Source organism: Duganella fentianensis (genome assembly GCF_964031615.1).
In the GTDB taxonomy this organism is placed as follows: domain Bacteria; phylum Pseudomonadota; class Gammaproteobacteria; order Burkholderiales; family Burkholderiaceae_D; genus Rugamonas; species Rugamonas fentianensis_A.
In genome coordinates this window covers 287,116-344,786 of the sequence record NZ_CAXIQN010000013.1, presented here as the reverse complement: position 1 = coordinate 344,786, position 57,671 = coordinate 287,116, and the positions used below count along the sequence as shown (strand labels likewise).

At 61.1% G+C, this 57,671-nt stretch carries 46 protein-coding genes and 2 tRNA genes (1 of these 48 running past the window's edge); 24 read left to right on the top strand and 24 right to left on the bottom strand.

The features are described 5' to 3' along the window. Positions 1 to 296: 296 nt before the first annotated feature. The 5 genes from dnaG to ybiB all read right to left on the bottom strand — a co-directional run bounded on the left by dnaG (position 297) and on the right by ybiB (position 5,391). The gene (gene dnaG, locus ABNT42_RS09580; protein ID WP_348696449.1) at positions 297 to 2,093 is read right to left on the bottom strand and encodes a DNA primase; all 1,797 of its coding nucleotides are present in this window, start codon (positions 2,091 to 2,093) and stop codon (positions 297 to 299) included. Between the two features lie 116 nt (positions 2,094 to 2,209). Then, positions 2,210 to 2,659: a GatB/YqeY domain-containing protein gene (locus ABNT42_RS09575; RefSeq protein WP_155432991.1), complete on the bottom strand. Its 450-nt coding sequence runs from the start codon at positions 2,657 to 2,659 to the stop codon at positions 2,210 to 2,212. A gap of 130 nt (positions 2,660 to 2,789) precedes the next feature. Then, positions 2,790 to 3,002 carry a 30S ribosomal protein S21 gene (gene rpsU / locus ABNT42_RS09570; RefSeq protein ID WP_008451879.1) on the bottom strand — a complete coding sequence of 71 codons (213 nt, stop codon included), beginning with the start codon at positions 3,000 to 3,002 and terminating at the stop codon, positions 2,790 to 2,792. Positions 3,003 to 3,101: 99 nt separating this feature from the next. Beyond that, on the bottom strand, positions 3,102 to 4,310 hold the full coding sequence (locus ABNT42_RS09565; protein ID WP_348696447.1) for an NAD(P)/FAD-dependent oxidoreductase: 1,209 nt from the start codon (positions 4,308 to 4,310) through the stop codon (positions 3,102 to 3,104). A 73-nt stretch (positions 4,311 to 4,383) separates the two neighbouring features. Further along, complete coding sequence (gene ybiB / locus ABNT42_RS09560) at positions 4,384 to 5,391, bottom strand: DNA-binding protein YbiB (protein WP_348696446.1); 1,008 nt, start codon at positions 5,389 to 5,391, stop codon at positions 4,384 to 4,386. Between the two features lie 74 nt (positions 5,392 to 5,465). Here ybiB and ABNT42_RS09555 point away from each other — a divergent pair, with 74 nt between their 5' ends. Both ABNT42_RS09555 and tsaD read left to right on the top strand, forming a co-directional pair. Continuing rightward, on the top strand, positions 5,466 to 6,524 hold the full coding sequence (locus tag ABNT42_RS09555; protein WP_348696444.1) for a 3-deoxy-7-phosphoheptulonate synthase: 1,059 nt from the start codon (positions 5,466 to 5,468) through the stop codon (positions 6,522 to 6,524). Positions 6,525 to 6,663: 139 nt separating this feature from the next. Further along, positions 6,664 to 7,704 carry a tRNA (adenosine(37)-N6)-threonylcarbamoyltransferase complex transferase subunit TsaD gene (gene tsaD / locus ABNT42_RS09550; protein WP_348696443.1) on the top strand — a complete coding sequence of 347 codons (1,041 nt, stop codon included), beginning with the start codon at positions 6,664 to 6,666 and terminating at the stop codon, positions 7,702 to 7,704. A 50-nt stretch (positions 7,705 to 7,754) separates the two neighbouring features. Here the strand turns inward: tsaD and ABNT42_RS09545 are convergent, their stop codons facing one another. The 5 genes from ABNT42_RS09545 to plsY form a co-directional block, all read right to left on the bottom strand. Next, the gene (locus tag ABNT42_RS09545) at positions 7,755 to 7,931 is read right to left on the bottom strand and encodes a hypothetical protein (protein ID WP_348696442.1); all 177 of its coding nucleotides are present in this window, start codon (positions 7,929 to 7,931) and stop codon (positions 7,755 to 7,757) included. A 198-nt stretch (positions 7,932 to 8,129) separates the two neighbouring features. After that, positions 8,130 to 9,371 (bottom strand): metal-dependent hydrolase, encoded by a 1,242-nt coding sequence (locus ABNT42_RS09540; protein WP_348696440.1) that lies wholly within the window; start codon positions 9,369 to 9,371, stop codon positions 8,130 to 8,132. Further along, positions 9,364 to 10,413 carry a sensor domain-containing diguanylate cyclase gene (locus ABNT42_RS09535; RefSeq protein ID WP_348696439.1) on the bottom strand — a complete coding sequence of 350 codons (1,050 nt, stop codon included), beginning with the start codon at positions 10,411 to 10,413 and terminating at the stop codon, positions 9,364 to 9,366. The genes ABNT42_RS09540 and ABNT42_RS09535 overlap by 8 nt, the downstream gene beginning before the upstream one ends. A 99-nt stretch (positions 10,414 to 10,512) precedes the next feature. Beyond that, positions 10,513 to 11,160, bottom strand: a complete 648-nt coding sequence (locus tag ABNT42_RS09530; RefSeq protein WP_348696438.1) for a DsbA family oxidoreductase — start codon at positions 11,158 to 11,160, stop codon at positions 10,513 to 10,515. Positions 11,161 to 11,278: 118 nt separating this feature from the next. Further along, a complete protein-coding gene (plsY, locus tag ABNT42_RS09525) occupies positions 11,279 to 11,899 on the bottom strand; it encodes a glycerol-3-phosphate 1-O-acyltransferase PlsY (protein ID WP_348696437.1) in 621 nt (206 codons plus the stop codon). Between the two features lie 293 nt (positions 11,900 to 12,192). Here plsY and ABNT42_RS09520 point away from each other — a divergent pair, with 293 nt between their 5' ends. Genes ABNT42_RS09520 through ABNT42_RS09505 form a run of 4 tightly spaced genes read left to right on the top strand, consistent with a single transcriptional unit; the run spans position 12,193 to position 16,104 of the window. After that, positions 12,193 to 13,569 carry a hypothetical protein gene (locus ABNT42_RS09520; protein ID WP_348696435.1) on the top strand — a complete coding sequence of 459 codons (1,377 nt, stop codon included), beginning with the start codon at positions 12,193 to 12,195 and terminating at the stop codon, positions 13,567 to 13,569. A gap of 10 nt (positions 13,570 to 13,579) precedes the next feature. After that, on the top strand, positions 13,580 to 13,984 hold the full coding sequence (locus tag ABNT42_RS09515) for a hypothetical protein (protein WP_348696433.1): 405 nt from the start codon (positions 13,580 to 13,582) through the stop codon (positions 13,982 to 13,984). 3 nt (positions 13,985 to 13,987) lie between these two features. Then, on the top strand, positions 13,988 to 14,563 hold the full coding sequence (locus tag ABNT42_RS09510) for an SCO family protein (protein WP_348696432.1): 576 nt from the start codon (positions 13,988 to 13,990) through the stop codon (positions 14,561 to 14,563). A 2-nt stretch (positions 14,564 to 14,565) separates the two neighbouring features. Continuing rightward, complete coding sequence (locus ABNT42_RS09505; protein WP_348696430.1) at positions 14,566 to 16,104, top strand: methyl-accepting chemotaxis protein; 1,539 nt, start codon at positions 14,566 to 14,568, stop codon at positions 16,102 to 16,104. A 32-nt stretch (positions 16,105 to 16,136) separates the two neighbouring features. Here ABNT42_RS09505 and ybaK read toward each other — a convergent pair whose 3' ends face one another. Continuing rightward, complete coding sequence (gene ybaK / locus ABNT42_RS09500) at positions 16,137 to 16,628, bottom strand: Cys-tRNA(Pro) deacylase (RefSeq protein ID WP_348696429.1); 492 nt, start codon at positions 16,626 to 16,628, stop codon at positions 16,137 to 16,139. Positions 16,629 to 16,681: 53 nt separating this feature from the next. Here ybaK and ABNT42_RS09495 point away from each other — a divergent pair, with 53 nt between their 5' ends. From ABNT42_RS09495 to ABNT42_RS09485, 3 genes are all read left to right on the top strand, one after another. Beyond that, entirely contained in the window at positions 16,682 to 17,635 is a 954-nt protein-coding gene (locus tag ABNT42_RS09495) for an endonuclease/exonuclease/phosphatase family protein (protein WP_348696428.1), read from the top strand. Positions 17,636 to 17,806: 171 nt separating this feature from the next. Continuing rightward, positions 17,807 to 19,033 carry an efflux RND transporter periplasmic adaptor subunit gene (locus ABNT42_RS09490; protein ID WP_348696427.1) on the top strand — a complete coding sequence of 409 codons (1,227 nt, stop codon included), beginning with the start codon at positions 17,807 to 17,809 and terminating at the stop codon, positions 19,031 to 19,033. Between the two features lie 2 nt (positions 19,034 to 19,035). Beyond that, positions 19,036 to 22,170, top strand: a complete 3,135-nt coding sequence (locus tag ABNT42_RS09485; RefSeq protein WP_348696426.1) for an efflux RND transporter permease subunit — start codon at positions 19,036 to 19,038, stop codon at positions 22,168 to 22,170. Between the two features lie 55 nt (positions 22,171 to 22,225). On the opposite strand, the gene ABNT42_RS09480 is transcribed toward ABNT42_RS09485, so the two are convergent. The 3 genes from ABNT42_RS09480 to ABNT42_RS09470 all read right to left on the bottom strand — a co-directional run bounded on the left by ABNT42_RS09480 (position 22,226) and on the right by ABNT42_RS09470 (position 23,878). Then, on the bottom strand, positions 22,226 to 22,408 hold the full coding sequence (locus ABNT42_RS09480; protein ID WP_348696425.1) for a hypothetical protein: 183 nt from the start codon (positions 22,406 to 22,408) through the stop codon (positions 22,226 to 22,228). A gap of 67 nt (positions 22,409 to 22,475) precedes the next feature. Next, positions 22,476 to 23,381: a site-specific tyrosine recombinase XerD gene (xerD, locus tag ABNT42_RS09475; protein ID WP_348696424.1), complete on the bottom strand. Its 906-nt coding sequence runs from the start codon at positions 23,379 to 23,381 to the stop codon at positions 22,476 to 22,478. After that, positions 23,357 to 23,878 carry a methylated-DNA--[protein]-cysteine S-methyltransferase gene (locus ABNT42_RS09470; protein ID WP_348696423.1) on the bottom strand — a complete coding sequence of 174 codons (522 nt, stop codon included), beginning with the start codon at positions 23,876 to 23,878 and terminating at the stop codon, positions 23,357 to 23,359. Before ABNT42_RS09470 ends, xerD begins: the two co-directional genes overlap by 25 nt. Before the next feature lie 603 nt (positions 23,879 to 24,481). On the opposite strand from ABNT42_RS09470, the gene ABNT42_RS09465 reads away from it, so the two are divergent. Beyond that, on the top strand, positions 24,482 to 25,129 hold the full coding sequence (locus tag ABNT42_RS09465; RefSeq protein WP_348696422.1) for a TRAP transporter small permease: 648 nt from the start codon (positions 24,482 to 24,484) through the stop codon (positions 25,127 to 25,129). Continuing rightward, entirely contained in the window at positions 25,126 to 26,517 is a 1,392-nt protein-coding gene (locus ABNT42_RS09460) for a TRAP transporter large permease subunit (RefSeq protein ID WP_348696421.1), read from the top strand. The genes ABNT42_RS09465 and ABNT42_RS09460 overlap by 4 nt, the downstream gene beginning before the upstream one ends. A 148-nt stretch (positions 26,518 to 26,665) precedes the next feature. Here the strand turns inward: ABNT42_RS09460 and ABNT42_RS09455 are convergent, their stop codons facing one another. Further along, positions 26,666 to 27,652, bottom strand: a complete 987-nt coding sequence (locus tag ABNT42_RS09455) for a TRAP transporter substrate-binding protein (RefSeq protein ID WP_348696420.1) — start codon at positions 27,650 to 27,652, stop codon at positions 26,666 to 26,668. A 128-nt stretch (positions 27,653 to 27,780) separates the two neighbouring features. Between ABNT42_RS09455 and ABNT42_RS09450 the strand changes: the two genes are divergently transcribed. Continuing rightward, entirely contained in the window at positions 27,781 to 29,820 is a 2,040-nt protein-coding gene (locus ABNT42_RS09450; protein ID WP_348696419.1) for a PAS domain S-box protein, read from the top strand. 3 nt (positions 29,821 to 29,823) lie between these two features. Then, complete coding sequence (locus ABNT42_RS09445) at positions 29,824 to 30,411, top strand: response regulator (RefSeq protein ID WP_348696418.1); 588 nt, start codon at positions 29,824 to 29,826, stop codon at positions 30,409 to 30,411. Between the two features lie 2 nt (positions 30,412 to 30,413). Here ABNT42_RS09445 and ABNT42_RS09440 read toward each other — a convergent pair whose 3' ends face one another. Further along, complete coding sequence (locus tag ABNT42_RS09440; protein ID WP_348696417.1) at positions 30,414 to 32,198, bottom strand: DUF885 domain-containing protein; 1,785 nt, start codon at positions 32,196 to 32,198, stop codon at positions 30,414 to 30,416. Positions 32,199 to 32,238: 40 nt separating this feature from the next. Continuing rightward, complete coding sequence (gene queG / locus ABNT42_RS09435; RefSeq protein WP_348696416.1) at positions 32,239 to 33,333, bottom strand: tRNA epoxyqueuosine(34) reductase QueG; 1,095 nt, start codon at positions 33,331 to 33,333, stop codon at positions 32,239 to 32,241. A 76-nt stretch (positions 33,334 to 33,409) separates the two neighbouring features. On the opposite strand from queG, the gene tsaE reads away from it, so the two are divergent. From tsaE to ABNT42_RS09420, 3 genes are read left to right on the top strand one after another with little or no spacing between them, the layout of a single operon-like run. Then, positions 33,410 to 33,895, top strand: coding sequence for a tRNA (adenosine(37)-N6)-threonylcarbamoyltransferase complex ATPase subunit type 1 TsaE (gene tsaE, locus ABNT42_RS09430; protein WP_348696415.1), 486 nt, complete (start codon positions 33,410 to 33,412; stop codon positions 33,893 to 33,895). Next, positions 33,859 to 35,295, top strand: a complete 1,437-nt coding sequence (locus tag ABNT42_RS09425; RefSeq protein ID WP_348696414.1) for an N-acetylmuramoyl-L-alanine amidase — start codon at positions 33,859 to 33,861, stop codon at positions 35,293 to 35,295. Before tsaE ends, ABNT42_RS09425 begins: the two co-directional genes overlap by 37 nt. 48 nt (positions 35,296 to 35,343) lie before the next feature. Next, positions 35,344 to 36,189 (top strand): D-hexose-6-phosphate mutarotase, encoded by an 846-nt coding sequence (locus ABNT42_RS09420; RefSeq protein WP_348696413.1) that lies wholly within the window; start codon positions 35,344 to 35,346, stop codon positions 36,187 to 36,189. A 27-nt stretch (positions 36,190 to 36,216) separates the two neighbouring features. Here the strand turns inward: ABNT42_RS09420 and ABNT42_RS09415 are convergent, their stop codons facing one another. After that, entirely contained in the window at positions 36,217 to 37,305 is a 1,089-nt protein-coding gene (locus ABNT42_RS09415) for a carbonic anhydrase family protein (RefSeq protein ID WP_348696412.1), read from the bottom strand. 176 nt (positions 37,306 to 37,481) lie between these two features. Further along, complete coding sequence (locus tag ABNT42_RS09410; protein WP_348696411.1) at positions 37,482 to 38,126, bottom strand: VTT domain-containing protein; 645 nt, start codon at positions 38,124 to 38,126, stop codon at positions 37,482 to 37,484. Positions 38,127 to 38,286: 160 nt separating this feature from the next. Here ABNT42_RS09410 and ABNT42_RS09405 point away from each other — a divergent pair, with 160 nt between their 5' ends. The 5 genes from ABNT42_RS09405 to ABNT42_RS09385 all read left to right on the top strand — a co-directional run bounded on the left by ABNT42_RS09405 (position 38,287) and on the right by ABNT42_RS09385 (position 42,599). After that, a complete protein-coding gene (locus ABNT42_RS09405; RefSeq protein ID WP_348696410.1) occupies positions 38,287 to 39,189 on the top strand; it encodes a peptidylprolyl isomerase in 903 nt (300 codons plus the stop codon). Positions 39,190 to 39,243: 54 nt separating this feature from the next. Next, positions 39,244 to 41,274 (top strand): DNA mismatch repair endonuclease MutL, encoded by a 2,031-nt coding sequence (gene mutL, locus ABNT42_RS09400; RefSeq protein ID WP_348696409.1) that lies wholly within the window; start codon positions 39,244 to 39,246, stop codon positions 41,272 to 41,274. A gap of 1 nt (position 41,275) precedes the next feature. Then, entirely contained in the window at positions 41,276 to 42,244 is a 969-nt protein-coding gene (gene miaA, locus ABNT42_RS09395; protein WP_348696408.1) for a tRNA (adenosine(37)-N6)-dimethylallyltransferase MiaA, read from the top strand. A gap of 141 nt (positions 42,245 to 42,385) precedes the next feature. After that, positions 42,386 to 42,462: transfer RNA gene (locus tag ABNT42_RS09390), tRNA-Met, on the top strand. Positions 42,463 to 42,522: 60 nt separating this feature from the next. Further along, positions 42,523 to 42,599: transfer RNA gene (locus ABNT42_RS09385), tRNA-Met, on the top strand. Positions 42,600 to 42,663: 64 nt separating this feature from the next. On the opposite strand, the gene ABNT42_RS09380 is transcribed toward ABNT42_RS09385, so the two are convergent. Then, positions 42,664 to 43,683 (bottom strand): transporter, encoded by a 1,020-nt coding sequence (locus ABNT42_RS09380; protein WP_348696407.1) that lies wholly within the window; start codon positions 43,681 to 43,683, stop codon positions 42,664 to 42,666. Positions 43,684 to 43,766: 83 nt separating this feature from the next. Then, a complete protein-coding gene (locus tag ABNT42_RS09375) occupies positions 43,767 to 44,528 on the bottom strand; it encodes a transporter substrate-binding domain-containing protein (RefSeq protein ID WP_348696406.1) in 762 nt (253 codons plus the stop codon). Positions 44,529 to 44,711: 183 nt separating this feature from the next. Here ABNT42_RS09375 and ABNT42_RS09370 point away from each other — a divergent pair, with 183 nt between their 5' ends. Together ABNT42_RS09370 and ABNT42_RS09365 are read left to right on the top strand one after the other, a co-directional pair. After that, positions 44,712 to 49,934: a filamentous hemagglutinin N-terminal domain-containing protein gene (locus ABNT42_RS09370; protein ID WP_348696405.1), complete on the top strand. Its 5,223-nt coding sequence runs from the start codon at positions 44,712 to 44,714 to the stop codon at positions 49,932 to 49,934. 265 nt (positions 49,935 to 50,199) lie between these two features. Beyond that, positions 50,200 to 51,822, top strand: coding sequence for a methyl-accepting chemotaxis protein (locus ABNT42_RS09365; protein ID WP_348696404.1), 1,623 nt, complete (start codon positions 50,200 to 50,202; stop codon positions 51,820 to 51,822). On the opposite strand, the gene ABNT42_RS09360 is transcribed toward ABNT42_RS09365, so the two are convergent. The 3 genes from ABNT42_RS09360 to ABNT42_RS09350 form a co-directional block, all read right to left on the bottom strand. After that, on the bottom strand, positions 51,805 to 52,791 hold the full coding sequence (locus ABNT42_RS09360; RefSeq protein ID WP_348696403.1) for a glycoside hydrolase family 6 protein: 987 nt from the start codon (positions 52,789 to 52,791) through the stop codon (positions 51,805 to 51,807). The genes ABNT42_RS09365 and ABNT42_RS09360 overlap by 18 nt on opposite strands. A gap of 119 nt (positions 52,792 to 52,910) precedes the next feature. Further along, the gene (locus ABNT42_RS09355) at positions 52,911 to 55,415 is read right to left on the bottom strand and encodes a TonB-dependent receptor plug domain-containing protein (RefSeq protein ID WP_348696402.1); all 2,505 of its coding nucleotides are present in this window, start codon (positions 55,413 to 55,415) and stop codon (positions 52,911 to 52,913) included. Positions 55,416 to 55,594: 179 nt separating this feature from the next. Then, complete coding sequence (locus ABNT42_RS09350; protein WP_348696497.1) at positions 55,595 to 56,866, bottom strand: sugar MFS transporter; 1,272 nt, start codon at positions 56,864 to 56,866, stop codon at positions 55,595 to 55,597. A 203-nt stretch (positions 56,867 to 57,069) separates the two neighbouring features. Between ABNT42_RS09350 and ABNT42_RS09345 the strand changes: the two genes are divergently transcribed. After that, positions 57,070 to 57,671, top strand: partial view of a response regulator transcription factor gene (locus tag ABNT42_RS09345; RefSeq protein WP_348696401.1) — the 5' portion only. 109 nt of this gene lie beyond the right edge of the window; the window shows 602 of its 711 coding nt (coding positions 1–602); its start codon is at positions 57,070 to 57,072; the stop codon falls past the right edge of the window.

Genomic DNA, 57,671 nt, shown 5'->3' with positions numbered 1-57,671 from the left:
TCTACTGCATAGGACACGTGCGTGGGGACAAGAAACCATGACCGGGTTGGTAACGCATTGTTGCGTTCCATGTAGCGGGAGTCTTCTCCGCTGCTACCACCCAAGCTGGCCCGAGCCGCAGACAGCCGTTCTTCCATGTCGATCAAGAGCCTAACTTACTGAAAACAAACACACTCTGAGCTGAAAAACGATGCCAAAAAATACAACACTTAGCGTTTTATTATAGCACGCCACTTTTCAATTTCCAGAGGGCGGCCGTGCCCCTTACAGCCAGTCTGTACAGAGTATGCGCCCGATCAACGGTGCGCCGTTTCCGCCTGCGCTTCGCGTAACAATTGATCCTGCTGCGCAGTAATTTCGCGATAGCGCACGCCGATCTGCTCGGACGACAGCCCAGCCGCGAACAACTGGCTCAACTCTTGCTTCAAAGCATCATTCTTCACCTGCCGGATGGCCCCGCGCAGGAATAGCCGCACCGCGTCAAACTCCGATTCCGGCTCCTGCACGATTTCAGCAATGATGCTGTCGTACTCGTCACCTTGCGCTTTCAGATGTTGCGCAAATGCTGCAAAACTGCCCTGCGGGCCCAGTGCCTGTGCCTGTACCACGAGCTGCGCCAGACGTTCTGCCGGTTCCGCGCCGAAATACTGGAAAGCTGCCAGCGCGCTCGCATCGACTTCCTGCGCCAGCGGCGGGTGGGCGATCAGGATGCGTACGATCTGCAACTCCAGCCCCACCGGCACGGGCCGCCCAGTACGCGCCGGCGCCTGCCGCGCCACAGCCACCGGCTTGGCCAGCTCGTACAGCACCTCGATCTCGGATGGCGTGGTCTGGGTCAGCTGCGCCAGTCCCCGCACAATCTGCAGCCGCAGCGCGGTCGGCGTCATGGCCTGCAGCATGGGCTTGGCGTCGAACTGCACGCGCGCGCGCCCTTCCGGACTCTGCAGATCATGCTCGCCCACGGCTTCCTTGATCAGGAACTGGGACAGCGGCATGGCTTCATGGATTTCCTGCTCAAACGCTTCTCTGCCGTAAGTACGCACATAGCTGTCCGGATCATGCTCGGTGGGCAGGAACAGGAAGCGTATCGTCTTGTTATCCGTCACATGGGGCAGACAAGCTTCCAGCGCCCGCCGCGCAGCGCGCCGCCCCGCCTTGTCGCCGTCGAAGCTGAAGATCACATTGTCGGTTTGGCGCAACAGCTTCTGCACGTGGAACGGGGTACAGGCCGTACCCAGCGTCGCCACTGCCTGCGGAAAACCCATCTGCGCCAGCGCTACTACGTCCATATACCCTTCCGTCACCAGCACATAACCGGCATCGCGGATGGCCTGACGGGCTTCGAACAGGCCATACAGCTCGTGACCCTTGGAAAATAATGGCGTTTCGGGCGAATTCAAGTATTTGGGCTCGCCCTGATCGAGCACGCGCCCGCCGAAAGCGATCACCTGCCCCTTGGTATTTTTAATCGGGAACATCACCCGTTCGCGGAAGCGGTCATAGCGCTTGCGGTTGCCGCCATCCTCATCCACCCGGTCGATCACCAGCCCTGCCTCGGCCAGCACCACGGCTTCGTAATCAGGGAAGATGCTGCGCAGATTGTCCCAGCCGGGCGGCGCATAGCCGAGCCCAAAACGGGCGGCAATTTCACCCGTCAGACCACGCCCTTTCAGATAGGTAATCGCATTGGTCGCACCACGCAACTGGGCGCGGTAGAAATCGCAGGCCTTGGTCATGGCTTCCGTCAGCGCCATGCTGTGTGCCGCCATCTGGGCACGCTGGGCCGGCGGAATCTTGTCATCCTGCTCAGGCACCACCATGCCCACATTCTGTGCCAGTTCTTTCACGGCATCGACAAAGCCCATGCCCGAATACTCGATCATGAAACCGATCGAGGTGCCATGGGCGCCGCACCCGAAGCAGTGATAGAACTGCTTGGTGGGGCTGACGGTAAAACTGGGGGATTTTTCGCTGTGGAAGGGGCACAGGCCCATGTAGTTAGCGCCGCCTTTTTTCAGCTGCACATAACGGCCCACCACGTCGACGATATCGACCCGGTTGAGCAAATCGGCAATAAATGATTGTGGGATCACAGGGCTACGCAGTCTTGTTGTGAATCAGGCTATACCGTCGCAACGATCCGGTATTGCGCCGGATCAGATGCGACTGCTGGGCAGCCTAAGCCAGCCCAGTCTCATACTGGCAGCAATTATGCCGGAGCCAGTGCCTTTTTCACCAGTGCCGACACCACGGTCATGTCGGCACGGCCAGCCAGCTTAGGTTTAACGATGGCCATCACCTTGCCCATGTCCTGCGGACCGGCAGCGCCCGAGGCGGCTACGGCAGCTGCCACTTCGGCCGCCACTTCTTCATCCGACAGACCCGCTGGCATGTAGTTGACCAGCACGGCCAGTTCGGCCTTTTCGATGTCGGCCAGATCGGCACGGCCACCGGCTTCGAACTGGGTAATGGAATCCTTGCGCTGCTTGATCATTTTTTCCACGATAGCAACGGTCTGCTCATCGTTGACTTCGATGCGCTCATCCACTTCCTTGCGCTTGATTTCCGCCAGAATCAGACGCACGGTGGCCAGACGGCCAGCGTCTTTCGCGCGCATCGCGGTTTTCATATCTTCGGTAATTTGTTCTCTCAGGCCCATGGCGATCTTTCAGAAGGTAGTAAAAATGCGAAAACCCGCCGCGGCGAACCGGGGCGGGTATCTCTCGATGCCGCAAGAGACAACCCGAGGCGTAAGCGCCATACTACCGGGTTGACTCCGTGGAGCAGTCTTAGAAGAGTTTTTTCGGCAGCTGTTGGCTGCGGATGCGTTTGTAGTGACGCTTAACAGCAGCTGCCAGCTTGCGCTTACGCTCAGCCGTTGGCTTTTCGTAGAACTCGCGTGCACGCAGTTCGGTCAGCAGACCGGTTTTTTCGATGGTGCGTTTGAAGCGACGCATGGCGACTTCGAACGGCTCGTTTTCTTTAAGGCGAATAGTGGTCATGTAAAAATTCAAACCGTTAGAGGTTATAGGAAGAATGAGACTATAGCAGCTTTTTCCGGAAAATGGAAGCCACCTGTCGCAATTCGGGCGCGCAGTATATCAGACGGATTGCCCTGCGGCTACTCCCGAAGCCCACGCCCACTGGAAGTTATAGCCACCCAGCCAGCCTGTCACATCCACGGTTTCCCCTATGAAGTACAGGCCGGGCACCTTGCTCGCCATCATGCTCTGCTGCGACAGTTCGCGCGTATCGATGCCGCCGCGCGTGACTTCGGCTTTTTTGTAGCCTTCCGAGCCGCTAGGGGTCAGCGTCCACTGGTTAATAGCGGCGCCCAGTTTGCGCAGCTGGGCATCGGGCATATCGGCCAGACGGGCATCGGCAGCAAAACCGTGGGCGTGCAGCAAGCCTTCGGCCAGACGGGCAGGCAGCCATTGCGCCAGCACATTGCCGAGTTGCTTCTTGATCGTGCCCTTGCCTTCAATCAGCATGGCAGCCAGATCGAGTTCCGGCAGCAGGTTGATGGTGATGGGCGTACCGGGCGTCCAGTAGGACGAAATCTGCAGAATGGCCGGACCGGACAGACCGCGGTGAGTGAACAGCAGATCTTCGCGGAACCGTGCACCGGTGGGGTTGCGGCCTTTCAGCGAACCCGTTGCCACATCCACTTCGAGCGCAATACCGGCCATTTCCACGAATGGCGCCCAGCTTTGCGCATCAAAGGTCAGCGGCACCAGCGCCGGACGGGGTGCCACCATGCGCAGGCCGAACTGCTCGGCGATGCGGTAGCCGAAGTCGGTTGCGCCGATTTTCGGAATCGACAGGCCGCCCGTGGCAATGACGACGCTTTCCGCTTCGATCACGCCCTGATCGGTCTGCAGCACAAAGCCGCCTTCGGCTGCCTGCTCCAGCGCTGTTACCGAACACGGCATGCGCCAGTGCACATCGCCACGGCTGCACTCATCCTTGAGCATGTCGATAATCTGCTCGGCCGAGTCATCGCAGAACAGCTGGCCACGGTGCTTCTCGTGGTACCCGATGCGGTGCTTCTTTACCAGCGCGATAAAGTCTGCCGCCGTGTAGCGCGACAGCGCACTTTTGCAGAAATGGGGGTTTTCCGACAGATAGTTGGCCGGACCAGCGTTGATATTGGTGAAGTTGCAGCGCCCGCCGCCCGAGATGCGGATTTTCTCGGCCAGCTTGCTGGCATGGTCGATCAGCACCACACGCCGCCCGCGCTGGGCCGCCGTCGCTGCACACATCATGCCGGCAGCACCTGCGCCGATTACCACCACGTCAAACTTAGCCATAATTATCCTATCGTCCAAAGGCGTATTGTACTTGAGACACACCGTTGGCCGGCAGAAGCGGGCTGATGCAGCGTCAGACGATAGGCTCCTGTATGCGCTGGCGCGAATGCAGCGTACGCGAGACCAGCAGGCATTGCGCCACCTGCTCGGCGATCGATGGGGGCACGGGAATTTCGCCCGCCAGCACGGCCTTGATCCACGCTGCCGTGGTCGCGGCATCACGCTCGGCCGGCAGCACGGGCAGTTCGCCCACCAGCGTCTGCTTGGGCACCAGCGTACTACGCAGACCGCCGTGGAACCAGTCGATCTGCTGGGCCTTGTTGGCATTGGCCACAGTTTCGCCTTCCGTACCGCGCATCAGGAAAGCATCGCCGCGCTCGGGCAAGGCCGAGCCCGTGAAATATTCGCCCAGCAGTTCCAGATATTCGGGATGGGTATAGGACACCAGCCGCAGCGCCGGTCCGGCAAACGGCTGCATGATCTTTACGAGTGTGTGAGTAGAGTTACGCACGCCCAGACGGCGGCGCAGTGACAGCAGATAGGCCAGCTTGGGCGCCAGCGTGTCGATAGTGATCAGTGCCACCTTGCCCTGCGCCAGCGCCTGCTCCGCCTCGCCACTGTCGGCAGCAGGCAACACGCCGAGTGCCTCGAACACTTCCGCCGTGCTGACCCGTCCCGCATCGCGCAGCACGCCATGCACGAGCACGGGCACCCCTTCGCGCGCCAGCAGCAGCGCCAGCAGCGGGGTCAGATTGGCCATCTTGCGTGCACCGTTGTAACTGGGGATGCAGATCGGGGCATACTGGCCATTCGGCGCCTGCAGCGGTGCGAACGACGCTTCGGCCGCATCGAGGAAGCCGGCCAGCTCGTCTATGGATTCGCCCTTGATACGCAGCGCCAGCAGGATGCCGCCCAGTTCCAGTTCGCCCACCCGGCCATCGAGCATGGCGCGGTAGAGTTCGCGGGCATCGTCGCGGTTCATGCTGCGGGCACCGTTCTTGCCCCGTCCGATCTCCTTGATCAGATGGGCGGTCGGGAATGGCGTATCGGCGGAGGTGGGGGTGAGATTAGCGGTCGTCATAGGCGCAGCTTAAACCAGTCCGGCCCATTTCGGCTACACTATCCCTCCCCCGCAATGAAACGAGCTAGAGAATCATGATCTCCCCTGATATCGAAAACATCAACGTCACCTCGTTCGCGCCCATGCCCACGCCGGAAGCGCTGCATAGCAAGCTGCCGCTGTCGGATGCGGCCTCGGACACCGTGATGAAGGGCCGTGAGGCCTTGCGCAATATTATCGACCGCAAAGACAAACGCCTGTTTGTCGTGGTGGGCCCCTGCTCCATCCACGACCCCGTTGCCGGTCTGGACTATGCGCGCCGCCTGAAGGCGCTGCAGGCAGAAGTGGCCGACACCATGCTGCTGGTGATGCGCGTGTATTTCGAAAAGCCGCGCACCACCACCGGCTGGAAGGGTTATATCAATGATCCCGACATGGATGATTCCTTCCGCGTCGACGTGGGCATGGAAAAAGCCCGCCAGTTCCTGCTCGACGTGTGCGAACTGGGCCTGCCCACCGCCACCGAAGCGCTGGACCCGATCTCGCCCCAGTATCTGGGCGACCTGATCGCGTGGACCGCCATCGGCGCGCGCACCACCGAATCGCAGACCCACCGCGAAATGTCGTCCGGCCTGTCTACGCCCGTCGGCTTCAAGAACGGTACCGACGGCGACATCGGCATCGCCATCAACGCCATTCTGTCCTCGGCCCACCCGCATTCCTTCCTGGGAATCAATGCGCAAGGCAATGTGGCCATCGTGCGCACGCGCGGCAATGCCTACGGCCACGTGGTGCTGCGTGGCGGCGACGGCCGTCCCAACTACGATTCCGTCTCCATCGCGATTGCCGAGCAGGCCCTGCACAAGGCCAAGCTGCCGGCCAATCTGGTGGTCGACTGCTCGCACGCCAACAGCTACAAAAAACCGGAACTGCAACCGCTCGTCATGGCCGATGTCGTGCACCAGATCATGCAGGGCAACCAGTCGCTGGTGGGCGTGATGATCGAATCGAACATCGTCGGCGGCAACCAGAAGATTCCAGCCAACCTGAGCGAACTGAAATACGGCTGCTCCGTAACGGATGGCTGCATCGACTGGGACACCACGGAAAAAATGCTGCGCGATGCCCATCAGCAGCTGAAAAACCGCCCGTAAGCGGGCCATCCCGCATGACAGGCACGCGCTCCGCAAGGGCCGCGTGCCTTTTTATTGCCCCTGTGACAAAGGCCGGAGTCAGTGGCCGGCACGGCTTTCCATTACAATGGCGGATTGTTCTCTAGCACTACTGCATCTTATGATCGTTCTCGGCGTTGAATCTTCCTGTGACGAAACCGGCCTCGCACTGTATGACACAGAGCGCGGCCTGCTGTCGCATGCCCTGTATTCGCAAGTGGCCATGCATGAAGAATATGGTGGCGTAGTGCCGGAACTGGCGTCGCGCGACCACATCCGCCGCGCCCTGCCGCTGCTGACGCAGGCGCTCGATCAGGCCGGCAAACAGCTGGCCGATGTGGATGCCATCGCCTACACCCAAGGCCCCGGTCTGGCCGGTGCCCTGCTGGTGGGATCTTCCGTGGCCTGCAGTCTGGGACTGGCGCTAGATAGACCCGTGTTAGGCGTACACCATCTGGAAGGCCATCTGCTGTCGCCGCTGCTGGCCTCGCAGCCGCCGGAATTCCCGTTTATCGCCCTGCTGGTATCGGGTGGCCACACCCAGCTGATGCGCGTCGATGGCGTGGGCCAGTACACCCTGCTGGGTGAAACGCTGGACGATGCCGCCGGCGAAGCCTTCGACAAATCGGCCAAGCTGCTGGGCCTCGGTTATCCCGGTGGACCGGCCATTTCCCGCCTGGCCGAATTCGGCGATCCGGCCGCCTACAAGCTGCCGCGCCCCATGCTGCACACCAAGGACTTCAACTTCAGCTTCTCCGGCCTGAAAACGGCCGTGCTGACGGTGGTGAAAAACCACGAAGAAAAAGTCATCGCGAATATCTGCGAACAGGACAAAGCCAACATCGCCCGTGGTTTCGTCGATGCCATCGTCGATGTACTGACGGCCAAGTGCGTTTCCGCCCTGCGCCACACGGGGCTGAAGCGGCTGGTGATTGCCGGTGGCGTAGGCGCGAACGCGCAACTGCGTGCCTCGCTCAATGCGGCGGCCGCCAAGAAGAAGTTCAAGGTCTACTACCCCGAACTGGAATTCTGCACCGATAACGGTGCGATGATCGCGTTTGCCGGCGCCATGCGCCTGAAAATCAATCCTGACGCTGCCAAGAAGGACTACAGTTTCAACGTGCGGCCCCGCTGGCCGCTGGAAGAATTGCGCGTCATCTAGACGCGCCGCCGCGATGCAGAGCGCCGGCCCGCTACCACAGGCCTGACACCTCAGGCCTGCGCGAACGCCATGCCGGCCAGCACGGCCAGTCCCACCAGTGGAATCAGGTAGTTGGCTTTGCCCAGACGCACGCCCTGAGCAGCAATACGCTCGCTGCGCGAACGGTGCTCATCGGCCGAAGATTCATGGGTCATCGTGGTGTTTTGTTGTTCGATTGTCTTATTCATAACTGCCTCCATATGGAAAGATCATCTTACTTTCCAGAAGGCATTGCAATTGTCGTGCCATACAACATTGCCCGAAATTGCTCCAAATCAGCAATTTCTAGCACTTTTGTGGTGAACATGCCACACATATTGCACTGCACCAGCACCAAAGTCGTGCAAGCGGCCTGCCATGCGGGTTTCCGCTAATCAAGTTCAAATCTAAAATATCCCGGTGGCGGGCGCGGCCAGCATATCCTTGCGCGGATAATCCCACTGCGGCACACCGCTGGGACAGGCAGAAGCAGGCTGAGCAGCCGTTTCCAGCGTGGTGAAATTACCCTTGGGGGTAGCGGCAAAGCGGTAATCGCCCAGCGTGCCCGTGGCCAGCGTCAGTGCCGGCAAACGGGCGAAGCGCAACCATGCGTCCGCCACGCAATTTTTCTGCTGCAGTTCCTGCAGCGCGGCTAGCGGCGCCATCACATGGGCAAATTCCCCTACCTGCGGCGAGAGCGGCTGACTGGCTTCCTGTCCCACCAGCGCAGCCGGACAATCCAGTGCCGGTATCAGGCTCAGTACGCCGCGCCGCAGCCGGTAATAGCCGTGCTTGGGATTGCTCTCCACACTGGCATAGGCCCAGCAGAGCGGCATGCTGGGAAAGGCTGTCATGGCCACATCGAGTACCTGCGCCTTGCTGTCATGCTGCTGCAAGGCGGCCGTCACGGCCTGCCGGCCTAGATAGGAAGTGCCCGCCTGCAGGCACAGGAAAACCAGGCTCAAGCCCAGCCCCAGTAACAGTCCCGCCCGGCCCTGCTCGCCCGCACGGCGCTGCACCAGCGCGCCCGCAAGGCCGAGTGCACCCAGCAGCAGCGCAGCCGGCCACAGCAGGTAGTTCATGGTAGCCAGCGCCAGCAGCACCACACCCAGCAGCATCAGCCAGCCGTAGCGTAGCCACGGCCGCCGCACCAGCAGCGCCAGCGGCACACCGAGCACCACCCAGAACAGCGGTTCGATGATGAACACCATATCGCCATAGAACCAGCGCGCATCGAACGGATACCATGGGTGCAGGCCATAGGAATTGGTGTAATCCATCAGCAGATGCAATGCCAGTCCGGCGCCTATTGCCAGTCCCAGCCCGCTACGGGCCGTACGGCTGGTACGCAGAAGCTGGCGCGCAGCCGGCCATAGCAGCCACAGCAGGCCGGCCAGCAGCAGTCCCTGCGGTATCGCCAGTAACACCGTATGGGTAAAGCCGCGGTGGTGCAGCAGATAGCCCAGGGGTTGCTGCAGCAGGGGCGAGAGAATCAGATCCAGATCGGGAAAATTGCTGGCCAGCGCACAGGCCAGCAGCAGCAAACGGTGGCGCAGGCGCTGGGATGCCGTGTCCGCTTCCGGCGCCAGACTACGCTGCACCACGGCACCAACTGCGGCGCCGATGATGCTGTGGGTCAGATTATCCATGCAGGGGCAGGTGGCCCGCGTGCTCAGTGCGCGCCTGCGTCAGTGCGCGTTCGGCCTGTTGTAGCAGCGCATCGCCATCGTTGACATCCATGAAGTCCAGCGCGGCCACGCCCACGCTGGCGCTCAGTAGCAGCTCGCGCTGCGCCAGCGTATGCACTTGTGCAGCGATTTTGCGGCGCAGATTATGGGCCAGTATCTGCGCACCATCCGGCGGCGTATTCGGCAGCAGGATGCAGAACTGGCTCTCGTTGTAGCGGCTCGGCACGTCGATCACGCGCACGCTCTCGCGCAGCAAGCGGCCTACGCTGGCCAGCAGCTGTTCCGCTGCGGCGGGACCAAAATCGGCGCGCAACGCGGCCAGCTGGTCCAGCTCTATCATCAGGGTGGACAGGTGGGAACGGAAGCGGCGTGCCCGTGCCACTTCAAAAGTGAGTTTCTGCTGCAGCGAACGACGGTTATGCAGGCCCGTCAGCTCGTCCGTGGTGGCCAGCAGTTCGCGCTCCTGCAGCACCCGTGCCAGCGCACTCTGGGCGACATTGCGGTCGAAAATGGCCATCACCTGCCGTGCCAGCTGCTGCAGCGTGCTACGTTGTTCCTCGCTGAGCTGGCCGGGCTGGTCGCTCATTACCGCCAGCGTCCCGAGCGGATAACCGTCCGGACTACACAGGGCGGCGGCACAGTAGTGGCGCACCTGGGGTGTCTGCACGCTCCAGCTCATGCCGGCCGTGCGGTAATCCTGCTGCACATCGCTAAATTCGGTAATCGCCTCGCCCAGCACGGCCAGCGCACAATAGCTATCGTTGCGCTCCAGCGCGTGGGTAGGCACGCCATGGCCGGACTTGAACCAGACCCGCTCGCTATCGACCAGCGCCACACAGGCCAGCGGCATGCCGCACAGCCGGGCCGCAAGACTGGTGAGAAAATCGATCTCGGCGTCGGGGCCGGTATCCAGAATCTGGTAGCGCTGCAGGGCAGCCAGACGGAACTGCTCCGTCTGGGGACGGGCAAGAGGAAGAGACGTAACGTTTTCAGCGACCTGCATGGGCTTCCTGTACGGCTACGAACTGCGATGAATGAGCACTGGACGTTATTGCATAACGTCCACCAAAGATGCAATTCAGACAGTTTAGCCGAAACAGGCTTAGCTTTGTGCCATGATTTCGCGCAAGGCTTTCTCGAACACGGCAGCCGGCTGACCACCCGCGATCAGATGCCGCTGGTTGATGATCACCGCCGGTACGGAATTAATGCCATGGCGCTGGAAGAACTGCTCGGCCGTGCGCACTTCGTCGGCAAACTGCTGCGACGACAGCACCGCTGCTGCCGCTGCGCGATCCAGACCGACCGCCTCAGCTGCGTTCAGCAGCACCTCATGCGAGCTGGGGTCTTCGCCACGGCTGAAATAGGCGGCGAACAGCTCGCCCTTGAGCGCCACCTGCTTACCCTCGCCTTCCGCCCAGTGCAGCAGACGGTGGGCATCGAAGGTGTTGTAGATACGGTCGCGCTTGCCCATGGCGAAGTCGAAACCCACTTCGGCGCCACGCGCCCGTATCATGGCGCGCGCCTGCTCCTGCTGCTGCGGCGTCGAGCCATATTTCTCGCTCAGGTGCTCATCGATATTCTGGCCTTCGGGGCCCATCTGTGGATTCAGCTCGAACGGCTGGATATGCAGCGCTACCTCGGCCTCGTCACCGATATTCTGCAACGCCTGTTCCAGCGACTTCAGCCCGATCGCACACCACGGACAGGAAACATCGGAAACGAAATCGATCGTAAGGGACTTGCTCATAACGGCCTTTGCTAAACAGATAAAAAAAGGGGTCAGGTCGGGCATTGGTGCAGAGCTCGCTAAGTTTTATAGCGAACTCTGCACCAATGCCCGACCTGACCCCGTAGTTTATCGCAGTTTATTTTTTCTTGGCGTCGGCACTCTTGCTGCCGATACGGCTTTCCTTGCCTGCCAGCAGATTCGAGATGTTCTTGCTATGGCGGAAGGCCAGCAGCGCGCTCATGACGAATACCGCCACCAGCTCGGCGTCAGCGCCGAACAGCAAGCCGTAGTAGAACGGTGCGAACAAGGCCGCCACCAGTGCCGCTAGCGAGGAGTAACGGAAAGCAAATGCCACGGCCAGCCAGGTCACCAGCGTTGCCAGACCCAGCCATGGGTTCAGGCCCAGCAGCACACCCAGTGCCGTCGCCACGCCTTTGCCGCCGACAAAGCGGAAGAATACGGGCCACAGGTGGCCGAGGAAGACTGCGATGGCAACCAGCGCTATGGTCATGTCGCCGATCTGCAACTGGTTCTGGTAACGGATCGCCAGCCACACGGCCAGCCAGCCTTTGGCACCGTCGCCGATCAGGGTGGCGATGGCGGCTGCCTTGTTGCCACTTCGCAACACATTGGTGGCGCCGGGATTTTTCGAACCGTAAGTGCGCGGATCGGCCAGACGGAACACTTTACTCATTACCACTGCAAACGAGATCGAGCCGATCAGATAGGCGGCTACGGTCATCCAAACTGTATTCATTGTTTCCTCAAATTAAATCCGCGGGGGCTGCAACCTTGCCCAAAACGTCAAAATATACACTGTCCGCCCTGTGCCGACCAGAGACCAGCCCCTCTAATTACTTGCACGCACTATAGTTACTTGCTACAGTGCATCACTCAGCGGCGCCCATTTGTCCTCGCGCCCAGCAAGCACAGCCCAGCTGTTTCAACGCCGCCTAAGCACCGCGGCAACGTATTTCGCCCTGCCCTAGCGTGGCACGGGTCTCCCTACGGTCGTTGAATAGTCCCATCCCCCATATAAGAGAGAATAAGATGCAATCGATTGCTATCACCGCGCGCCACTGCGCGCCACGCCTGCTGGCACTGGCTGTAAGCCTGTGCTTTTCCAGCGCCGCACTGGCCGGCCCTAGCGAACAGGCGCGTATCGCCGAACTGGAAAAGAAACTGGAAAAAAGCATGGCTCTGATCGAGCAACTGAGCAACCGCCTGCAGCAGGTGGAAGCCAGTGCCGCGCCGGCCACGGCCAGCGCCGGTAAAGCGCAGGCAGCAGCGGCTGAAGCCACCGCCAGCGTACGCGCTACCAGCGAAGCACTGGTGGCCCAGCAAGCCCGCCTCGAGCAGGTAGAAAGCAATCTGGTGCAGGTGGCCGACACTTCGGCCAAGCGACGCGAAATGGGCCTGCCCGTACACGGCTTTGCCGACGTGGGCTACGCCTACAGCAGCAAGCCGCTGGACAACCGCAAATCCGGCTTCGTGCTGGGTAACTTCGATCTGTACCTGACGCCGGATCTGGGCGATCGCGTCAAGACCATCATCGAACTGGCCTTCGAATACGATGAAAAAGGCAATTCCGTCGGCACCGACGTGGAACGTCTGCAGATGGGCTACACCTTCAGCGATGAGCTGACCCTGTGGGCCGGCCGCTTCCACACCCCGTATGGCTACTGGAATACCGCGTTCCACCACGGCGCCCAGATTACCCCGTCGATTTCGCGTCCGCGCCTGATCGCATTTGAAGATCAGGGCGGCATTCTGCCATCGCACACGGTGGGCGCCATGGCCACCGGCACCACCCGTATCGAAGGCGGCCGTCTGAACTATGAAGCGTTTATCGGCAACGGCAGCCGCCTGTCGGGCGAAGTGGGCGACAAGTCGCTCGACTACAACGCTGGCAAGGATGACAACAATAACAAGGCCGTGGGCGCCAACGTACGCTATACCTTTGGCGGCGCGCTCGAAGGCGTCACGCTGGGCCTGAACGCCATGCGCCAGCAGGTCGATGAGGAAGGCACGCCTAACCAGACCCGCCTGAACATGACGGGCGTGTTTGCCGCTGTCGACCGCGACAACTGGGAAATCATCAGCGAATACTACAAGTTCCGCAATCAGGATCTGTCCGGCAACACGGGCAAACATAGCAGCTGGGCTGGCTACGCTCACCTCGGCTACGCCATCAATCCCGTCTGGACCCCGTTCGTACGCCTCGAAAAAGCTGTTCTAGATCAAGCGGACAACTATTTCCTGAACAACGTCAACGGTCGTTCCTATCAGCGTCAGGTGCTCGGTGCCAAATACAACCTGACCAATACCACCGCCCTCAAATTCGAGATGAACCGTACCAAGGAACTTCAGCCAGCTGGCGAATTCCAGTACCACGAAGCGCGTGCTCAAGTCGCGATTCGTTTCTAAGGAGCCCGCCATGACCGTGATTTCCCAACTGTCCCGCACCCTGCTGGCGCTCGCCCTGAGCGTGCCGGCGCTGGCCATGGCCGGTGATGTAATCGTCATCAGCCACGGCAGCCTGAACATGCCGGCCGGCGATGTCCGCGACGCCTATATCGGTGAAAAGCAAATTGAAGGCGGCACCAAACTGGTGATCTTCGATAATGCTGCCGTGCAAAAGGACTTCCTCGACAAGGTGGTACAGGTCGATGCAGCCAAGTACTCCTCGATCTGGACCAAGAAAGGCTTCCGCGAAGGTCTGAATCCGCCGGCCGTCAAAGCCACCGACGCTGAAGTCATCGCCGCCGTGAAAAGCACGCCCGGCGCGGTCGGCTACGTCAGCAAGGCGCCGGCCGACGTCAAAGTCGTCAAGAAGTTCTAAGCCATGCCAGTACTGCCCCGCCCCTGGCGCCACTGGCTGGCGGGTGCCGTACTGGGCGCCTGTGCCCTCGCGGCCCATGGCGCCGGCCTGCTCTACCAGATGCCTTACCGCTGGGTCAATACGGACGGCCAGAGCCTGAAGCTGAACCAGTATCAGGGCAAACCCGTGGTACTGACGCTGGCCTACGGCGCCTGCAAGAAAATCTGTTCCAGCAGCGTGTTCGCGATGGAACAGATGCAGGCGCTGGCGGACCGCCGCAAGACCGAGCTGCAATTCGTCATCGTCAGCCTCGATCCGGAGCAGGATACGCCGGCCGACTGGCGCGAATTACGCAAGACCCGCAAACTGCAACGCCCCAACTGGAGCGTGCTGTCCGGTTCGGTAGCCGACACCCGTGCGCTGGCCGCGGCACTAGGCATTACCGTGTGGCGCTATCACGACCATGTGCTACATGACTTCGGCATCGTTCTGCTCGATGCCAACGGCAACATCGTGCGCACCATGCGCCACTACGACGACAGCATTCCCGCGTTTCTGCAGGGCGTACTGGCGCCGCCCGCCCCCAACACTCCGGAGTAAGCATGTTCGCCCGTCTGAAACTCAAACAGAAAATGTATCTGGAATTCGGCCTCGCCGTGATTCCCCTGGCCGCTCTGCTGCTGTATCTGGTCACCGCCGTGAGCGACCTGCCGCAGCGCGTCAAAGGCGCACTGCAGACTTACCATACCAGCCTGCAAGCCACTTCCGACTACAAGGATTTCCTCAACGGCGTGACCGACGCAGTGGACACCGGCAAGCTCAGCGAAAAGACTCTGACGCTGCTGGCCAGCACCCGCAAGGATGTCGAACAACTGCGTAGCGCCGCTTCCACGCCCACGCTGGAAGCACTCGCCACCACGCTGGGCCGCGTATCGCAAAGCCTCGCGCGCGATGCCAGCATAGGCGCGGTGATGCCGCTGCGCGAGGACCTGAACAGCATCAAAAAAGGGCTGGAACAGCAGAATGCCGATACCGAGCATGCACTGGAAGAGATAGTGGAGCAGGATGCCAGCCATGCCAAAGCCAAGAACCGCATCATCGGCATCGCTGCCGTGGCCACCATCGCCCTGCTGGCTTATATGATCCGCAACCTGATCCACGGCATCCTCGCACCCGTGCTGTGGGCCGTGCAGGCCGCTAAACGCGTGGCAGCAGGCGATCTGTCCGGTGCCGGCAGCATCACCATGCGGCAGGACGAGATCGGCGAACTGCAGCAGGCGCTGGTGGAAATGAACGATGCCCTGATCGCCGTGGTGACCCGCGTACGCGAAGGTGCCGATACCATAGCCTTAGCATCCGCCGAAATCGCCAGCGGTAATCAGGATCTGTCGGTCCGCACCGAGCATCAGGCCCATGCGCTGGTGCAGACCGCCAGTTCGATGGGCAATCTGACCACCACCGTGGCGCAGAACGTAGACGATGCCGTGAATGCCAACCAGTTGGCACAGGCCGCGTCGCGCGTGGCGGCCGAAGGCGGCAGCATCGTCGAGCAGGTGGTGGACACCATGGGTGCGATTGCCACCTCGTCGAAGAAAATTGTCGACATCATAGGCGTGATCGACGGCATCGCCTTCCAGACCAATATTCTGGCGCTCAACGCTGCCGTGGAAGCCGCCCGCGCCGGCGAACAGGGCCGCGGCTTTGCCGTAGTGGCCACCGAGGTGCGCAATCTGGCCCAGCGCAGTGCTACCGCAGCCAAAGAGATCAAGGACCTGATCAATGATTCGGTGGACAAGGTCAACAGCGGCAACGAACTGGTGGGTCATGCCGGCAGCCATATGCGCGACATTCTCAGTAACATCGATGAACTGGCCGCCATCATGGATCGCATCACGGCCGCCAGCCACACCCAGCGTGCCGGCATCGAGCATGTGAGTGAAAACCTCACCAGCGTCGATAGCAGCACCCAGCAGAATGCCGCACTGGTGGAACAGGCGGCAGCAGCGGCCGCCAGCATGAGCCAGCAGGCGCAGAATCTGGTGAAAGTGGTCAGCGTGTTCAACCTGCAGCACGGGGGCGCCAGCGCACGCACAGGCAGCCGCCAGCGTCCAGCGGCCGAACCGCGCCGCCTGACGGCCTGAGCACCGGGCCGCCTACGCTACGGCTGGGCGGCTCAGTCTTGCAGCGCCACGTCCACCGGACGGGCATTCAGCACGCGCAGCAGTTCCTGCGGGGCGATGCTGACGAGGAAGCCGCGCCGGCCGCCATTGATATAGATCTGCGGCAGATCGAGAATGGTCTGCTCGACATAGATGGGCATCTGCTTGCGCGTGCCGAACGGGCTGGTGCCCCCCACCAGAAAGCCCGTATGGCGATTAGCCACTTCCGGCTTGCATGGTTCGACCTTCTTGCAACCAATCTGGCGCGCCAGATTTTTGGTCGAGACTTTGCAATCGCCATGCATCAGCACCACCAGCGGCTTAGCGGCCTCATCTTCCATGATCAGGGTTTTCACCACCGCATGTTCATCCACGCCCAGTTCGCGTGCCGACACGCTGGTACCGCCATGTTCTTCGTAGTCGTACGGGTGTTCGGTAAAGGAAACGCCATGCTTACGCAAAAACTGCGTAGCGGGCGTCTCGGAGATATGCTCTTTTTTTGCCATGCGTGATACGCTGCCAATCTATCGGGTTAAAGTCAGCAAGGGAGGCTGTCATTATGCCGCAGGAAATCCGTTTTGCCACTTTCAATGTATGCAACCTTTCCCAGCCCGGCGCCCTGCTGTACGACAATCTGGCTCCCCTCACCCCAGAAGCCTATGCCGCCAAAGTCGATTGGACGGCGCGCCAGCTAGACCGGCTTGATGCCGATGTGATCGGCCTGCAGGAAGTGTTCTGCCTGGAGGCGCTACGCGACGTACTGGCGCACAGCGAAAAATACCGCGACGCCGCCCTGTGCGGGGTCAGCACGGCGCCCGATCCCGTCACGGGCCAGCCACGCCAGATGCCGCAAGTGGCACTGATCTCGCGCCTGCCGCTGGCGGCCGAAGCCGCTATCCATACGGATTTCCCTGCCGGCGTCACGCTGCCGGCGGGCAGTCGCGATGCCCTGCGCTATGCGCGCGCCCTGCTGCGCGTGACCCTGCAACTGGATCAGCAGCGCCAGCTTGATGTCATCGTGCTGCACCTGAAATCCAAGCGTCCCGACTACGATGGCGAAGAAGCACACGACAACCCCATGTGCCATGCGCAGGCCCAGTTGCGCTCGCTGATCCGGCGCGGCACGGAAGCGGTGGCGCTACGTTCACTGCTGTGTCAGCTACACCGCGATGCGCCCCGTCCCCGCATCGTGCTGGGCGACTTCAACGACACGGTCGATGCCGTCACCACCTCCATCATCATGGGCGAAGGCGGCAGCGAAACGGCCGGCCGATTTTACGATAGCCGCCGCATCCAGCTCGATCCGGCCAGTTCGGCGCACGGCTACACCATCCTGCACGAAGAACGCCGCATGACCATCGACCACGTGCTGGTGTCCGAGCACTTCCATCCCGCCGCGCCGCAAGCGCTGGGGCGGGTGCTGTCGGTACGCTATTTCAGCGAACACTTGCCGGATGCAAGTCCGGCCGCGTCGGACCACGGACAGGTGTTGGTACAACTACAACTCGGCTAGCGCGCTGCGCCGTTCACACCGCCACAAGCTCGCTTTCGTCCCTCCTATTTAGCAGTTCAGCGCGAAATTCGTACCGCCTGTCGCACGGAACTGGTAACCGGCCTTGTAATTTCATACAGTGGCAACATGCGCCATGCCGCCTGCGCTGCGGCCTATCAAGGATAACCACCAATGAAACTCGAGACTCTGCCCCCCACCCAGCACCCTACCCATCGTCCTGCGCGCCCGCGCTGGCGCAAGCCGGTGGCCATTCTCGTCGTGCTGGCTGCCGCAGGCGGAGGCTGGACCGTACTGCAGAATAAACCGGCCGCACCGGCAGCGCCCGTCGCTGCCAAGGACAAGGCGGCCGAAGTACTAGAACTGGCCGGCACCGATGTAACAGCCGTCGATGCGCGCGCGCTCGACGTCAAACTGCCGCTGTCCGGTTCGCTGGCGCCGCTCAGTTCGGCCACCATCAAATCCAAGGTATCCGGTGTGGTGGAAGCCACCACCGTGCAGGAAGGCATGGCCGTCAGCGCCGGTCAGGTACTGGCGCGCATCGATCAGGCCGATCTGCGCGCCCGCCTGCAACAGCAGCAGGCCGCGCTGGACGAAGCGCAAGCCCGTCTGTCGCTGGCCAGCAAGAACGAAAACAATAGTCAGGCCCTGCTCAAACAGAAATTCATTTCCCAGACCGCTTATGACGCCACCCAGAACAGCGTCGATCTGGCCCGTGCCAACGTCAAATCGGCCGCCGCGCTGGTCGAGATTGCCCGCATCGCCCTCAACGATGGGGTAATCCGTGCGCCCATCAGTGGCGTAGTCAGCAAACGCCATGTGCAGGCCGGCGAAAAGCTGGCACCCGATATGCCCGTGTTCAGCATCGTCAACCTGTCCGAACTGACGCTGGAAGCCCAAGTGCCAGCCGCCGAAATTCCCCGCGTGAAAATCGGTCAGGAAGTGAAGTTCAAGGTCGATGGTTTTCAGGGCCGCGACTTCAGCGGCAAAGTGGCGCGCATCAATCCGGCCACGGAAGCCGGTTCGCGCGCCATGCTGGTCTACATCGCCGTGCGTAACGAAGATAGCGCACTGCGCGCCGGCATGTTCGCCAAAGGCAGCATCGTCACCGATCGCTCCGCCGTAGCGCCCATCATTCCGCTGACGGCACTGCGCGGCAACCAGAACGAGCCCGTGGTGTACCAGATCGTGGCCGGCAAAGTGGTCGCCCAGCCCGTCAAACTGGGGCTGCGCAACGACGACGAAGGACTGGTAGAAGTGCGCGACGGCCTGCAAGCTGGTGCCAGCGTGATCGTGGCCAAGCTGGATGCCGTGAAGCCGGGCGCACTGGTGAAACTACCGGCCGCCGCGCAGGATAGCAGCAGCCGTCAGGCTAGCGCCGAAGCCGGCAAGAAAGGCTGATCATGTGGATTACTAAAACCAGTATCCAGAACCCCGTGTTCGCCACCATGGTGATGGTGGCGCTGATGGTGCTGGGCCTGTTCTCGTACCGCGGCCTGGGACTGGAAGCCATGCCGAATGTGGACATACCGGGTGCGATGATCGAAGTGAAGTATCCGGGTGCCTCGCCGGAAGCGGTGGAGAACGACATTACCCGCCCGATCGAGAACGTGGTCAACACCGTCAGCGGCATCAAGACGCTGCGTGCCAACTCATGGGAAGGCCGTTCCGGCGTCTACGTCGATTTCGAACTGTCCACCAATATGGACAAGGCCATGCAGGACTTGCGCGACAAGGTGGCGCAAGTACGGCCGCGCTTCCCGCGCGAAGCCAAAGACCCGTTCATCGTGCGCTTCGAAGGCGAGAACAGCCGCCCTATCGCCCAGATCGGCCTGACCGCCACCAAGCATACGCTGCGCGAACTCTCCACCATGGCCGACCAGCTGATCGGCAAGCGCTTTCAGGGCGTGGCCGGGGCCGGTCAGGTGCGCCTGAACGGCATGTCGGCACGGGAAATTCTGATCAGTCTGCGGCCGCAGGATCTGACCGCGCAAGCGATCGGTGTGGATGAAGTGATCAACGCAATTCAGGCCACCAACACCAACCTGCCGGCCGGCTCGATCAGCTTTGCCGGCAACGAACAGCTGGTGCGTATCGAAGGCAAGATGAAAGATGCGCGCGACTTCAACCGCATCATCGTGGCGCGCCGCGCCAATGGCCCCGTCTATCTCGATCAGGTGGCTACTGTGGTGGATGGTGCGCAGGAAGAACTGTCGATCTCGCGCCTGAACGGCCAGCGCGCCGTCACCATCGATATCACCAAGGTGCAGGACGCCAATGTGGTGGAAGTGGGCCGGCGCATCCAGAAGGTCGCGGAAGAACTCAAGGAGACCCTGCCCGCCGACATCACCCTCACCGTGCTCAACGACGAATCGCTGAAAGTCCAGAGCCAGCTCGACAACGTCAAGGAAACCATCATCGAAGGTGCGGTGCTGACCATGGTGATCGTGTTCTTCTTCCTGCACTCGTGGCGCTCCACCATCATCACGGGGCTGACGCTGCCGATTTCCGTCATGGCCAGTTTCATCGCCATGAAGTTCTTCGGCTTTACGCTCAACTTCCTCACGCTAATGGCGCTATCGCTGTGCATCGGCCTGCTGATCGACGATGCCATCGTGGTGCGCGAAAACATCGTGCGCCATCTCGGCATGGGCAAGAACCACCGCAAGGCAGCCGAAGACGGCACCAATGAAATCGGGCTGGCCGTGATGGCCACCACCTTCGCGATTGTGGCCGTGTTCATCCCCGTGGCTTTCATGCAGGGCATCATCGGCCGCTTCTTCCTGCAGTTCGGCATCACCGTGGCCGTGGCCGTGCTGGTCTCGCTGTTCGTCAGCTTCACGCTGGACCCCATGCTGTCCTCGGTCTGGCCCGACCCTGTCAAGAACCGCTTCCGCTATGTGCCGTGGCTGGGCCACCTGATGCACCGCATCGAGCATGTGATCGAACATCTGCACGTCTGGTACGGCAAGGTGCTGGCACTGGCGCTGCGCTGGCGCAAGCTGACGCTGGCCATCGCCTTCGCCCTGTTCGCGGGCAGCCTGATGCTGGTGCCTATGATAGGCGGCGAAATGTTCCCCGAGCAGGACAATGGCTGGATCAATCTGCGCCTGAAAACCCCGGTCGGCTCCAGCATCGAATACACCGATAGCAAGGTCAAGCAGGTGGAACAGGCGCTCAAGGAATTCCCTGAAGTGGCCAAGGTCATCGCCGTGGTCGGCACGCAGGAAGGCCGCAATACGGCCCAGGTGGACGTCAAGCTGCAGGATCGCAAGACTTTCAAGCGGCGCAGCCAGAAAGAACTGGAAGGCGTGGTACGGGCGCGTCTGAACCGCATTGCCGGCATCACCATGTCGGTGGGCTGGAAGCCTATCTTCATCGCCATTCTGGGCACCGATGAAGGCAAGCTCGATGCGGTGGCCCACAATCTGATGAACAAAATGCGCAAGATTAAAGGCGTGGCCGACCTCGAATACAGTCAGGAAGGCGCCAATCCGTCCACCACGGTGCGCATCAACAACGAACTGGCCAGCGATCTGGGCCTGACCGTGCAGCAGATCGGCACGGCGCTGCGGCCATTCGTGGCCGGCGATACCACCAGCCACTTCCTGGCCGACGATGGCCAGAACTATGACGTCAATGTGCAACTGCCTAAATCAGGCCGGCAGAAGATTGCCGATCTGGCCGACCTGTCGCTGGCCTCCTCCAAGCTGGGGCCGGATGGCCGTCCGCTGATGGTGCCGCTGCGTCAGGTGGTGGAATTCGTACCCTCGTTTAGCCCGCAGGTGCTCAAGCGGCAGGCGCTGCAGCGTCGGGTGGCCGTGTATGCCTCGGTCGAAGGCCGTCCGGCTGGTGACGTGGATAGCGATGTGCGCAAGGCCATGAAGGAAATCGAGCTGCCGGCCGGCGTGCGTTTCGACGTGGGCGGCAATGCGCAGGATATGGCAGAGAGCATGTCTTCGGCCATGATCGCGCTGAGCATCGCCGTGATCTTCATCTATCTGGTGCTGGCTTCCCAGTTCGGCAGCTTCCTGCAGCCGATTGCCATCATGATGTCGCTACCGCTGTCGCTGATCGGCGTACTGGTGGCGCTGCTGGTGACGGGCAGCACGCTGAATATCTTCTCGGTGATCGGCTTCATCATGCTGATGGGTCTGGTGACCAAGAACGCGATTCTGCTGGTGGACTTCAGCAACCACGCCCAGCGCGAAGGCATGGGCCAGATCGAAGCGCTGATGAGCGCTGGTCAGGTGCGGCTACGCCCTATCCTGATGACCACGCTGGCCATGATCTTCGGCATGCTGCCGATGGCGATCGGCATGGGCGATGGCGGTGAAACCCAGGCGCCGATGGGCCGCGCCGTGATCGGCGGGGTGATCACCTCCACCCTGCTGACGCTGGTGGTGGTGCCGGTGGCCTACACCTACCTCGATACGCTGGGCAAACGCTGCGCGCGCTACTTCCGCGGCCGCGCCCACGACGAGGAAGAAGAACACCTGCATCCCGTCAAACCGGCCGATATCGCCGAAGTCGCCTAATCCCTACTCGACCGCATCAGAAAAGCAAAACCGGGCCAGACCCGGTTTTGCTTTTTTAATCCCCCGTGACGGTGGCGTCATCCGCCCCAGCATCACCATCCTCACTGTCGTCCTGATCCTGCTCCGCCAGCCCCGGATTGGCCTTGGCCTCGGCTTTGCGCCGGGCTTTTTCCTCCGCCTTTTTCTTTTTCTCCAGCTCACGCTGGCGCTTTTCGTACGCGAAGTTGGTTTTTGCCATGGGCAGCCTCTCTCTATCCGGTGGGTTTGTCACCCATTATGAACCAGATAGTGCCGCAGCACCTGATTCATCCACGTGGATGGTGCTTCGAGTGCAATTGTTTGAGGCGTTCACGCGCCACGTGGGTGTAGATCTGGGTGGTGGAAATGTCGGCATGCCCGAGCAGCAACTGCACCACGCGCAAGTCGGCGCCATAGTTGAGCAGGTGGGTGGCAAACGCATGGCGCAACGTGTGCGGCGATAGCGGCACGGTAATGCCCGCCTTTAACGCATGCTTCTTGATCAGTATCCAGAACATCTGGCGCGTCATGGCGCCGCCCCGCCCCGTGACGAATAGGGCATCGTCCTGCTGGCCGTTGAGGATCTGGCCGCGCGCTTCATGCAGATAGCGCTCCAGCCACAGGCGCGCCTGCGCGCCGAACGGCACCAGCCGCGTCTTGGCGCCCTTGCCGGTGATGCGCAGCACGCCATCGTTCAGGCTCAGATCCAGCAACTTCAGGCTGACCAGTTCCGACACGCGCAAGCCGGAGGCGTACATCAATTCCAGCATGGTGCGTTCGCGCAAGCCTAGCGGCGTGGCCACATCTGGCGCGGCCAGCAAGGCTTCCACATGGGCTTCGCTCAGCGTATGCACGAAACGCTGGGGCTGTTTGGCAGAGACCAGTTTCAGTGTGGGATCGGCGCTGATGCGATGCTGGCGCAGCAGCCACTGGTAGAAGCGACGCAGCACCGACAGGCGGCGGTTGGACGAGGTGGCCTTGCCGCTATCCTGATGGCGCGCCGCGATATACGCCTGCAGATCATGGCTAGCCACGCCGGCCAGTCCGGCCACCTGCGGGCGCTGGCTGGCAAGCCAGTGGGCGAACAGGCGCAAGTCACGCCGGTAAGCTTCCAGCGTATTTTTCGACAGCCCGTCCTCCAGCCACAGGCTGTCGCAGAACTCGTCGATCAGAGCAGTGTGGTCTGTTGCCATGCGTATTCGCTCGATCCTTCATGGGCTAGCAGCCAGCGCTTGATCCCCAGCAGATAGCCGTTCGGATCGTCGCTGCGGGAAAACCCGCCCAGCCCCGTCGCCGCCGTCACGCGGTGGCACGGTATCACCACGGGGAACCAGTTGGCGCCGCAGGCCTGCCCTACGGCGCGGGGGACGGAACCCAGATGGCTGGCCAGTTCGCCGTAAGTGCGCATGCTGCCACGCGGAATCGACGCGATGGCGGCCCAGACGCGCTGCTGGAACGGCGTGCCCACCGTGCGCAACGGCAGGTCGAACACATAGTCGGGATTTTCGCAGTAACGCTGCAATTGATGTGCCGCAATTTCCGCCACGGCGTCCTGTGGCGCTTTTGCATCAAAATGGGGCGGCAGGTAGCACAGCTCGGCAATCTGTCCAGCCTCCGTGCGCACGCCGACTTTCCCTAGTGGCAAGTCCACTATGGCCTGAAACAAACTGACTTCCTGTTGTATTTTCATCACACCAAATGCACCAAAAAAGGATGTGCAACGTTGTAAAAATGCACCAACTTGTTGCGATTTCATCACATTGAAATAATCGCATGGGTGCTTTGCTGACAGCATTTTAAGCGCCAGCGCCCAGCCACGGCGCAAAAAAAAACGCACCCTCAGGTGCGTTTTCAAATACTGCTTCACGTTCCCGGTCGTTTGCGTGATGCCGTAGCGCGCTTATGGCGGCCTGCAGCGTCTATCACAACGACATTCTGTAAAACGTGTGTCTCCTCGTTTCAATCGCCGGCATTGATTGCCGTTTCTCTACACACTCCCCACCTACAATTCTGGGCTCTTGCTACAGGGACAAATATGTTTATGCGTTATTCCCTGAGAGCGACGCCATCATAACTTACCGCTTTCGTTTTTGACCAACTATTTTCTGGGCGCGAGAACGGGGTTATTTCAAATCTGAACCAATTTTTACGCAAATCGTAAAAGTTGTGGTAAGCAGATTTTTACTCTGCCGACCTAGTAATTCCCCTCATTGCCTGTGTGCCCGCATCCTTATATTTTTAGCCTACAAGAGCGCCGGATTTCCCGGTATCAATATAAAAGTCGAGACATATCATGCTAAACAAACTACTCGATCACCTCGAGGAGTGGATGATCACCTTCCTCATGGGTGGGGCTACCCTCATTATTTTCCTTTCCGTTGCACACCGCTATGGCACCGGCCTGGCGATACCGGGCGTACAGGACTACCTGTTAAGCCTGCACTTCGAATGGGCGCAGGAACTGGCCATCATCATGTTCGTGTGGATGGCCAAATTCGGTGCCGCTTATGGGGTACGGATGGGTGTCCACGTGGGCGTCGACGTACTGGTCAGCCGCCTGCCGTCGGAATGGCGCAACCGCGCCACCTATATAGCCTTGGCCTGCGGCATGCTGTTCACCGGCATTATCGGCACGCTGGGCCTGACCTTTGTGTGGGAAAACGGCATGCACTACGCCCTCTACAACAAGCTCGGTCTTGATGTCAGTGCACTTACGGAAGGCCCCACCACGCCCGATCTGGAGTGGCCGACGTGGTTTGTGTACTCGGTGGTGCCGATGGGCTCCTATCTGATGTGTCTGCGCTTCATCCAGGTCACCATCGCCTTCTGGCGCACGGGTGAAATGCCGCATCAGGACGAATCGCAAGTCGATGGCCTGGATGACGAGGAAGACGATGATATGTTCGCCGTTGCCAAACCCGCCCAAGGAGGTGCCCAATGAGCCACGCTAACGCACTCACCGCGGTCGCCCAGATGAGCAAACAGCGCGCTGGCGCATGGCTGCTGGGCATAGGCGCCATTCTGCTGGCCCTGTGCTTCATCGGCGGCAAGGTCGGTATCGTGTTTGCACTGCTGCTGGCGCTGATGCTGACCGGCATTCCTGTCTCGATCGCACTCGGCCTCACGGTGCTGATGTTTATGTATCTGCTGACCCACGTGCCGGTGGAAGCCGTCGCGCTGAAACTGTTCAGCGGCATCGAGAAGTTCGAAATCATGGCCATCCCGCTGTTTATTCTGGCCGGTAACTTCCTCACCCACGGCGGCGTGGCCAAACGCATGATCAAGTTTGCCACCAGTCTGATCGGCCACTGGCACGGCGGTCTGGCGCTGGCCGGGATTATTGCCTGCGCCATGTTTGCGCTGGTGTGCGGCTCTTCCGTCGCCACCGTGGTGGCGATCGGCTCCATCATCCTGCCGGCCATGGTGAAACAGGGCTATCCGAAACGCTTTGGCGCGGGCGTCATCATCACCGCCGGTTCGCTGGGGATACTGATGCTGCCGTCGATCCCGAAAGTGATCTACGCGATTTCCACCAACACCTCGATCGGCGCGCTGTTCCTGGCCGGCTTGTTCCCCGGCATCCTGCTGACGGTAATGCTGTGCACCACCACCTGGGTACTGGCCAAGAAAAACGGCTATCCGCGCATGCGCAAAGCCAGCTGGGGCGACCGTCTGAAAGCCTTCAAGGAAAGCGTGTGGGGCCTGATGCTGGTGGTAATCATCATCGGCGGTATCACCAAAGGCATTTTCACTCCGACCGAAGCGGCCGCCATGAGCGCCGTGTATGCCTTCATCATTTCCGTGTTTGTCTACAAGGACATGCCGCTGAAGAAGACGCCGGAAGTGCTGAAGAAATCGGCCAGCCTGAGCGCCATGCTACTGTACATCATCACCAACGCCGTGCTGTTCTCGTTCCTGATGGCACACGAGAATATTCCACAGGCGATGGCAGACTGGATTCTGGCCAAGGATCTGGGTCAGGCCGGCTTCCTGTTCTTCACCAACATCCTGCTGCTGCTGGCCGGTAACGTGATGGAACCGTCGTCCATCATTCTGGTGATGGCACCGATCCTGCACCCTGCTGCGATCCGTCTGGGCATCGACGCTGTGCACTTCGGCATCATGATCGACGCCAATATGGAAGTCGGCCTGTGCCACCCCCCCGTCGGTCTGAACCTGTACGTGGCCAGCGGCATTTCCAAGATGAGCATCTCGGAGCTGACCGTGGCAGTGATGCCGTGGCTGCTCACCATGCTGGTGTTCCTCGTCATCGTGACCTACTGGCCGGGACTGTCGCTATGGCTGCCGAAAGCCATGGGCCTGATGTAAGCAGGACCGCCTAAAACAAAACCCCGTGTGGCTGTCAGGCCACACGGGGTTTTTTATTGGGCTGACTAAACTGCTCAGCCCCGCAAGATGCTATGCCAGCTTATTTGCCAACTTACTTGCCAACTTACTTGCCAAATTACTTGCCAACTTACTTGGCAGCTTCCTTGTTAATTGCCGAAATCAGGTCTTTACCGATACGGCCTTCCATGTCCTTCTGCACCGGCAGCAGCGCCTTACGCCATTCAGCCTGTTCTTTCACGCTAGGCGTATAGACTTCGGTCTTGCCGGCTTTCTTGATGGCGTCCAGTGCCATATCGTTGTCACGCTGGGCGATGGCTTTCTCGAAGGTGGTGGCATCCTTCATGGCCTTATCCAGTGCGGCGCGGATATCGGCTGGCAGACCATCCCAGAACTTCTTGTTGACGATTACGGCATAGCCCAGATAGCCGTGATTGGACACGGTGACGTGCTTCTGCACTTCATGCATCTTCTGGGTGTACATATTCGATGGCGGGTTCTCGGTACCGTCCACCACGCCCGTCTGCAGCGCCTGATAGACTTCGGAGAAAGCCAGCACCTGCGGATTGGCGCCCAGTGCACGCATCTGCGCGTCCAGCACTTTGGACGACTGGATACGCATCTTCTGCCCCTTGAAATCGGCCACCGAATGCAGCGGCTTATTCGCCGACATCACCTTGAAGCCGTTATCCCAGAACGCCAGACCGGTAATCCCCTTAGGTTCGAGTTTCTTCAGCAGGCCTTTACCGATTTCGCCTTCCGTCACGTTATACAGCGCCGTCTTCGACGGGAAGATATACGGCAGATCGAACGCTTCGAATTCCTTCACGCCCAGCGGGCCGAATTTAGCCAGCGACGGTGCCAGCATCTGCACCGCGCCCAGTTGCAGCGCTTCCAGTTCTTCCTTGTCTTTATACAGCTGGCTATTCGGATACACCTCGACCTTGACGCGGCCATTGGTGGCTTTTTCGGCCAGTTGCTTGAAGCGTTCTGCAGCCTGGCCTTTCGGCGTATCAGTCGCCACCACGTGGCTGAACTTGATCACGATAGGCGCTTGCGCGTAGGCGTTGATGCTCAGGGCGGCGCCCAGAGCCAGAAGCATGGCGTTGAGTTTCATGGAGTCTCCAGAAGGAAGGAAAATACGGTATTGTTGTAGTGTGATCGATTCTCACCAACCATGACAAGCCCTGCAACTGTGGAAAACCACAATGGCGAGCAGCGTGCAAGGCGATACCCTGAACGCCCATGACCGATACCTCCAGTTCCTCCAGCGCGCAGCGGCGCGGCCTGCGGCGCGCCCTGTCCAGCAGTGCGCTGCGCTGGCTGCTGCCCATCGTGCTGGTACTGTTTTTTCTGGCAATATTAATCTGGTTGCCATGGCAGGCGCGCCAGATGGAAAGCACGGAACGGCAGGAACAGCTGATCGCCGATACCCTGTGGGTGGAACAGACCATACGTTTCCAGCTGGGGCGCGATGAAGAATCGCTGCGCGCACTGGCCAACGAAATCAGCGCGGTGCATCTGAACGAAGATCAGCTCAAAGCACGTCTGACCCGCTTGCTGAAAAACGGCCACGAATTCCTCCGCGTGGTATGGCTACGCCCCGATGGCAGCCTGCACGCCAGTAGCGACGCCATCCCCCTGCCGGTGCGGCTCACGCAAGCGTCCGAAGCCACCATGGAACTGGTGCGCAAGACGCGCAAGCCGATGTACACCCAGCCCGAAATCCAGAGCGGCAATCCGAATGCGGCACCGTCCGCCGTGCTGATGGACTATCACGTTCCACTGTTCCGCGGCGACGAATATCTGGGCGATCTGGTAGCCACCTACCAGACCAGCGTGCTGCTGGAAGAAATGGTGCCGTGGTGGTTCGCGCAGGACAATCAGGTATCGCTGATCGACCGCGACGACCGCGTGCTGGCGCGCCGCGCCGCCGCAGGCCCCGGCCACGGCGTCTATACCCATAAGCGCGCGCTCGATCTGCCCGGTGCCAACATCACGCTGGTGACAGACAGCGTCAAGAGCGAACCCAAGCTACTACCGAACCTGCTGGTCGGTTCCGTCATCGTGCTGTCACTGGGGCTGCTATGGAGCTTGCTGGCACTGTGGGGCCACATCTCGCGCCGGCTGGCCGCAGAAGGCGCGCTGCGCCAGCAGATGTCGTTCCGCACGGCGATGGAAAACTCGCTGGTGACGGGCTTGCGTGCGCGCGATCTGGAAGGCCGCATCACCTACGTCAATCCGGCCTTCTGCCAGATCGTCGGCTATCCGGCCGAAGACATCATCGGTAAGCTACCCCCTATGCCTTACTGGGCGCCGGAAGCCATGACCGAATACCAGACCCGCTTTGCCTCGGTGCTGGCCGGTAAAGTCACGCCCCAGTTCGAAACCTATTTCCAGCGCCCCGATGGTGAACGCGTACCCGTGCTGATTTTCGAAGCGCCACTGGTCGATAACAACGGCAAACAGACCGGATGGATGGGCTCCATCCTCGACATCTCCGACCTCAAGCGGGTGGAAGACCTGAATCGCCAGCAGCAGGAAAAGCTGCAGGCCAGCGCCCGCCTCGCCACCATGGGTGAAATGGCCTCCATGCTGGCGCATGAACTGAACCAGCCGCTGGCAGCCATTTCCAGCTACACCACGGGTGCACTGAATATGCTACGGCGTGCCGACAGCGAGCAGACCACGGTGGCAGCCAGTGCGCTGATTCCTGCACTGGAGCAGGCCAGCACGCAGGCACAGCGGGCCGGCCAGATCATTCGCAGCGTGCATGAATTCGTTAAAAAGAGCGAGCCGCAGCGCCAGCAGGTTGCCATTGCGCCGCTACTGGAAGGCATACGCACACTGATCGAGCTACAGGCGCGTCAGGCCTTCGTGTCGTTCAAGACCAGCATCCCCGCCGACCTGCCGCCTGTTCTGGCCGACCGCGTGATGATAGAACAGGTGCTGCTGAATCTGACCCGCAACGGCATCGAAGCCATGCAGCACATCCCGCCCCAGCGCCGTCTGCTGAAAGTACAGGCCAGCTACCTACCCGAAACGGCGCAGGTCAGTGTGGACGTGATCGATCAGGGCCACGGCATACCGGAAGACGTGGCACAGCGCCTGTTCTCGCCGTTCTTCTCGACCAAGGCCGAAGGCATGGGCATGGGACTCAACATCTGCCGAACCGCGATAGAATTCCATGGCGGCACACTGACACATAGCGCCAACCCGCAGGGTGGCACCATATTTACCTTCGTGCTGCCAGCCTACACGGACAGTACGAAAACGGAGACTTAAAGCATGCTGCATATCGTTGATGATGAAGAAGTGGTGCGTGATGCACTGACCTGGCTGGCCACCTCGCGCGGCATCAGTGCGCGCAGCTATGCTTCGGCACTGCAGCTGCTGCGCCATGCCGATAGCGGCCAGTTCGATCCGGAAGGCGATTGCGTGCTACTCGATGTGCGTATGCCCGACATGAACGGCATCGCCGCGTTCGACCAGCTATCCACGCGCGGGCTGACCCAGCGCATGCCGGTGATTTTCCTCACCGGCCACGGCGATGTGCCCATGGCGGTCGATGCGCTGAAAAGGGGCGCCTTCGATTTCTTCGAAAAACCGTTCAACGACAACCAGCTGATGGACCGCGTGCAGGAAGGTCTGGCCGGTTCGCGCAAGGCCGGCGAAATGGCGCAGGTACACGCCCGCCTCGCCACCCTGTCGGCGCGCGAACGGGAAGTGCTGGATCTGATACTGGCCGGGAAAATGAACAAGGTGGTGGCCGATGAACTGGGTATCAGTATGCGCACGGTGGAAGTGCACCGCGCGCATATCTTCGACAAGATGCAGGTGAAAACAGCGGTCGAACTGGCCGGCCTGCTGAAATAGCGCTAGCTCTTCTTCTGCGCCGCGATCCACTCGTCCACGACCTGTTCGAGCACGGCCAGCGGCACATTGCCTGTTTCCAGTACGGTGTTGTGGAAGGCTTTCAGGGAGAAGCGTTCGCCCAGCGCCTGCTGGGCGCGGGCGCGCAGCTCCAGTATGCGTAACATACCGATCTTGTAGGCACAGGCCTGCCCCGGCATGGCCACGTAGCGCTCCACTTCCACTGCCGGTATGCCGTAATCGATACCTTGCTGGCGGGTCCATTTCATCGCATGCAGCCCCGTATCCACCACGAGGCGGCGGGCACGGAACAGCTCTGCATCGAGCTGGCCTAAGTGGCCCACCACATCGCCGTCATACCAGTGATTTTCTACCGCTAGCTGTTCCGCATACAGTGCCCAGCCTTCGCCATAAGCCGAACCCACAGGGAACACGCGGTCGCGCCGGTAGCGCGGCTGCTGGCTATTTTCCTGCTGTAGCGCGATCTGGAAGTGGTGGCCCGGCACACCCTCGTGGTAAGTCAGGGTACGCAGGCCAACGATGCGGAATATGGGGCCGGGCATAGGTGCCCAGAAGATGCCGGGGCGCGTACCATCATTGGCTGGCCCTGTGTAGTGCGCCGCGGCCGTCTTTTCCGTAAATGGCGGTTCGCGTTTCACCACCACCGGCGCTTTCGGCGTGATGTCGAACAGATCGCGCGAACGCTGCTCGGCATCGCGCAACACTTCCTCGTAGCGTGCCAGTATGGCCGGACGGGGATCGGCCTCCTTGGGTTGCACGTCCTTCTCCAGCTTGGCCATGCGCTCCTTGATACTACCTTCCGTGTAACCCAGAGTGAGCAGCAGGCCATCCATCTCTTTTTCGATGCGCGCCACTTCGCGCAGGCCGATCTGGTGCACCTGTTCCGGCGTGTAATTGGTCGAGGTCATCTGCTTGAGCAGCAGGGCATAGGCCTTGTCGCCATTTGGCAAACGCCACAGCCCTGCATCGTTATTCGTCTGCGGCAGCTGCTCCTGCAGCAGCGTACGCACGCGCTGGTAGGATGGCATGACGGACTGGCGCACGATGCTTTCCGCGCTAGCGGCAAACTGCTGCTGCGCTTCCGGCGTCAGCTCCTTCACATTTGCCATGCGCTGCTTGAGCGACACCACCAGCACATTGGCCTCGGCACCACCGTCAAGGAAGCGATCGAGCTGGCCGATGGCAGACTGGGTCAGGAAGGTGGGCATCAGAATGCCGCGCGCACCGAGCCCGCGCGCCTGCAGGATGCCCGTATCGATCTTGCCCGCCACGGCCTGCAGCCGTGCCAGATAGTTCTCCACATCGCGCTGGTTGCGGATCGGGTGGGTCTGGCTGAGGAAGTTCACCAGCTGCACATGCAGGCCGCCGAACTGGTTGAACACGAAGTTATAGTCGGCGTAGGGATAGCTATCGATCTGGTTCTGCAGATTCCAGCGTATGGTGGCAGCACTGGCGCGCTGCTGCACGCTCAGGCTTTGCAAATTCATCTTGTCCAGTTGCGCCAGCGCCTTCTTGGCAGCCGCCACATCGCGTGCGCGCTGCACGATGGAATTCGGCGTCAGCTTGCGGTCCAGACCATCCTGCTCCTTGCCGCTGAAATACTGCTTGGCAGTGGCCTGTTCGGGATCGTTACGCACCTTGGTATTGGCCAGATTTTCCGCCCACTGGTCAAAGCTGACTTTCTGCGCCGCCAGACTGAAGGCAGGGCTGAAAACCGTGGCGGCAGCGGCCGTGGCAAGCATCACGATGGTGTGGCGGGGACTGTGCATGATCATCCTTTAGAAAGTGATCACACCAGTGTAGCGCAGTTCAGCGGTGGCAGGCCAGCGCCCACTCCAGATGCTCGCGCAGCAGCGGGGTGGCGCCCTCGCAGCGCGCCGTCAGCGCAGCGACGATGGCAGTATCGCCCTTGGCGCCGCTACTGGCAGCATTACCCAGCGCGACGGCGATATTGCGCAGCCAGCGCTCATGGCCGATGCGGCGTATCGGGCTGCCTTCCATCTTGCGGTTGAATTCTTCTTCCGTCCACGCTAACAGTTCCAGCAGACTGGCGCTGCCCAGACCATGGCGCTCGTCGAAATCAGGCAGCACGGCTTTCTGCGCGAACTTGTTCCACGGGCAGGCCGTCTGGCAATCGTCGCAGCCATAGATATGGTTGCCGATCAAAGGACGCAGTTCGGCCGGTATGGCGCTTTTCAGTTCGATGGTCAGGTAGGAAATGCAGCGCCGCGCATCGAGTTTGCCCGGTGCCAGAATCGCGCCGGTGGGACAGACATCGATACAGGCCTTGCACTGGCCGCAGTGGGCACCCGTGGGCGCATCCACCGGCAGCGCCAGATCGACCAGAAACTCGCCCATGAAGAAGGTGGAACCGGCAGTGCGCGAAAGCAGCAGCGTATGCTTGCCGCGCCAGCCCAGCCCTGCTTTTTCGGCCAGCGGCAGCTCCATCACGGGCGCCGAATCGGTGAACACGCGGTAGCCAAATTCGCCGATCTGCGCTTTCACCTTATCGGCCAGTTGCTGCAAACGGGCGCGCAGCACCTTGTGGTAATCGCGTCCGCGCGCATACACCGAGATCACGGCGGCCTGCGGATCGGCCAGCCGCTGCGCTTCCCGTTCGCGCCAGTCGGCTGGCGTATCGGTGGGCAGATAATCCATGCGTGCACTGATCACGCGCACCGTGCCGGGCACCAGTTCGGCCGGACGGGCGCGCTTCATGCCATGCGCCGCCATGTAGTCCATTTCGCCATGAAAGCCCGCATCCAGCCACGCCTGCAGGCCCGCTTCCGCATGGCTGAGGTCGATATCGGTAATGCGGACTTCGGCAAAACCCAGTTCCCTGCCCCACAGCTTGATGCTGGCGGCCAGTTCGGCTAACTCGGTTTCGGACAGGGAATGGGGCATGGGCTGGGTAACGGTGTAAGAATGGTCGCAGGCGGTTACAATGGCTGGTGTCCCAACCAATCTCACATTTTAATTGATGCCGCACTTTCAAGCCCATCTCCACGACGAAGCCGCCACTGCCGCCCTCGGTGCAGCGCTGGCGCACGCTATGGCGCCCGGTCTGGTCATCTATCTGCACGGTGATCTGGGCGCTGGCAAAACCGCGCTCACGCGCGCCCTGCTGCACGCGGCCGGCCATGTGGGCACCGTGAAAAGCCCCACCTACACCCTGTCCGAGCCGTACGCGATTACGCTGGGCGGCCAGTCCGTCAGCGTGATCCATTACGATCTGTACCGCATGGGCAGTCCGGAAGAGTTCCTCGATGCGGGCTTCCGCGAGGATTTCAACGGCAGCAATATCTGCATCGTCGAATGGCCGGAAAAAGCCGATGGCGTGCTGCCGCCGGCCGATCTGGATGTCAATCTGAGCGTGGCGGGCGTCGGCCGTGAGGTAGAATTGCGGGCATCCACCCCTGCCGGTCACTCATGTCTGCAACGCCTGAAATTCGCCCCCAATCTGTGAGCGACGCTAGCTCTACCCCGGCGGACGCGCGCACGCGCCGCACCGTACTCAAAGCTGGTGGCGCCCTGCTGCTGTCGGTACTGGCGCCAACCCGCGCCATGGCCGCGCAGATCCTCGCCGTGCGCGTCTGGCCGGCCGAAGACTACACCCGCGTCACGCTGGAAAACGATGCCGTACTCAAAGCCACCCACTTCACCGTAAAAGATCCGGAGCGGCTGGTGGTGGATATCGAGGGGCTGGAACTGAATCCCACCCTGAAAAGTCTGGTGGCCAAAATCCAGTCCAACGATCCGTATATCAAGCAGGTGCGGGTGGGCCAGAACCGGCCTAACGTGGTGCGGCTGGTGTTCGATCTGAAAGAGGAAGTGAGGCCGCAGGTGTTCACGCTGGCACCGGCCGGCAATTACAAGCATCGCCTGATTTTCGACCTGTATCCCGTCAAGGAAGCCGACCCTATCGCTGCCATGATAGAAAAAGGCGACTGGTCGGGCGATGGCAAAGGCGGCAAGACCGATAGCAAGAACGACAGCAAGATAGATAGCACGGCGGGCAGCGGCAACCGCGTGGCGGCCGTGGAAACCCCGGCCACACCGGCGGCACCAGCCGACACTATGCATGCCGAACATGACGGCAAGGCGGCCGAAGCCCTATCCAAACCGGCGGAAAAATACGACCGTAACGGCAAGCTGGTACGCATGCTGACAGTGGTACTCGACCCCGGCCACGGCGGCGAAGACCCCGGTGCTTCGGGCCGGAATGGCAGCCGCGAAAAAGATATCGTGCTGGCGATTGCCAAGCGCCTCAAGACCCGTATCGAAGAAATTCCGAATATGCGGGTGATGCTGACGCGCGACGGCGATTACTTCGTCCCGCTCGGCACACGGGTGGAAAAAGCCCGCAAGGTGCAGGCCGACCTGTTCGTCTCCATCCACGCCGACGCCTTCGTGCAGCCCACCGCAAGGGGTTCCTCGGTATTCGTCCTGTCCGAAAAAGGCGCCAGCTCGACAGCGGCGCGCTGGCTGGCCGATAAGGAAAATCTGGCCGACACCATCGGCGGCGTGAATGTGCGCAGCCACGACCGCCAGCTAGCCAGTGTGCTGATCGATCTATCCACCACGGCGCAGATCAACGACTCGCTCAAGCTGGGCAAATCCGTGCTGGGCGAAATCGGCGGCATCAACCGCCTGCACAAAGGCTCGGTGGAGCAGGCCGGCTTTGCCGTGCTGAAGGCGCCGGATATTCCTTCCATCCTGATCGAAACGGCCTTCATCTCCAATCCGGAAGAAGAAGCCAAACTGCTCGACGAGGGCTACCAGAACCAGCTGGCTGAAGCCATCGTCAAAGGCATACGGCGCTATTTCGCCAAGAACCCGCCGCTGGCCAAGAACCGCCTCACCTGAGTCTGGAACTGCGCCGCGTCTCTATCCAACCACTTTTACGGAATCCACATGGCTGTAGTAACGATGACAGAATATGGCGCACTGCCCGCAGTGCAGATCACGGCGGCTGATGGCGCCAACATCACGGTATCGCTGTTCGGCGCCCACCTGCTGTCATGGAAAACTGCCGATGGCACTGAGCGCCTGTTCGTCAGCAGCCAGACGCCACTCGATGGCAGCAAGGCTATCCGCGGCGGCGTACCCGTGATCTTCCCCCAGTTTAATGTGCGTGGCCCCGGCCTGCGCCACGGCTTCGCCCGTGTCAGCCAGTGGCGCGTGAGCGATAGTGGCGGCGATGGCGGCCATGCCTACGTCGAATTGCAACTGAACCAGCAGGATCTGGCGGCAGAACATGCGGCCGCATGGCCCCATGCTTTCGAACTCACGCTGCGCTACACGCTGCAGGGCGATGCGCTCGATGCGCGCTTTACGGTGCATAACAGCGGCACGGCCGAATTCCCGTTCGGCGTGGCGCTGCACACCTATTACGACGTGGGCCAGCTTGCGGCCACCAGCATCAGCGGCCTGCAGGGCCAGAGTTATACCGACCACCATCTGCAAACCAGCACGCAGGATACCCCTGCCCTGCACTTCGACCAGAAGCATGACCGGCTGTATCAGTCCACGCCTGCGCTGACGCTGAATACGGCCAGCCGCACGCTGCATCTGGAGCAGCAGGGTTTTGATAACTGGGTAGTGTGGAATCCCGGTCAGGCCGATGCGGCGGCGCTGACCGATCTGGCCGACGAAGAATATCTGCGCTTTATCTGTATCGAACCGGCCCGCATCGATCAGCAGCTACTGGCCGCCGGCAGCAGCTGGACCGGCACGCACCGGATCAGCTGCGCCAGCTAGCGCTTAGGCTAGCGGCCCAGCTAGGGCTTAATTCGATTCCTTGATGATGCGGCCGGAACCGGGCTGGATAGGCCGCGCATTCATCGGATACAGACGGGCGAACAGCGCCATCTGGGCGGGCGAAGCCTGCACCGGCTCTTTCATCACCAGCCACAGCACGCCTTCGCTGCACGGTGGCGTGGTCAGCGAACCCATAAAGGTGAAGTAGTCGCGCCGTGCCGGTATCAGATCGATCGGATCGATCACCGACGACGGTGCCATGGTATCGAGTTTTTCCAGCGGCAGGTTATTCCATACGGTCTGGATCACCGGCTGTGGACGCCCCCGCTCCATCAGCAGCGCAATCACAGCCAGCTTGCCCTCGCCGTCCTTGTGCACCAGGTGCATGACCATTTCATAGCCCTTGCCATTCACGCGTTCTTCCGAAGGACGATGGAAGTGGAACTGGATCAGCTCGTACATCCGGTTCTGCACCGTGATGAAATTACCGCCACCCACCATCACCTGCACGGTATGACCGTTATCCGTCACATTGAAGGACGAGGGATGGTAGTCAAAGGTAATCTGCTCCAGCTCGACTTTCATGCCATCGCGGATATCGATCGGCGACTGACGATTGCCGGTGCTGCACTTGGCCCACTCCGGATTGATCTTGCCCCAGTTGGCCGGGCCATTCTCGCCCTCGTAAGACCAGTGATGGCTATACACTTTCGGTGCCGCTTCCACCACGGCAGCCGCTTTCTTGGCTTTGGCGGCCGCAGCTACGCGAGCCTGCTGATTGGCGCGCATCAGCGCCAGACGGGCAGCAATCTTGGCCGACAGGTCGGCTTCCGCTTCGGCTTCGCGCTCGCGCGCACTTGGCGCCGGCGCGGATGCTTTACGGCCCAGTGCGGCCGGCTCGCTATCGGCTTTTTCTGCCGCCGCGGCAGCGATCTGTTTAAGCGGCACGCCGCCCACGCTCACGCCGTGTTCCGACTTGGCACCCGCTGCGGGCGTGCCCTTGGTTTTAACCGTGGAAGCTGCTGCTTTGGCCGACGCCGGTTCACGCGCCTCATTGGCGCTGGCAGCGGTGGCAAACGCGCAGCAGCAGGCGATCAGGGTGAGTAAAGTACGCATCGCAGTCCAGAAGTATAAGAATTACACACTGGTATACGGATGCAATTGGGAAAAACTTGAGCGAAGGCTAGGACAAGAAAGATATTTATTTATGAAATATGCCGGAATCGGCACGGCGCCTGGGCCGTGCCATGGTGCGGCTGGCGCCGCACTCCCGCGTATTCCAGTGCAGCCAGTTAGCGGCCCAGCATGCGGCGGCCCAGCTTGTAGACGCCGCCCAGCGCCATCGGCACCACGGCCACACCCACGCCCACCAGCACGATTTCCGTCAGGTGTTCGCGCACGATGGCGATATTGCCGAAGAAATAGCCTGCCGTCGTCAGCAGCACTACCCACAGCACGGCACCGGTGATGTTGTAGAGCTGGAAGCGGCCATGGGTCATGTCCGACACACCGGCCACGAACGGTGCGAAGGTACGCACCACCGGCACAAAACGGGCCAGCACGATGGTCTTGCCGCCGTGCTTCTCGAAGAACTCATGGGTACGGCGCAGCGCGTCCTTGTTCAGCCAGCGGTAATCATGGGTAAATACCCGCTGACCTATGGCCTCGCCTATCCAGTAATTGGTGGTATTGCCCAGCACAGCCGCCGTAATCAGCAACCCGTTGAGCAGGAATAGATTCATTTCACCCAGCGCACACAGAGCGCCGGCGATGAACAGCAAGGTATCGCCGGGGAAGAAGAACAGCACCACCAGCCCTGTTTCACAGAAAATGATGGCAAACAGCACCACGTAGATCAGGGTACCGTATTGCTGTATCAGCACTTCGAGCGTTTTGTCGACATGAAGGATCATGCCGAAGAATTGCATAAAATCCATATTCTTCCCATAAAGTCAGCGCCGGAATCATACACCACGATGGCGCTTAGGTGAGCAGTTTCCCATGCGCTCTTAAGCAGATTAAAATCTTTCACGGGCGCACAAACCGTGCGCCCCCTCATTAGCCCACTACCCAGGGAGATACCGGATGTACCGAACCATGCTGTTACCGTCCTTGTCCGCTCTAGCGCTGCTTACCGGCAGCCTCGCCAGCGCTGCCGATCTGCCCATCAAACCCAGCGTCGGCGACCTCGTCAAGCAATCGCAGGCGTCCGACTGGCGCCCGACCGACCCGCAGCACACGCTGTATATGGAGCTCGAAAGCGGCCGCGTGGTGATCGAACTGGCGCCCGATTTTGCTCCACAGAACATCGCCAACATCGAAACGCTGGTGAAGGAAAAGTATTTCGACGGACTGGCCATCCTGCGCTCGCAGGACAATTATGTAGCGCAGTGGGGCGACCCGCAGGCCGAATCGGCTACCCCGCGCCCGCTGGGCAGCGCCAAGACCAAGGTGGCAGGCGAATTCAGCGTGCCCCTCAAGAATGACAAACATTTCGTCCGTCAGCTGGACCGCGACGGCTATGCCCCGCAGATCGGCCATTCCAACGGTTTCCCTGTGGGGCGCGACCCGAAAGCGGGCACCACCTGGCTGGCGCACTGCTACGGCATGGTGGGCGTAGGCCGCGATAACGGCACCGATAGCGGCAATGGCGCGGAACTGTATGCCGTGACGGGCCACGCACCGCGCCATCTGGACCGCAACATCACGCTGGTGGGGCGCGTATTGTCCGGCATGCCGCTGCTCTCCTCGCTGCCGCGCGGTGGCGAAGCCATGGGCTTCTACGGCACCAAGGAAACCCGCATGGGCATCAAATCCATACGACTGGAAGCCGATGTGCCCGAGGCCGAACGCAGCCATCTGGAAGTGATGCGCAGCGAAGCGCCCATCTACCAGCAGGTAATCGACGCCCAGCGCAACCGCGGCGGCCCCTGGAACAAGTTCTCGCCCGGCTATGTAGAACTGTGCAACGCGCCGATCCCGGTGCGGGTACGTCCTTAAGTCCGACTGCCAGCGCCCCGCAAACGGGGCGCTGCAAGCAGTTATAATCGCGGGATGAATGCGCCCGAACTTTCCCCTAGCAGCAGCCCGCGCCCTATCCGCGCCCTGCCCGATCAGCTGATTTCCCAGATAGCCGCCGGCGAGGTGGTGGAACGCCCTTCGGCCGTGGTCAAGGAATTGCTGGAAAACGCACTCGATGCGGGGGCCACCCAGATCAATGTGCGGCTCGAAGAAGGCGGGGTAAAACGCATCGCCATTACCGACAATGGCCGCGGTATCCCGCCCGAGCAGATGCCGCTGGCTCTGGCGCGCCATGCCACCTCCAAAATCGCCTCGCTCGACGATCTGGAAAATGTCGGCACGCTGGGCTTTCGTGGCGAAGCGCTGGCCTCGATCGCTTCGGTCGCTTCCGTCACGCTGACGTCGCGCACGGCCGATGCTGCCCATGCGTGGGAAATCGTCGGCTCGCATCAGGGTACGGTGGCACCGTCCTCGGGCGCGTACGGCACTACCGTCGATGTGCAGGATCTGTATTTCAACACGCCGGCACGGCGCAAATTCCTCAAGTCGGAACAGACCGAATTCGGCCACTGCGCCGAAGTGGTACGGCGGATTGCGCTGGCCCGTCCCGACGTGGCCTTCACGCTGAGCCACAATGGCCGCACCATCGACCACTGGAACGTGACGGAAATGGCCAAGCGCAGCGCCCACATACTGGGCGACAGCTTTGCCGAAGCGCGCCTGCCCATCGATGAAAGCGCCGGTCCGCTGCGTCTGCACGGCTACACGGGTCTGCCCACTGCCTCCAAAGCCCGTGCCGACGGCCAGTTCTTCTACGTGAATGGCCGCTTCGTGCGCGACAAGGTACTGGTACACGCCGTCAAGGCAGCCTATCAGGATGTGCTGCATGGCGACCGTTTCCCGTCCTATGTGCTGTCGCTCGATCTCGATCCGGCACTGGTAGACGTCAACGTGCACCCGTCCAAAATCGAAGTACGTTTCCGCGATAGCCGTGCCGTGCACCAGTTCGTATTCCACGCCGTGCAGCGCGCGCTGGCCCAGACTTCCGCCACCGCCCACGGCAGCGCACCGTCGCCCCTGCCGGCGGCCGACAGTCTGGAAACCACGCCATGGCGCGGCGAGCAGACCAGCTTCGGCGCTCTGCTCAAGCCTGATTACACCCCGACCTTCTCGCCCTCGCCATTTGCCAAACCGGGCGATGGCAACGGTGCTGCTGCCAATAATGCAGGTGGCGCGGCCTACTCGCCGCACAGTGCGCCCCGTTTCGACGCCCGCACGGGTGGCGTGGCACAAAGCACAGCGCGCTATGGTGCGCTGTTCAGTGGTGGCAGCGACAGCAGCGATGCCACGCGCAGCTACTCGCCAGCCGGCGACTACAGTCGCAGCGATAACCTGAGCAGCGATAGCGACCGCGCACTGCCGCAGGCCAGTCCGTTCACCGTTTCGCCAGCCGCCATGGCGCAGGAAGAATTCCCGCTCGGCTTTGCGCTGGCCCAACTGCACGGCATCTACATCCTCGCCCAGAACGCCAAAGGGCTGGTGCTGGTGGATATGCATGCGGCGCATGAACGCATCCTGTACGAACAGCTGAAACAGGCACTGCAAAGCCATGTGGCCGGTGAAGCCATGCAAGTGCAGCCGCTGCTTATTCCCGTCACCTTCTACGCCGATGCGATCGAAGTGGCCACCGTGCACGAACAGCAGGAAACCCTGCAGGCACTGGGCTTCGACATCGCCGCCCTGTCGCCCACCACGCTGGCCGTGCGCTCCGTGCCCGTGCTGCTGAAAAATGCCGATGCCCAGACACTGGCACGCGACGTGCTGCGCGATGTGCGCGAATTCGGCGGTTCGCGCCTGCTGATCGAACGCCAGAACGAACTGCTGGGCACACTGGCCTGCCATACGGCCGTGCGCGCCAACCGCATCTTGTCGGTGCAGGAAATGAATGCCCTGCTGCGCCAGATGGAAAGCACCGAACGGGCCGACCAGTGCAACCACGGCCGCCCGACCTGGGTGCAGGTGGAAATCGGCGCGCTCGATAAACTCTTCCTGCGTGGGCAGTAACATGAGCAATAACTTGGTGCAGCCTGCAACACGGCCACTGGCCGTGGCCATCATGGGCCCTACCGCCTCCGGCAAGACGGCCGCCGCGCTGGCGATTGCCGAACGCATCCCGTCGGAGATCATCTCGGTCGATTCCGCGCTGGTGTTTCGCGGCATGGATATCGGCACGGCCAAGCCTAGCCGCGCCGAACTGGCCGCCGCGCCACACCACCTGATCGACATCATCGACCCGCTGGACGCATATTCGGTCGCCCAGTTCCGCAACGACACGCTGCGTCTGGTCGATGAGATCGTGGCACGCGGCAAACTGCCGCTGCTGGTGGGCGGCACCATGCTGTATTTCAAAGGGCTGGCCGACGGCCTCGATGATCTGCCCGGCGCCGATCCGGCGCTGCGCGCGCAGATCGAAGACGAAGCCGCGCAAGTGGGCTGGCCGGCCATGCATGCCCGTCTGGCCCTGCTCGATCCGGAAACGGCAGCACGGCTGGCACCGGCCGATGCCCAGCGCATCCAGCGCGCGCTGGAAATCTGTACGCTCAGCGGCAAGCCCATGTCGGCCCTGCTGGCGCTACGTGAAAAGACCGAGCTGCCATTCGAACTGCTGTCGTTCGCACTGGAGCCTTCCGACCGCGCCGTGCTGCACGAGCGCATCGCCCGCCGCTTCGACCTGATGCTGGCCGATAGTCCGGACGGCAACCTGCTGACGGAAGTGGAACAGTTACGCCGCCGCGGCGACCTGCATCCGGGCCTGCCATCGATCCGCTGCGTGGGCTACCGCCAGGCCTGGGATTACCTCGATGGCAACATCGACTACGCCACCATGCGCGAAACGGGCATCATCGCCACCCGCCAGCTGGCCAAGCGCCAGCTGACCTGGCTGCGCTCGATGCCGCAACGCCGCGTGATCGACTGTCTGGGCGCCAATCCCACGGACGAACTGCTGGCGCAGATCGGCCAGCATCTGGGCTAAAAGCACCTGCGCGCGTTAAAAAACTGACACGCTTTACGTTGAAAAACGCTCAGGGAAAAACAAAATAAACAGAATATGGGGAAAAAACGGGCGCCATCCTTGACAGCCTAGCGCCTTACCCTGATAATATCGGGCGTTGCAGGTGATATAGCTCAGTTGGTTAGAGCACAGCATTCATAATGCTGGGGTCGATGGTTCAAGTCCATCTATCACCACCAAGAATTCTAAAAGGCCTCTAAGCAGAACTGCATAGAGGCTTTTTTAATCCGGTCTGTACCGGTGATATAGCTCAGTTGGTTAGAGCACAGCATTCATAATGCTGGGGTCGATGGTTCAAGTCCATCTATCACCACCAATACTGAAAGCCTCCCCGCACTGTGCTGCCGGGAGGCTTTTTTACTGGCGCGGCAGACTGCGCGCTAGTCCTTGTTCTGCATCCGCACCACCAGCGCACCCGCCACGACGGTAAATGCAATCACCACGGCCGCAATAATCCAGAAGCCGTGCGGATGCTGGGCCAGCGGAATCCCGCCCACATTCATGCCCAGCAGACCGGCAATGATGTTGATTGGCAGCGCCAGCACGGTGACGATGGTCAGCACGAACAGACTGCGCCCCGTCGACTCATTGACTTGCGCAGCGATTTCTTCCTGCAGCAGCTTGATGCGTTCCTGCAGCGAGGACATATCGCTGAGCACCACGGCAAACTCCTCGCTCGACTGACGCAATTCCTGGGTATCGAGTTCGGACATCCACACGGGCGGCCGCTGCAGCAGACGCAGCAGCGCGGCCGGCTCCGGTGCCAGCAGGCGCTGCAAGCGCACCAGCACACGGCGCATATTACCTAGGTCGGCCCGCTTGGCACGCACCCGCCCTGCCAGTAGCGAATCTTCGATCGTATCGACGCGCTCGACCGCTGTGCGCACGATACTCACCAGCACATCGGCCTGATCGCGCAGCAGGTGCACCAGCAGCTCCACCGACGAGCGTAAAGGCTCGCCGCGCCGTACTGCCTGATGCAGCCGTTCGATAGATTGCAGCGGTGTGCGGCGCGCACTGATCACCAGATGCGGTGCCACCCCCACCCACAGGGTGGAAATATCCGACGCGTCGAAAGTAAAGTCGTGCAGCACGTCGTTGACCACGGCAATCAGGGCGTTGTCGGCCAGCTCGATGCGGGTCGAGCGCGAACCCTGATGCAGAGTTTCGAAGAACTCGTCGGACAGGCCGCCATACGCCCGCAGCCACTTCTCGCAGGCCGCATGGGACAGATTGAAATGCAGCCAGATAAATTCACCGGGCTGGCGCCCTGCACCACTGAGCCATGCCTGCGCCTGAGCCGAATTCAGCGCCCGCACCGTACCCTGTTCGGCACCCAGTACATAGCCCCATACCAGACCCGCCGTATCCGAGCCATAGCTAACATCCATCGCTTCCATGTCGTCCCGCGTACTGGTTTTCCAGTGCGCGATTGTAGCCGAGATCAGGGCCGGCACCAGCGCATGTCTGCATGCGCGGCGCTTCAGGGGCTGGGCAGCCCTGTGACGCTCAGCTGATAGCGTTGTGCCAGCGCCTGATAGCTGCCATCTTTCGCCATCGCTGCCAGTCCGTCATTCAAGTCGGCGAGGATGCTGGCGGCATTCGGCAACTGTCGGGCAATGCCGACAAACAGCGGCAGGCGGGCGAAGGGCGGCGCCTTCCACACCACCTTGTCGCGCACTTCGGCCAGCTCCGGCTGCTGCAGCAGATACTCGCCTACGACTTTTTCCAGCGCCACATAATCTATTCGGTGCGCTAGCAGCTTGCGCAGATTGGTCTGATCGTCGTGCACATAATCGAGATGCGCACCCGAAGCTTCCAGCGTGGGGGGATAACCATAGCCACGCACGGCGCCCACTTTCTGGCCGCGCACGCCCGCCAGCGTGACATTGATTTTGTCGGCATCGGCCTTGCGCACAAAGAAACCCAGTTCACTGGTGAATGCGGCGCGCGAGGGCAGCAGATCGAATTTCTTGATTTCCTCGGGCCAGCAGATCAGCGCCCCATCGGCACGACCCGATGTGACTTCCAGCGGCACCCGCACCCACGGCACGCTACGCACTCGGACAGTCCAGCCCTTGCGCCCCAGCGCTTCCGTAATCAGTTCGGCAAACAGTCCGCCACCGGACTTGCCGGCGATGGAGAACGGCGGGTACTCGGTGGTGAGCAGACGTAGTTCTTTCGCACTCAGCGCACTAGAAAACAGCAGGATGCTCAGCAGGAACATGTAAGGGATAGAACGCATGCTTACTCCAGTCAGTCACGCAGCAGGGCCACAGGCCAGCCTGCCTCCCGGACATGATACATGATGCCTAACTGACAATCGGTATGAATAAAGGTGCTCGGCCTGACAACGCAGAAAGATTGTTAATGTAAAATGCAAAAAAAACATTTTTTCAACGGGCCGATCAATACAGGAATCCACACGATGAAAGCGCAAACGCCTTACCGATTACGGCGCAAATTGCTGGCAGTCGTCGTTGCTGCCGCCTTCAGCAGCGCGCAGGCCAATCCTGAAGCGCCTACCGTGGTGCATGGTCTGGCTAGCTTCAACCGGCTGGGCAATCTGTATTCGATTACCAACACCCCCAACACCATCATCGACTGGCGCAGTTTCTCAATTGCTCCGGGAGAAATCACCCGCTTCATCCAGCAGAGCAGCGATAGCCGCGTACTCAACCGCATCAGCGGACAGGACCCCAGCCAGATACTGGGCGCGCTGCAGTCCAACGGTAAAGTTTTCCTGATCAATCCCAATGGCGTGGTCTTCGGCGCCGGTGCACGCGTCGATGTGGGCGGACTGGTCGCTTCCAGTCTGACCATTTCGAATGCCGATTTTATTGCCGGTAAAAACAGCTTCAGCGGCGACGCCACCGCCGGCAAGGTCAGCAATCAGGGCAGTATCACGGCCGCCAGCGGCGGACAGATCTTCCTGATAGCACCTACGGTCGAGAATGCGGGGGCACTTTCGGCCGACGCCGGCACCATCATGCTGGCTGCCGGCCAGAGCGTACAACTATCGGACGTCCGTGATCCCAACCTGCAGGTAGTGCTATCTGCCCCGGCCGATCAGGCGCTCAATCTGGGCAGCATCGTGGCACAGAGCGGACGCGTCGGCCTGTTCGGTGCGCTGGTCAACCAGCGTGGCGTGATCAATGCCGATAGCGCCGTGCGCGGCGCACAGGGCCAGATCCTGCTCAAAGCCAGTGGCACCACGCTGCTGGAAGCGGGCAGCCGCACCTCCGCCACGGGTAGCAATCACAACCTCGGCGGCAACATCATGTTGCTTGGCAAACAGGTCGGCATGACCGGCGACGCGCTAGTGGATGCCAGCGGGGCCAGCGGTGGCGGCAAAATACTGGTGGGCGGCGACTATCAGGGCCGCAATCCCGCTATCAGCAATGCCGATGCCAGCTATGTGGGCCAAGATGCCGTGCTGCGCGCCGATGCCGGCGACAGCGGGAATGGCGGCACCATCGTGGTATGGGGTAACACGACCAGCCGCATGCATGGCACGCTGTCGGCACGCGGTGGCAGCACGGGCGGCAATGGCGGGCAGGTAGAAACCTCGGGCGGCTATCTGGATATCGCCGGTGCACGGGTCACTACCAGCGCCAGCCATGGTGCCACCGGTAGCTGGCTGCTCGATCCCGACGACATTGACATTGTCGCCGGGCGTGGCGGCAATCTGTCCGATGGGGCGCCGTTTGGTGGCGGCGCAGCCAGCGGCGTTACAACAGTCGGGGCTGACCTGATTTCCGAAGCCTCCAGCAACGTGGTGCTGCAAGCCAGACACAACATCAGCTTCAACAGTAGCATCTTCAATGACGCCAATGTCTCGCTGACCGCACAGGCCGGCAATGACATTACCGTCAATGCGCCGATCTACATGTCTGGCAACATTTCGCTGATTGCCAATGATAGTGCCAGCGCGAGTGCCTCCGGTACCGGCACCGTAACCGTAGCGTACAACGCCAATGGCGACATGCTGCGTACCAATGGTGCCAACCTTAGCCTGCGCGGCCATGACCTCAACATCAATGGCAGCCTGTCGCTCAGCGGCGGCAATCTCGATGCGCGCGCAGCCAGCAATGGCGGCAGCATTACGCTGGGCAGCAATAGCGTCGTCACTACCAGCGGCGGTGCCTCCTCCGTGCTGGCGTTCATGGCCGACAATATCAACCTGAACGGTGCGGCCGGCACACTCGGTAGCGGTGCCAGCGACGGTTACGACACGGTATCGTTTACCACCTACAGCAGTAACCGCGCCATCCAGCTGGGCGGTAGCGCCAGCGGCAAACTGGTACTCGACGCTACGGGACTGGGCTCTGTTTCGAGCGGCAGCCTGCAGATCGGCCACAGCACGGCAGGCACCATCAGCAGCGGCGACAATGTCACGCTGAGCGGGGTGGGTACTCTGACGCTGGAAAGCGGTGCCGATATCACGCTGGGCCACCAGCTGGGCGGTGCCCGCACGGTCCGCCTCAGCACGGATGGCACGGGCACGCTGAGCACCACCAGCGGCGCCAGTGTGGCAGGCAGCATGGCCGTGGCACTGGTGGGCAACAAGATGGCGCTGGCGGGCAGCATCAGCGCCCCTACCATCTCGGTCGATACCTATGACAGCGCACGCCACATCAGTCTCGGCAGCGAAACTGCCAGCACGCTGAGCCTGTCCGAAACAGAACTGCGGGCGCTGCATGGCAGCACGCTGGAGATCGGCAAGGCGGCAAGCTACACTGGCACCATCACCATCAATGATGGCATCGATCTGGGCAGCAGCAGCGCGGCCACGTCCCAGCTCTATCTGAAAGGCAGCACCATTACTGCCAATGCTGCACTGACCGTCAGCAACCAGCTGGTGCTCGATGCCGGTAGCGGCGTGGTGAGCGGCACCGGCGCGCTCACGGCCAGCCAGCTGACCGCCTACGGTATTTCCGTGGCACTCGGCGGCAGCAATCAGGTCTCCGGTGTCAGCGGCAGTGCCAGCGATGGCAGCTTCGTGTTCAACGCGGCCAGTAGTTTCAACGTGAGCGGCAATATCAGCGGCGCTACCGGCATCACCCTGTCGTCCAGCGGCGACATCACGCAGGACGCCTATGCCATTCTGTCCACCCCCGTACTGACCGCGAGCACGCCGCAGAGCGCCCAACTGACGGGCAGTTCCAACCAGATCAGCGCACTTAACGCCAGCAGCATCGGCTCGCTGAACGTGGTCAACAACGTTGCGCTGACACTCGATGGGGTTAGCCTCAACGGCAATCTGGCCGATGGCGCCATCAGCGCCACCACCACTGGCAGCCTCAGCGTTGCTGGCGACCTGAATGCCGGTAGCGGCAATGTCACACTGCAAGGCAGCAGCATCAGCGGCAGTGGCGCCATCAGCGCGCATAGCCTGAGCGTCAACGGTAGCAATGGCGTAACACTGAGCGGTGCCAATCTTGCCAGCTATGTCGGAGGCAGTGCCAGCGCGGGCAGCTTCAGCTACAACGCTGCCGCTAGCAGCATCAGTCTGGACAGCATCACGGCTGCCACCACCATCGGGCTTAGCAGCACCGGCAATATCAACCAGAGTGCTGCCAGTACCCTGCTGGCACCGGCACTGAGCATTACCACTCCGGGCCGCGTTAACCTCAACGGCACTGACAACCAACTTGATGCCCTCAGTGCCAGCAGCGTGGGTTCGCTCAACTTCAAGGGCAAGAATGCGCTGACACTGAACAGCATCACGCTGACGGGCGCCGTGTCGGACGGCGTACTGGCCTTCGATGCACCGGCACTGACCGTGGCAGGCGCCATCGATGGCAAGACCCGGCAGGTGACGCTGGCAGGCGCCAGTGTCACCGTCAACACGGCCGGCAGCGCTGGCCGCTTCGACCTTGCCAGCGATGCCCTGACCATGAGCGCCGACCTGACGGCAGGCGTCGCCAGTGTAAGGCCGTACAGTAGCGGCTACAGCATGAAACTGGGAGCAGCCAGTTGCGGCATCAGCAATTGCGTCGCGATCAATGACTTCACCCATCTGGTCACGCCCGTACTGGCGCTGGGCGCCAGCACCAGTACCGTCAACGTGGGCGATCTGGTAGTCGCCAGTCTGGCACCAGCTAACTACAACGCGGCCACGACCCAGATCGGCCTGCTCAGCTATAGCGGCAATATCAGTCAGAGCGGAGTCATCAATGTGCGCGATCTGGCGGTGCAGACTGGCGGTACGGGCAGCATCACGCTGAACAATAGCGCCAATACCATCACCAATCTGGCAGTGGCGCAGAGCGGAACGGGCAATCTGGAATTGGCCAATACGGGCAGGCTGGCGATTGCCCGCCTGAACGGCGGCGGCACGCTGCGTCCGTATGACATCAACGGCGTCACCACGGCAGGCAATGCAACCCTCAGTGTGCTAAGCGGCGGAATAGAAACAGGCAGTGCCAGCGCCACCGGTGGCACCCTGCGCGCCAACGCGCTATCCATGACGGCCAGTGGTGGTATCGGCAACGATAGCCCCCTGCTCACCCGTGTAGCTTCGCTGAACGCAGTGAATACGGCAGGCGGCGGCAGCACGGCGGCCATCCAGATCGCCAACACCAACAACGCCGCTTACAGTTCCGTGCTGACCGTGCACAAGGTGCAGCAGGTCGATGCCGGTGGTGGCAATGGCGGTGCCATCAGCATCGACAATCACGGCGGTATGACGATTGCCGATCTGGCCCCCAATGGCGTGCATACCAGCAGTGGCGCTATCACGCTGCAGACGCACAGCCCGATGGTCATCGATGGTTCCGTTTCCTCGGATTCCGGCAACATTACGCTGGCGGCCGGCACGCAATATGACCCCAGCAATACGATTACCATCGGCAGCAATGGCACCGTTACGACAACCAGCGGCGCCGTATCGATTACAGCCGCCCAGTACCTGACGTACAACACCAATCCGCTCAGCGTACAGGATGCCAATGGCGCTGTGCAGCCGCAATATCAGTCGCCGCCCGCACCAGCACCTGTACCCGTGCCAGCGCCTGTGCCGACACCAACGCCCGATCCTGCACCGGTGCCTGTCCCGACACCGGAACCGGCTCCGGCACCGACACCTGTACCGACGCCTGTACCGACGCCTGTACCGACGCCTGTACCAACACCTGTACCGACACCTGTGCCAGTACCGACACCGGTTCCTGTGCCCGAGCCTGTGCCGACTCCGGTTCCTGTACCGGTTCCAACGCCAGAACCGGCGCCGACGCCAGTGCCGACGCCAACGCCGACGCCAACTCCGGCGCCGTTGCCGACGCCAACACCGACGCCCAGCCCTCCCTATACACCTATCCCTACACCTACACCCACGACCTTGCCGACGCCATCCGCAGACATCTGCACCATTGCGCCGAATTCAGCGTTGTGTCAGGTGCTGTCACCACCGACTGCTACGGAACCTGTGAAGCCGGTGCAGCAAGCTAGCAATGAGGTCATTAAAACGCTGGCAGCAGTGGTTCCATCCGTCACCAGCCCGAATGACAGCGGCAGCACGCAGACCAGCACTTCAGACACCAAGCCCAAGGATGACTCCAAGGAAAAGTCGACAAGCACTGCGACCGACACCGGCAGCGATAAGAGCGGCACAACGACCAGTCCCGTGCAGAAAATGTACTGCAATTAGCTTGCCAGTAGCACGCGCCGCCGGCCGCTCGCAGACGGGCTGCCAGCGGCACGCAACACCCCGCCAGGTCCTCCTTCCGCTCTGCGTAGTAACACGCAAGTCTGCAATTTCTTCCTGAAATTTTGATTCAGATCATACCAACTATCACACGGCAAATTTATCGTGCGGTTTCTCCTATTGACCACAAGACTATTTGAGAACGCGCAAGATGCGCTCAGCCGGAAGCCGGCTGGTACTCGAAGTATTCTCTACCGTGAAAGCCTCTATGAACTTCCGAAATTTAGCCATCGGCAAGAAACTCGGCCTTAGCTTCGCTATCGTGATCGCCATGCTGATCATCGTCGCCGCCCTCGCCTATCTGCGCGTCAGCGGCCTGAGCGACGACCTCCGTCTGATCAATGAAGACCGCTATCCGAAAACTGTGATGGTGCATACCGTCAAAGACGAACTGAATGAGCAGGCGCTCAACATGCGCAACCTGCTGCTGATGGACAAGCCCGATGAGCTGGAAAAAGAATATGCCAGCATCGCCAAGAACACCCGCGTGATCACCGAAACCCTGAGTAAGCTGGACAAGGTGCTGACCAGCGAAAAAGGACTGGCCCAGCTACACGCACTGGAAGAATCGCGCCGCAAGTATCTGGCTGCCCGCACCACCTTCCTCGACCACACCCGTTCCGGCCAGCGCGACGCCGCCGTGCATGACCTGCTCGACGAAATCCGTCCTATCCTGCAGGTCTACACCACCCAGCTCGATGGCCTGATCGCCTATCAGGAAGAGCTGATGACGGCTTCCGGCCAGCAGTCGCTGGCACAGGCGCAGCAAACTATCGTGCTGATCGCCGTGATTGCACTGGCAGCCGCACTGATCGCCGTCACGCTGGCGTTGCTGACCACCCGCACCATCACCACGCCGCTGCATCAGGCGGTCGATGTGGCAAGGCGCGTGGCCGATGGCGATCTGACCATGCAGATCCGTGTCGATACGCAGGAAGAAACGGGGCAGATGCTGGGCGCGCTGCGCGATATGAACTCGGCCCTGACCCGTATCGTCGATGAAGTGCGTACTGGCGCCGACAACATCGCCACCGCTTCCGGACAGATCGCCAGCGGCAACCTCGATCTGGCGTCACGTACCGAACAGCAGGCCGGCTCGCTGGAAGAAACCGCCTCCGCCATGGAAGAACTGACCGCCACCGTCAAGCACAATGCCGATAACGCCCGTCAGGCCAATCAGCTGGCCGTTTCGGCCTCGGACATCGCCGTCAAAGGCGGCTCGGTGGTAGCGCAGGTAGTGCAGACCATGGGCGAAATCAATAGCTCGTCGCACCGCATCGTCGACATCATCAACGTGATCGACAGCATCGCCTTCCAGACCAATATTCTGGCGCTGAATGCGGCGGTAGAAGCAGCACGCGCCGGTGAACAGGGACGCGGCTTTGCCGTGGTGGCGACGGAAGTACGCAATCTGGCGCAACGTTCGGCCGCAGCCGCCAAGGAGATCAAACAACTGATCGATGATTCGGTGAGCCGGGTGGAAAGCGGTTCGCGCCTCGTCAACGAAGCAGGCGACACCATGAACATCATCGTCGACAGCATCCGCAGCGTGGCCGACATCATGGGTGAAATCACTGCCGCCAGCGCCGAACAGACGCAAGGCATAGAGCAGATCAATCAGGCTATCGTCGAGATGGACCATGCCACCCAGCAGAATGCCGCACTGGTGGAAGAAGCAGCTTCCGCAGCCAGCGCCCTGCAGGAGCAGTCGCACCGGCTGGTGGACGTGGTTGATGTATTCAAACTGGGTGCGGGCGCTACGGCACCTGCCGTGCAGCGCCGCCCGCCTGCCACGCCCCAGCGCCGCGCCGGATTACTGGCCGCGAATTAAGCCCAGCGCCAGTTCCGGCATGAAGCTGCCGGCCGGACCGGCGCAGCCATCCGCTTCACCGGGCGCCTTGATCCATAGCGCCATTTCCGGCTGGCCGGCACCACCGAACACGCGCGGCGGCTGGCCTAGTTTGCGGCCCGCCGCATCGCACCACTGGCGGCCAGCGGGACCAGCGCCATTGCGGCTGGTATCGATGACGAACGGTTTATTCCAGCCCACCAGCCCACGCAACGCCTCGCCCACGGCGATGCCGTAAGTCTTGCTCTCGCTATCGCTGCGGTAGTTGGAGACATTCAGCGCAAACCCCTGCGCGCTGGCCACGCCGGCCAGCAGCAGGCGCTTGGCCGCTTCGTCCGGCTTGAGCCAGTCGCTATTGCCAATATCGATGTAGAGCAGCGCACGCGGCGCCAGATCATAGAACTGCTGCACGGCATACTGGAACAGCTGCATGCGTTCGGCTTTACCGGCGGCATCCAGACAATCCATCTGCGGCAGTGCATCGGGCTCCAGTATCACGATGGCGGGCTGTTCGCCCACCGCCTGCGCGAACCCGCGTATCCACTGCTGATAGGCTTGCGCCGAACGTTCGCCGCCGGCACTGTGCTGGCCGCAGTCACGCTGGGGAATGTTATAGGCCACCAGCACCGGCGTGCGCCGCGCTTCGGCTGCCCGCGCCATGTAGCCGCCCACGGCGGCGGCGATATCACCGCTCCAGCCGCCGAACCAGCGCGCAACCGGCTGGCGCGCGATGGCGGCGTCGATCTCGGCGGCACGGGGATCGCTGGCATGGCTGCGCACCCATTCGGCCGCGCTGGTGTGGGGATCGGCATACAGGCCGGGGAATGCGGTCGTGGCGGCAGCCGCGGCGGGGCCGGCTACGGGCGCGGCCACAACAGGCGCGGCGGGCGTCTGCGCGCAGGCGCCTGCGCTGCCCAGCATCAGCGCCATCAGTAAGGGGGAAATCTTCACACTAGTCTCCGGAATACTGCCCTGTACGGGCAAAAAAACAGGCCAGATCCGCATGTTACCGGACTGGCCTGCCGATACGGCCGCGCAGTCAGAGACGCGGCCGTGCTGAGCGCTGCAGCTTAATCGAAGTTGTAGCGCAGGCGCATGCCGTAGGAGCGCGCGTCGTTGAGGAAGCGGATGTTCAGCGCAGGGCCGACCAGTGCTTTCTGCGACGCTTCCACATTGCCCACGTTCGCTGCCCACAGCTCGAAGCGGTAGCGATCCAGCGTGTAGCCCAGTCCCAGATTGACGGTGGCAAAGCCCTTCTGCTTGTCCGGGAAACCGGCCTGCAGCGCGGTCTGGCGTTTGCCGTTGTTGAACACGATGTCCTGTTCGTTGAACTGGGTCAGGTAGAACGAGGAACGGTAGGCCACCAGTGCCTGCCAGTCCAGCGTACCCGGGCCTACATCGAGCGACTGGGTCAGACGTGCCGCCAGATTGACGTTCGAGGCCATCGGCAGGCGGTTGCCAGCCAGATTGATCAGCGGTGCTTTGCCGCCATCACCGTAATCCACTGCACGGGCATCAGCCACTACGCCTGACGAGATTTTGGTCTTCAGCAGGGTCAGGTTCATGTCCAGACGGAAGCGCGCTGGCAGTACGAATTTGGCTTCCGTTTCCAGACCGTCGATCTTGGACGTACCGATGTTACGATTGGCCAGCGAATAGCCTTTGCAGGTTGCCGGGGTCTGGGTGGTGTCCATGTTAATGCAGGTCAGATCCTGGAACACCTGATTGTCGTAGCCGTAGTGGAACGCGGTGGTGTTGATAATCGCATGACGGCCAAACAGCTTGAAGGCATTACGGCTACCGATCTCATAGCTGATCAGCTTTTCAGGGCTGTAGGTTTCAGGAATCGTGCTGCCGTTGAAGCTGTCGTTGAAGCCGCCCGACTTGTGGCCGGTAGCGATCTTGCCGTACACCAGATGGTCGCGGTCGATGCTGAACTCGGTACCCAGACGCATGTCAGGGAAGGATGCCTTGCTGCTACCCACCTGCTGGGTCGGGATGGTCAGGTTGGCATAGCTGAAGCCGCCCTTGGTATCGCTAGGATTATTTTTCGGGCAGGTCTGGCTACCGTTGTTGATGTCCGGACGGGTAAAGCAAGTGCCTTTCGGATTGCTGCCATTGGCGATGGCCTGAATCTGCGCCACCAGCGTGTCGCGTTCACCCGGCGTCTTGGTGCCTTCGATCAGGAACTGGGCGATCTGGGCCTGCGTGGTCACTTCGCTCAGGTTGAAGTTAGGACGGCTCAGCAGCGCTGGCACATAGCCCGGTGTGCCCAGACGGGTAGCGATACAGCAGCCATAGTCTTCGCCGCCCAGCGTCAGTGCCCAGTTACCGCCTATACCCCAGCGATATTTCTTCTCTTCCGAGTAGCGTGCGCCACCGAATACGCGCAACTGTTCATTGACGTCGTAGGAAGCATCACCATACACGGCGCTGGACGAACCCTGCACGATAGGCATGGTGAATTCCGTGCCGGAGAAGCAGCAGTAGCCGCGGTCCGACGTGGACAGATAGCCGACCGACTGGTCTTCCGTGAAGTGGAAGGCACCTGTACTCCATTTGAAGGCAGCCTTGTCATTCGAGGACAGACGCGCTTCATAGATCTTGCTCTTGGACTTGGTCTGCCAGTACACCGTCGAGTAGTTATCGTAGGTGATCTTGGACAGATCCAGCCCCGGATAGGCCAGACCTTCCGAGGCGGCATTACGCTGCAGGAAGTCGACCTTGCGCTGGCTGGCACTCAGTTCCAGATTGACGGGACCGAAGTCGTAATTGAGCTTGGCCTGCAGACCATTGAGCTTGTTACTGAGTTCGCCAGCCTCACCACGGTACACCAAATTGCGCAGCGCGAGGTTTTCTGGACGCAGGCCCGTGCTGACCACGGCACCATAGATGTTCGCGCCCGGATAGCCGGTGCCGCCTTCCTTGCCGGTATCGCCGATCAGGGAAAAATTTAAGGCATTGCTAGGCTTGACCAGCAGCGAGATACGCGCCGCATGGTTGTTCTCGGAGCCGGCAGCGGGCAGCTTGCTGGCTTGCGCATCGGTCGACATGTTTTTGAAGCCGGCATCCTTCTTGGCTTCGTAGCCGGCCACCCGCATCGCCACGGTGGACGAGATAGGAATGCTGAACGCACCTTCCATGCCGTGGCCGTGTCGGTTGCTCAGTTCACCTTGCAGATAGCCGCCCGTTTCGCCGATCACAGGTTTCTGAGTGATGATGTTGAGGGTACCGGCCATGGCGTTACGGCCATACAGCGTACCTTGCGGGCCCTTGTTCACTTCGACGCGCTCGAGGTCGTAGAACATCACGCCCAGTCCGCGCGGACGGGGAATATAGGTGCCGTTCAGGTGCGGTGCCGCGCCCGGATCACCGAGTTCGGTATTGTTGCTGGAACCCACACCGCGGATGAAGATTTCCAGATTGCCTTCCTGATTGGCCATGCTCAGACCGGGCACCGCCAGTTGCAGCTGGCGCAGATCGGAGATGCCGTCCTTGCGCAACTGTTCGGCCGTGATGGACTGCACCACGCCGGCGACTTTCTGGCTGCCTTCCGGACGGCGGTTGGTGACCACCACCGTCTGCAGGCCATCGGCCTCGCTGATTTACCAAGTTTTTATGAAACCGTTTTCATTTTTTAAGCAAATTACACGCCGTTAATCTTTTATGTCAACGGACGCGGCCCGAAATGAGGGATACCTGAGGAATCCCTCTGTTTTTCTGTTGGTTTTTGGTACTTAAACGACTGGCAGTATCAGACTGCCTTGTGAGAGTCGGTGTACAGACTGGCGTACTTGATACCGAAGAACAGCACGTACAGATAGCACAGCACAGGCAGCAGGAAGGACAGTTGCACGCCGAACAGATCGGCCAGCCAGCCCTGCGCAAACGGCACGATGGCGCCGCCCACAATGGCCATGCACAGCAGACCCGAGCCCTGCCCCGTGGCAGGTCCCAGACGGTGCAGCGCCATGCTGAAGATGGTGGGGAACATGATCGAGTTGCACAGCCCCACAGCCAGTATCGACCACATGGCCAGCGCGCCGCCGGAGAACACGGCGCACAGAATCAGCAGCACCGAGCAGGCCGCATTGACCGCCAGCGCCTTGCCGGGGCTGACTTTGCGCATCACGGCGAAACCGACGAAACGGCCCACCATGGCACCGCCCCAGTAGTAGCTGACCAGCGGCGCGGCGGCGGCCGCACTGAGGCCGGCCACGCTAGGCTCGCCGATGAAATTGATCAGCAGACTGCCGATGCTGACTTCACCACCCACATACAGGAAAATCGCCAGCACACCGAGCATCAGACGGGGCTGCTTCAACAGCGCCAATGCGCTGCCCTGATGCGTCGCCTCCTGTTCGATACGGGGCAGTCGCACCAGTGCAAACACCAGCGCGCCCAGTAGCAGCAAGCCTGCCAGCACCAGATACGGGCCCTGCACGGCGGCTGCTTCCTGCGCCTTGTGCGCCAGTTGCTGCGCTACGGGCAGCTGTGCAAATTCCTGCGCCGACAGCGTCACGCCGGACAAGATCAGCAAGCCGCCCAGCGCCGGTGCCACCGTGGTGCCCAGTGCATTGAAAGCCTGCGTCAACGTCAGGCGGCTCGAAGCCGTAGCGGCCGGTCCGAGAATCGTGACATACGGATTGGCCGCCACCTGCAAGATGGTGATGCCGCTCGCCAGCACGAAGAAGGCTGTCAGGAACAGGCCGTAACCACCCAGCGAAGCCGGATAGAACAGCGCGCAACCAGCCGCAGCAAGCACCAGACCACTCACCACACCACGCTGATAACCGATGCGACGGATCAGCATTCCGGCTGGCACGGAGACGAGGAAGTAGGCGCCAAAGAAGCAGAACTGCACCAGCATGGCCTGCACATAGCTGAGGGTGTAGACGGCTTTCAGGTGCGGAATCAGTACGTCATTGAGTGAAGTCAGCAGCCCCCACATGAAAAACAGCAAGGTGACGATCACCAGTGCGCTGCGTTGCGGTTGTGCTGCCTCGGGCAGCGCGCTGGCGTCCAGCGCGGGCGAAAAATTGGCCACGTTATTCCTCTGTAGGTCTTGTTATGGAGCACGGCGGCCGAGAGGCCTGCAGTGCGTCTCCGTTCATCAATCATTAAAGATCGTTAATAAAGTCTAGCAGTTAATTAAAATCGAGTAAACAATTCTGATGCGACTGAAAAAATTTTCTGGTCTAAGCTTTCAGACATGTTTACACTGCCGCCATGCATATACTTCTTGCCGAAGACGACGCCATCCTTGCTGATGCACTGATCGCCCACCTGCGCGGCGCAGGCTATACGGTGGAGCACGCACCGAATGGTCCGGTCGCAGAATTTCTGCTGCAAAAACAACACTTCGACCTGAGCATCCTCGATCTGGGTCTGCCCATGATCAGCGGACTCGACGTGTTGCGGAATATGCGCACCAGCAACCGCCAGATGCCCGTGATTATTCTGACGGCGCAGGACACGCTCGATAGCCGCGTGGCCGGCCTCGATGCGGGTGCCGACGACTATCTGACCAAACCGTTCGACTTCCCCGAACTCGATGCCCGCGTGCGCGCCATGCTGCGCCGCGCCAGCGTGCAATCGGCCTCGCCAGCCAATATGGAACTGGGTTTCGGCAAACTGAGCTTCAACCCGCTGTTGCGCCGCGCCCACATCGACGGTGCTCCCATCGATCTGAGCCCCCGTGAATGGACGCTGCTGGAACTGCTGCTGGTGAATCGCGACAACGTCGTCACCAAGGAGCAGATCACCCAGAGCTGGTCCGGCGATGTGGCCGGCAACAGCGGCGGCAACGCCATCGAGGTGTACATCCACCG

Bases quoted from the DNA above. Each gene is read 5' to 3' on its own strand.
- tsaE (WP_348696415.1), top strand. From the start codon at position 33,410: ATGCCGCACTTTCAAGCCCATCTCCACGACGAAGCCGCCACTGCCGCC.
- ABNT42_RS09575 (WP_155432991.1), bottom strand. From the start codon at position 2,659: ATGGGCCTGAGAGAACAAATTACCGAAGATATGAAAACCGCGATGCGC.
- ABNT42_RS09495 (WP_348696428.1), top strand. From the start codon at position 16,682: ATGCCGCAGGAAATCCGTTTTGCCACTTTCAATGTATGCAACCTTTCC.
- ABNT42_RS09555 (WP_348696444.1), top strand. From the start codon at position 5,466: ATGATCTCCCCTGATATCGAAAACATCAACGTCACCTCGTTCGCGCCC.
- ABNT42_RS09565 (WP_348696447.1), bottom strand. From the start codon at position 4,310: ATGGCTAAGTTTGACGTGGTGGTAATCGGCGCAGGTGCTGCCGGCATG.
- ABNT42_RS09530 (WP_348696438.1), bottom strand. From the start codon at position 11,160: ATGAGCAAGTCCCTTACGATCGATTTCGTTTCCGATGTTTCCTGTCCG.
- miaA (WP_348696408.1), top strand. From the start codon at position 41,276: ATGAGCAATAACTTGGTGCAGCCTGCAACACGGCCACTGGCCGTGGCC.
- ABNT42_RS09480 (WP_348696425.1), bottom strand. From the start codon at position 22,408: ATGGCAAAAACCAACTTCGCGTACGAAAAGCGCCAGCGTGAGCTGGAG.
- ABNT42_RS09520 (WP_348696435.1), top strand. From the start codon at position 12,193: ATGCAATCGATTGCTATCACCGCGCGCCACTGCGCGCCACGCCTGCTG.
- ABNT42_RS09370 (WP_348696405.1), top strand. From the start codon at position 44,712: ATGAAAGCGCAAACGCCTTACCGATTACGGCGCAAATTGCTGGCAGTC.
- ABNT42_RS09445 (WP_348696418.1), top strand. From the start codon at position 29,824: ATGCTGCATATCGTTGATGATGAAGAAGTGGTGCGTGATGCACTGACC.
- ABNT42_RS09545 (WP_348696442.1), bottom strand. From the start codon at position 7,931: ATGAATAAGACAATCGAACAACAAAACACCACGATGACCCATGAATCT.
- ybaK (WP_348696429.1), bottom strand. From the start codon at position 16,628: ATGGCAAAAAAAGAGCATATCTCCGAGACGCCCGCTACGCAGTTTTTG.
- ABNT42_RS09485 (WP_348696426.1), top strand. From the start codon at position 19,036: ATGTGGATTACTAAAACCAGTATCCAGAACCCCGTGTTCGCCACCATG.
- mutL (WP_348696409.1), top strand. From the start codon at position 39,244: ATGAATGCGCCCGAACTTTCCCCTAGCAGCAGCCCGCGCCCTATCCGC.
- ABNT42_RS09465 (WP_348696422.1), top strand. From the start codon at position 24,482: ATGCTAAACAAACTACTCGATCACCTCGAGGAGTGGATGATCACCTTC.
- rpsU (WP_008451879.1), bottom strand. From the start codon at position 3,002: ATGACCACTATTCGCCTTAAAGAAAACGAGCCGTTCGAAGTCGCCATG.
- ABNT42_RS09380 (WP_348696407.1), bottom strand. From the start codon at position 43,683: ATGGAAGCGATGGATGTTAGCTATGGCTCGGATACGGCGGGTCTGGTA.
- ABNT42_RS09440 (WP_348696417.1), bottom strand. From the start codon at position 32,198: ATGCACAGTCCCCGCCACACCATCGTGATGCTTGCCACGGCCGCTGCC.
- ABNT42_RS09540 (WP_348696440.1), bottom strand. From the start codon at position 9,371: ATGGATAATCTGACCCACAGCATCATCGGCGCCGCAGTTGGTGCCGTG.
- ABNT42_RS09405 (WP_348696410.1), top strand. From the start codon at position 38,287: ATGCTGTTACCGTCCTTGTCCGCTCTAGCGCTGCTTACCGGCAGCCTC.
- ABNT42_RS09470 (WP_348696423.1), bottom strand. From the start codon at position 23,878: ATGAAAATACAACAGGAAGTCAGTTTGTTTCAGGCCATAGTGGACTTG.
- tsaD (WP_348696443.1), top strand. From the start codon at position 6,664: ATGATCGTTCTCGGCGTTGAATCTTCCTGTGACGAAACCGGCCTCGCA.
- ABNT42_RS09415 (WP_348696412.1), bottom strand. From the start codon at position 37,305: ATGCGTACTTTACTCACCCTGATCGCCTGCTGCTGCGCGTTTGCCACC.
- ABNT42_RS09365 (WP_348696404.1), top strand. From the start codon at position 50,200: ATGAACTTCCGAAATTTAGCCATCGGCAAGAAACTCGGCCTTAGCTTC.
- ABNT42_RS09510 (WP_348696432.1), top strand. From the start codon at position 13,988: ATGCCAGTACTGCCCCGCCCCTGGCGCCACTGGCTGGCGGGTGCCGTA.
- ABNT42_RS09535 (WP_348696439.1), bottom strand. From the start codon at position 10,413: ATGCAGGTCGCTGAAAACGTTACGTCTCTTCCTCTTGCCCGTCCCCAG.
- ABNT42_RS09505 (WP_348696430.1), top strand. From the start codon at position 14,566: ATGTTCGCCCGTCTGAAACTCAAACAGAAAATGTATCTGGAATTCGGC.
- ABNT42_RS09450 (WP_348696419.1), top strand. From the start codon at position 27,781: ATGACCGATACCTCCAGTTCCTCCAGCGCGCAGCGGCGCGGCCTGCGG.
- plsY (WP_348696437.1), bottom strand. From the start codon at position 11,899: ATGAATACAGTTTGGATGACCGTAGCCGCCTATCTGATCGGCTCGATC.
- ABNT42_RS09420 (WP_348696413.1), top strand. From the start codon at position 35,344: ATGGCTGTAGTAACGATGACAGAATATGGCGCACTGCCCGCAGTGCAG.
- ABNT42_RS09375 (WP_348696406.1), bottom strand. From the start codon at position 44,528: ATGCGTTCTATCCCTTACATGTTCCTGCTGAGCATCCTGCTGTTTTCT.
- ABNT42_RS09455 (WP_348696420.1), bottom strand. From the start codon at position 27,652: ATGAAACTCAACGCCATGCTTCTGGCTCTGGGCGCCGCCCTGAGCATC.
- ABNT42_RS09490 (WP_348696427.1), top strand. From the start codon at position 17,807: ATGAAACTCGAGACTCTGCCCCCCACCCAGCACCCTACCCATCGTCCT.
- ABNT42_RS09410 (WP_348696411.1), bottom strand. From the start codon at position 38,126: ATGGATTTTATGCAATTCTTCGGCATGATCCTTCATGTCGACAAAACG.
- xerD (WP_348696424.1), bottom strand. From the start codon at position 23,381: ATGGCAACAGACCACACTGCTCTGATCGACGAGTTCTGCGACAGCCTG.
- queG (WP_348696416.1), bottom strand. From the start codon at position 33,333: ATGCCCCATTCCCTGTCCGAAACCGAGTTAGCCGAACTGGCCGCCAGC.
- ybiB (WP_348696446.1), bottom strand. From the start codon at position 5,391: ATGACGACCGCTAATCTCACCCCCACCTCCGCCGATACGCCATTCCCG.
- ABNT42_RS09460 (WP_348696421.1), top strand. From the start codon at position 25,126: ATGAGCCACGCTAACGCACTCACCGCGGTCGCCCAGATGAGCAAACAG.
- ABNT42_RS09425 (WP_348696414.1), top strand. From the start codon at position 33,859: ATGTCTGCAACGCCTGAAATTCGCCCCCAATCTGTGAGCGACGCTAGC.
- ABNT42_RS09515 (WP_348696433.1), top strand. From the start codon at position 13,580: ATGACCGTGATTTCCCAACTGTCCCGCACCCTGCTGGCGCTCGCCCTG.